Annotated in this window: 55 protein-coding genes, 4 tRNA genes and 1 pseudogene (2 of these 60 only partly in view); 33 read left to right on the forward strand and 27 right to left on the reverse strand. The window is 70.6% G+C overall.

Translation table 11 applies throughout. The annotated features are described in order from the left end of the window. On the forward strand, positions 1–118 hold the end of the coding sequence (locus tag OG407_RS26915) for a hypothetical protein (protein ID WP_405861895.1). 449 nt of this gene lie to the left of the window's left edge; 118 of the gene's 567 nt are visible here — the last part of the coding sequence; the start codon falls outside the window, past its left edge; it ends in the stop codon at positions 116–118. Positions 119–362: 244 nt separating this feature from the next. On the opposite strand, the gene OG407_RS26920 is transcribed toward OG407_RS26915, so the two are convergent. The 3 genes from OG407_RS26920 to OG407_RS26930 form a co-directional block, all read right to left on the reverse strand. Further along, positions 363–1,328 carry a DUF5926 family protein gene (locus OG407_RS26920; RefSeq protein WP_405861897.1) on the reverse strand — a complete coding sequence of 322 codons (966 nt, stop codon included), beginning with the start codon at positions 1,326–1,328 and terminating at the stop codon, positions 363–365. A gap of 159 nt (positions 1,329–1,487) precedes the next feature. Then, entirely contained in the window at positions 1,488–2,039 is a 552-nt protein-coding gene (locus OG407_RS26925; protein ID WP_405861899.1) for an ATP-binding protein, read from the reverse strand. A 230-nt stretch (positions 2,040–2,269) separates the two neighbouring features. Then, a complete protein-coding gene (locus OG407_RS26930) occupies positions 2,270–3,103 on the reverse strand; it encodes a glycerophosphodiester phosphodiesterase (protein ID WP_405861901.1) in 834 nt (277 codons plus the stop codon). A 270-nt stretch (positions 3,104–3,373) separates the two neighbouring features. On the opposite strand from OG407_RS26930, the gene OG407_RS26935 reads away from it, so the two are divergent. The 5 genes from OG407_RS26935 to OG407_RS26955 all read left to right on the forward strand — a co-directional run bounded on the left by OG407_RS26935 (position 3,374) and on the right by OG407_RS26955 (position 7,853). Then, complete coding sequence (locus tag OG407_RS26935) at positions 3,374–4,924, forward strand: S1C family serine protease (protein WP_405861903.1); 1,551 nt, start codon at positions 3,374–3,376, stop codon at positions 4,922–4,924. A 219-nt stretch (positions 4,925–5,143) separates the two neighbouring features. Next, entirely contained in the window at positions 5,144–5,761 is a 618-nt protein-coding gene (locus OG407_RS26940) for an RNA polymerase sigma factor (protein ID WP_405861905.1), read from the forward strand. Continuing rightward, complete coding sequence (locus OG407_RS26945) at positions 5,754–6,713, forward strand: CU044_5270 family protein (RefSeq protein ID WP_405861907.1); 960 nt, start codon at positions 5,754–5,756, stop codon at positions 6,711–6,713. The genes OG407_RS26940 and OG407_RS26945 overlap by 8 nt, the downstream gene beginning before the upstream one ends. Positions 6,714–6,809: 96 nt before the next feature. After that, complete coding sequence (locus tag OG407_RS26950; RefSeq protein WP_405861909.1) at positions 6,810–7,673, forward strand: GNAT family N-acetyltransferase; 864 nt, start codon at positions 6,810–6,812, stop codon at positions 7,671–7,673. 93 nt (positions 7,674–7,766) lie between these two features. Next, positions 7,767–7,853, forward strand: a tRNA-Ser gene (locus tag OG407_RS26955). A gap of 75 nt (positions 7,854–7,928) precedes the next feature. Here OG407_RS26955 and OG407_RS26960 read toward each other — a convergent pair. Next, positions 7,929–8,831: a bifunctional DNA primase/polymerase gene (locus OG407_RS26960; RefSeq protein WP_405861911.1), complete on the reverse strand. Its 903-nt coding sequence runs from the start codon at positions 8,829–8,831 to the stop codon at positions 7,929–7,931. Positions 8,832–9,188: 357 nt separating this feature from the next. On the opposite strand from OG407_RS26960, the gene OG407_RS26965 reads away from it, so the two are divergent. The 8 genes and pseudogenes from OG407_RS26965 (at position 9,189) to OG407_RS27000 (ending at position 17,599) form a co-directional block, all read left to right on the forward strand. Next, positions 9,189–9,500 (forward strand): hypothetical protein, encoded by a 312-nt coding sequence (locus OG407_RS26965; RefSeq protein ID WP_019055045.1) that lies wholly within the window; start codon positions 9,189–9,191, stop codon positions 9,498–9,500. Positions 9,501–9,748: 248 nt separating this feature from the next. After that, positions 9,749–10,930: an acyl-CoA dehydrogenase family protein gene (locus OG407_RS26970; protein WP_403589873.1), complete on the forward strand. Its 1,182-nt coding sequence runs from the start codon at positions 9,749–9,751 to the stop codon at positions 10,928–10,930. Further along, positions 10,927–11,910 (forward strand): bifunctional MaoC family dehydratase N-terminal/OB-fold nucleic acid binding domain-containing protein, encoded by a 984-nt coding sequence (locus tag OG407_RS26975; RefSeq protein ID WP_405861914.1) that lies wholly within the window; start codon positions 10,927–10,929, stop codon positions 11,908–11,910. The genes OG407_RS26970 and OG407_RS26975 overlap by 4 nt, the downstream gene beginning before the upstream one ends. Before the next feature lies 1 nt (position 11,911). Next, positions 11,912–12,976: an acyl-CoA dehydrogenase family protein gene (locus OG407_RS26980; protein ID WP_405861916.1), complete on the forward strand. Its 1,065-nt coding sequence runs from the start codon at positions 11,912–11,914 to the stop codon at positions 12,974–12,976. After that, positions 12,973–13,374 carry a MaoC family dehydratase gene (locus OG407_RS26985; protein WP_405861918.1) on the forward strand — a complete coding sequence of 134 codons (402 nt, stop codon included), beginning with the start codon at positions 12,973–12,975 and terminating at the stop codon, positions 13,372–13,374. The genes OG407_RS26980 and OG407_RS26985 overlap by 4 nt, the downstream gene beginning before the upstream one ends. Beyond that, positions 13,371–14,525 (forward strand): annotated as a pseudogene (locus tag OG407_RS26990) (lipid-transfer protein); the annotation flags it as partial. The gene OG407_RS26985 and the pseudogene OG407_RS26990, both read left to right, overlap by 4 nt. Positions 14,526–15,225: 700 nt before the next feature. Next, positions 15,226–15,726 carry a SigE family RNA polymerase sigma factor gene (locus OG407_RS26995; RefSeq protein WP_405868622.1) on the forward strand — a complete coding sequence of 167 codons (501 nt, stop codon included), beginning with the start codon at positions 15,226–15,228 and terminating at the stop codon, positions 15,724–15,726. Between the two features lie 196 nt (positions 15,727–15,922). Then, positions 15,923–17,599 (forward strand): long-chain fatty acid--CoA ligase, encoded by a 1,677-nt coding sequence (locus OG407_RS27000; protein ID WP_405861919.1) that lies wholly within the window; start codon positions 15,923–15,925, stop codon positions 17,597–17,599. A gap of 187 nt (positions 17,600–17,786) precedes the next feature. Here the strand turns inward: OG407_RS27000 and OG407_RS27005 are convergent, their stop codons facing one another. Next, positions 17,787–18,989: an MFS transporter gene (locus tag OG407_RS27005; RefSeq protein WP_405861921.1), complete on the reverse strand. Its 1,203-nt coding sequence runs from the start codon at positions 18,987–18,989 to the stop codon at positions 17,787–17,789. A 132-nt stretch (positions 18,990–19,121) separates the two neighbouring features. On the opposite strand from OG407_RS27005, the gene OG407_RS27010 reads away from it, so the two are divergent. Next, entirely contained in the window at positions 19,122–19,700 is a 579-nt protein-coding gene (locus OG407_RS27010) for a TetR family transcriptional regulator (protein ID WP_403589732.1), read from the forward strand. A gap of 42 nt (positions 19,701–19,742) precedes the next feature. Here OG407_RS27010 and OG407_RS27015 read toward each other — a convergent pair whose 3' ends face one another. Both OG407_RS27015 and OG407_RS27020 read right to left on the reverse strand, forming a co-directional pair. Beyond that, the gene (locus OG407_RS27015; protein ID WP_405861924.1) at positions 19,743–24,197 is read right to left on the reverse strand and encodes a PAS domain-containing protein; all 4,455 of its coding nucleotides are present in this window, start codon (positions 24,195–24,197) and stop codon (positions 19,743–19,745) included. A 180-nt stretch (positions 24,198–24,377) separates the two neighbouring features. After that, a complete protein-coding gene (locus OG407_RS27020; RefSeq protein WP_405861926.1) occupies positions 24,378–24,866 on the reverse strand; it encodes an SSI family serine proteinase inhibitor in 489 nt (162 codons plus the stop codon). Positions 24,867–25,034: 168 nt separating this feature from the next. Between OG407_RS27020 and OG407_RS27025 the strand changes: the two genes are divergently transcribed. From OG407_RS27025 to OG407_RS27035, 3 genes are all read left to right on the forward strand, one after another. Continuing rightward, positions 25,035–25,125 (forward strand) — tRNA-Ser (locus tag OG407_RS27025). Between the two features lie 195 nt (positions 25,126–25,320). Continuing rightward, positions 25,321–25,393: transfer RNA gene (locus tag OG407_RS27030), tRNA-Arg, on the forward strand. 224 nt (positions 25,394–25,617) lie between these two features. Next, positions 25,618–25,839, forward strand: a complete 222-nt coding sequence (locus OG407_RS27035) for a hypothetical protein (protein ID WP_033285538.1) — start codon at positions 25,618–25,620, stop codon at positions 25,837–25,839. A gap of 321 nt (positions 25,840–26,160) precedes the next feature. On the opposite strand, the gene OG407_RS27040 is transcribed toward OG407_RS27035, so the two are convergent. Together OG407_RS27040 and OG407_RS27045 are read right to left on the reverse strand one after the other, a co-directional pair. Next, positions 26,161–26,637: a nuclear transport factor 2 family protein gene (locus tag OG407_RS27040; RefSeq protein ID WP_405861928.1), complete on the reverse strand. Its 477-nt coding sequence runs from the start codon at positions 26,635–26,637 to the stop codon at positions 26,161–26,163. A gap of 2 nt (positions 26,638–26,639) precedes the next feature. Beyond that, complete coding sequence (locus tag OG407_RS27045; RefSeq protein ID WP_405861930.1) at positions 26,640–27,497, reverse strand: NmrA family NAD(P)-binding protein; 858 nt, start codon at positions 27,495–27,497, stop codon at positions 26,640–26,642. A 111-nt stretch (positions 27,498–27,608) separates the two neighbouring features. Between OG407_RS27045 and OG407_RS27050 the strand changes: the two genes are divergently transcribed. Both OG407_RS27050 and OG407_RS27055 read left to right on the forward strand, forming a co-directional pair. Then, a complete protein-coding gene (locus OG407_RS27050; RefSeq protein ID WP_405861932.1) occupies positions 27,609–28,547 on the forward strand; it encodes an AraC family transcriptional regulator in 939 nt (312 codons plus the stop codon). A gap of 49 nt (positions 28,548–28,596) precedes the next feature. Beyond that, on the forward strand, positions 28,597–28,743 hold the full coding sequence (locus OG407_RS27055; protein WP_405861934.1) for a hypothetical protein: 147 nt from the start codon (positions 28,597–28,599) through the stop codon (positions 28,741–28,743). Here OG407_RS27055 and OG407_RS27060 read toward each other — a convergent pair. Further along, a complete protein-coding gene (locus tag OG407_RS27060; RefSeq protein ID WP_405861936.1) occupies positions 28,727–29,191 on the reverse strand; it encodes a hypothetical protein in 465 nt (154 codons plus the stop codon). The genes OG407_RS27055 and OG407_RS27060 overlap by 17 nt on opposite strands. A gap of 144 nt (positions 29,192–29,335) precedes the next feature. Further along, complete coding sequence (locus tag OG407_RS27065) at positions 29,336–29,818, reverse strand: MarR family winged helix-turn-helix transcriptional regulator (protein ID WP_405861938.1); 483 nt, start codon at positions 29,816–29,818, stop codon at positions 29,336–29,338. A gap of 109 nt (positions 29,819–29,927) precedes the next feature. Between OG407_RS27065 and OG407_RS27070 the strand changes: the two genes are divergently transcribed. From OG407_RS27070 to OG407_RS27115, 10 genes are all read left to right on the forward strand, one after another. Beyond that, positions 29,928–30,305 carry an HGxxPAAW family protein gene (locus tag OG407_RS27070; protein ID WP_405861940.1) on the forward strand — a complete coding sequence of 126 codons (378 nt, stop codon included), beginning with the start codon at positions 29,928–29,930 and terminating at the stop codon, positions 30,303–30,305. Positions 30,306–30,341: 36 nt separating this feature from the next. Next, positions 30,342–31,250, forward strand: a complete 909-nt coding sequence (locus OG407_RS27075) for a DUF2797 domain-containing protein (protein WP_405861942.1) — start codon at positions 30,342–30,344, stop codon at positions 31,248–31,250. A gap of 220 nt (positions 31,251–31,470) precedes the next feature. Continuing rightward, complete coding sequence (locus OG407_RS27080; protein ID WP_405861944.1) at positions 31,471–31,968, forward strand: hypothetical protein; 498 nt, start codon at positions 31,471–31,473, stop codon at positions 31,966–31,968. Between the two features lie 13 nt (positions 31,969–31,981). After that, entirely contained in the window at positions 31,982–32,911 is a 930-nt protein-coding gene (locus tag OG407_RS27085; protein ID WP_405861946.1) for an amidohydrolase family protein, read from the forward strand. Positions 32,912–33,132: 221 nt separating this feature from the next. Continuing rightward, a complete protein-coding gene (locus tag OG407_RS27090; protein ID WP_033285546.1) occupies positions 33,133–33,873 on the forward strand; it encodes a response regulator transcription factor in 741 nt (246 codons plus the stop codon). Further along, positions 33,870–35,528, forward strand: a complete 1,659-nt coding sequence (locus OG407_RS27095) for an ATP-binding protein (RefSeq protein WP_405861948.1) — start codon at positions 33,870–33,872, stop codon at positions 35,526–35,528. The genes OG407_RS27090 and OG407_RS27095 overlap by 4 nt, the downstream gene beginning before the upstream one ends. A 13-nt stretch (positions 35,529–35,541) precedes the next feature. Continuing rightward, on the forward strand, positions 35,542–37,053 hold the full coding sequence (locus tag OG407_RS27100) for a glycosyltransferase (protein ID WP_405861950.1): 1,512 nt from the start codon (positions 35,542–35,544) through the stop codon (positions 37,051–37,053). Further along, on the forward strand, positions 37,050–39,296 hold the full coding sequence (locus OG407_RS27105; protein ID WP_405861952.1) for a glycosyltransferase family 39 protein: 2,247 nt from the start codon (positions 37,050–37,052) through the stop codon (positions 39,294–39,296). The genes OG407_RS27100 and OG407_RS27105 overlap by 4 nt, the downstream gene beginning before the upstream one ends. 105 nt (positions 39,297–39,401) lie before the next feature. Then, the gene (locus OG407_RS27110; protein WP_405861954.1) at positions 39,402–40,880 is read left to right on the forward strand and encodes an MFS transporter; all 1,479 of its coding nucleotides are present in this window, start codon (positions 39,402–39,404) and stop codon (positions 40,878–40,880) included. A gap of 108 nt (positions 40,881–40,988) precedes the next feature. After that, on the forward strand, positions 40,989–41,786 hold the full coding sequence (locus OG407_RS27115) for a TetR/AcrR family transcriptional regulator (RefSeq protein WP_405861956.1): 798 nt from the start codon (positions 40,989–40,991) through the stop codon (positions 41,784–41,786). A gap of 112 nt (positions 41,787–41,898) precedes the next feature. Here the strand turns inward: OG407_RS27115 and OG407_RS27120 are convergent, their stop codons facing one another. From OG407_RS27120 to OG407_RS27135, 4 genes are all read right to left on the reverse strand, one after another. Then, entirely contained in the window at positions 41,899–42,366 is a 468-nt protein-coding gene (locus OG407_RS27120; RefSeq protein WP_405861958.1) for a PPOX class F420-dependent oxidoreductase, read from the reverse strand. 28 nt (positions 42,367–42,394) lie between these two features. Next, positions 42,395–43,216 (reverse strand): YceI family protein, encoded by an 822-nt coding sequence (locus tag OG407_RS27125; protein ID WP_405861960.1) that lies wholly within the window; start codon positions 43,214–43,216, stop codon positions 42,395–42,397. A gap of 94 nt (positions 43,217–43,310) precedes the next feature. Continuing rightward, positions 43,311–45,872 (reverse strand): MFS transporter, encoded by a 2,562-nt coding sequence (locus tag OG407_RS27130; RefSeq protein ID WP_405861962.1) that lies wholly within the window; start codon positions 45,870–45,872, stop codon positions 43,311–43,313. 21 nt (positions 45,873–45,893) lie between these two features. Then, on the reverse strand, positions 45,894–46,439 hold the full coding sequence (locus tag OG407_RS27135) for a MarR family winged helix-turn-helix transcriptional regulator (RefSeq protein ID WP_405861964.1): 546 nt from the start codon (positions 46,437–46,439) through the stop codon (positions 45,894–45,896). A gap of 208 nt (positions 46,440–46,647) precedes the next feature. Here OG407_RS27135 and OG407_RS27140 point away from each other — a divergent pair, with 208 nt between their 5' ends. Beyond that, a complete protein-coding gene (locus OG407_RS27140; protein WP_019054919.1) occupies positions 46,648–46,851 on the forward strand; it encodes a hypothetical protein in 204 nt (67 codons plus the stop codon). A 40-nt stretch (positions 46,852–46,891) separates the two neighbouring features. Here OG407_RS27140 and OG407_RS27145 read toward each other — a convergent pair whose 3' ends face one another. The 10 genes from OG407_RS27145 to OG407_RS27190 form a co-directional block, all read right to left on the reverse strand. Further along, positions 46,892–47,335 carry a GNAT family N-acetyltransferase gene (locus tag OG407_RS27145; RefSeq protein WP_405861966.1) on the reverse strand — a complete coding sequence of 148 codons (444 nt, stop codon included), beginning with the start codon at positions 47,333–47,335 and terminating at the stop codon, positions 46,892–46,894. A 23-nt stretch (positions 47,336–47,358) separates the two neighbouring features. Further along, a complete protein-coding gene (locus OG407_RS27150; protein ID WP_405861968.1) occupies positions 47,359–48,009 on the reverse strand; it encodes a hypothetical protein in 651 nt (216 codons plus the stop codon). Positions 48,010–48,065: 56 nt separating this feature from the next. After that, a complete protein-coding gene (locus OG407_RS27155; protein ID WP_033285558.1) occupies positions 48,066–48,956 on the reverse strand; it encodes an RNA polymerase sigma factor SigF in 891 nt (296 codons plus the stop codon). A gap of 311 nt (positions 48,957–49,267) precedes the next feature. Next, on the reverse strand, positions 49,268–50,116 hold the full coding sequence (locus OG407_RS27160) for an RNA polymerase sigma factor SigF (protein WP_405861970.1): 849 nt from the start codon (positions 50,114–50,116) through the stop codon (positions 49,268–49,270). 183 nt (positions 50,117–50,299) lie between these two features. Beyond that, the gene (locus tag OG407_RS27165; protein ID WP_405861972.1) at positions 50,300–50,593 is read right to left on the reverse strand and encodes a Dabb family protein; all 294 of its coding nucleotides are present in this window, start codon (positions 50,591–50,593) and stop codon (positions 50,300–50,302) included. A 24-nt stretch (positions 50,594–50,617) separates the two neighbouring features. Further along, the gene (locus OG407_RS27170; protein WP_328681707.1) at positions 50,618–50,794 is read right to left on the reverse strand and encodes a hypothetical protein; all 177 of its coding nucleotides are present in this window, start codon (positions 50,792–50,794) and stop codon (positions 50,618–50,620) included. Positions 50,795–50,972: 178 nt separating this feature from the next. After that, positions 50,973–51,057: transfer RNA gene (locus OG407_RS27175), tRNA-Ser, on the reverse strand. Positions 51,058–51,123: 66 nt separating this feature from the next. After that, positions 51,124–51,555 carry a tRNA adenosine(34) deaminase TadA gene (gene tadA / locus OG407_RS27180; RefSeq protein WP_327402908.1) on the reverse strand — a complete coding sequence of 144 codons (432 nt, stop codon included), beginning with the start codon at positions 51,553–51,555 and terminating at the stop codon, positions 51,124–51,126. Between the two features lie 56 nt (positions 51,556–51,611). Continuing rightward, a complete protein-coding gene (locus OG407_RS27185; protein ID WP_405868624.1) occupies positions 51,612–52,151 on the reverse strand; it encodes a hypothetical protein in 540 nt (179 codons plus the stop codon). Positions 52,152–52,394: 243 nt separating this feature from the next. Then, a complete protein-coding gene (locus tag OG407_RS27190; RefSeq protein WP_327402909.1) occupies positions 52,395–52,589 on the reverse strand; it encodes a hypothetical protein in 195 nt (64 codons plus the stop codon). A 97-nt stretch (positions 52,590–52,686) separates the two neighbouring features. On the opposite strand from OG407_RS27190, the gene upp reads away from it, so the two are divergent. Continuing rightward, complete coding sequence (gene upp / locus OG407_RS27195) at positions 52,687–53,322, forward strand: uracil phosphoribosyltransferase (RefSeq protein WP_026150077.1); 636 nt, start codon at positions 52,687–52,689, stop codon at positions 53,320–53,322. Positions 53,323–53,478: 156 nt separating this feature from the next. On the opposite strand, the gene OG407_RS27200 is transcribed toward upp, so the two are convergent. Next, positions 53,479–54,111, reverse strand: coding sequence for a LytR C-terminal domain-containing protein (locus OG407_RS27200; RefSeq protein WP_403589881.1), 633 nt, complete (start codon positions 54,109–54,111; stop codon positions 53,479–53,481). Positions 54,112–54,261: 150 nt separating this feature from the next. Further along, complete coding sequence (locus OG407_RS27205) at positions 54,262–54,558, reverse strand: type II toxin-antitoxin system VapB family antitoxin (protein WP_003999914.1); 297 nt, start codon at positions 54,556–54,558, stop codon at positions 54,262–54,264. Positions 54,559–54,663: 105 nt separating this feature from the next. Here OG407_RS27205 and OG407_RS27210 point away from each other — a divergent pair, with 105 nt between their 5' ends. Then, positions 54,664–55,838 carry the 5' portion of a helicase HerA-like domain-containing protein gene (locus OG407_RS27210; protein WP_405861975.1) on the forward strand. The gene runs 346 nt beyond the window's last position, so only the first 1,175 of its 1,521 coding nucleotides appear in the window; the start codon lies at positions 54,664–54,666; the stop codon falls past the right edge of the window.

Here is a 55,838-nt window from a genome sequence, read left to right on the forward strand (position 1 = left end):
GCGGACACGGGGCGAGCTGGCGGCCTACACGGCCGTGGCGGAGTTCGCGGGGCGGAGTGGGAGCGGGCCGCTGCTGCTCCGCTCGGGGAGCAACTCCTCGGCGCCTACGGCGAGTTGACGGACGACGTCGTTCCGTACACGCGGGCCGGGCATGAAAAGACCCGGTTGCTGGCGACGGGGGATGCACCAGCAACCGGGCTACTCGAACGGTAACAAGAGATCGGCGGTTCGCAAATTCGATCTCGGCTATTCGGACACCGACTTCCCTTTCACAACGGGGAGTTGTGACAGGAGTCACCCGAGTGAACAGGCCTGTTGCGGCTGAACGGTCGGTCAGTCGAACCCTTGGCCCATTCCGGGTGTCAGCTCAGCGTGACCTGCCGGTTGGTGAGGCCGCCCCGCGCGCGGCGCTCGTCCGCGGTGAGCGGTGCCTCCGTGGCCAGAGCGGCGGCGAGGCGCTCGGCGAACTCGGCGGCCGGCTTCTCGATGTCGTCCGCGCCGAGCCCGCTCGGCAGGTCCCAGACGGGCACGGTCAGCCCATGAGCACGGAAGGACCCCACGAGACGGGTGCCCTCGCCGAGACCGGAGCGTCCCGCGGCGTGCAGCCGGGCGAGACCGTCCAGAAGCTGCTCCTCCGGGTACGGCATGACCCAGCGCAGATGGTTCTTGTCCGGGGTCTCGCACCAGTACGCGGCGTCCACGCCCTGGAGCTTCACGGTCGGGATGGCGGCGGCGTTGGCGCGCTCCAGGGAGGCGGTCACCTCCGGCGCCGCGTTCTCCGCCTCCGGGACCCAGAATTCGAAGCCCGGGTGCACAACTGGCTCGAACGTGCCTTCCGGGTCGAGCAGATCCTGCAGTCGCGGACCCTCGGCCGGGGCGCGGCGGGCCTGCACCGGAGTGCCCGGCTCGGCGGCCAGCGCGCGCTGGAGGGTGTCGGCGAGGTCGCGGCTGATGTCGCCGGAGGCCGTGTCGTTCTGCAGGCCGAGCAGCACCGAGCCGTCGTCCCGGCGCAGGGCCGGCCAGGCCATCGGCAGCACCGTGGCGAGCGTGACCGACGGAACCCCTTCGGGGAGACCGCCCTTCAGCGGCAGCGCGACCGTGGCCGCGGGCACCAGCTCGCGCAGCGCCACCCAGTCGCCCTCGCCGGGCAGCCCCTCGAAGGGGCGCTGCACCAGCTCGGTCACCGCGTGCGCGGCGGCCCGGCCGTGGCAGGCCTTGTAGCGGCGGCCGCTGCCGCAGGGGCAGGGCTCGCGGGCACCGACGACCGCGACCTCTCCGTCGCTGAGCTGCGGCCGCCTGGCCGTGGTCTGGGGGCGCTTCTTGGCCATCGTGGGTGTCTCCCGGTTACGGCTCGTCTCGTACGGGCGGGAGCCTAGCCGTTCACGCCATGAGCGACGGGAGCCTGTGGACAACCCGGCGGGTGTGGACGGCGGCCTGTGGGCGACGCGGGCGGGTACGGGCGACGTGGACAGGTACGGGCCGGCGGGTCAGTCCAGGTCGTCGAACGCGTCCGCGAACTCCAGCCGGGGGATCGCCGACACCGTGGGAGCCGTGACGCGCGTAGCGAAGTCGTCGCGTCGGTGCCCGGCGTCCGGATCATCGACGTCGTCCTGCACGACGACCCACACGGTGACCTCGCCCCGGGTGTCGTCCCGTACGCCCCAGTCGTCGGCCAGCGCGGTGATGATGTTCAGGCCGCGTCCGCCGCGCGCCGTCACCGACGGGGTCGCCGGGGCCGGGCGGGTCGGGCCGCCGCCGTCCGTCACCTCGACCGTGAGCCGGCCGTCCGTGTCCACGCGCCAGGCGCACCGGACGTCGCCGTCACCGGCCAGGGCGTCGCCCAGCGGCCGGCCGTGCTTGCACGCGTTGCTCAGCAGTTCGGAGAGGATCAGTACGGCGTCGTCGATGACCGCTTCCGACACACCGCCCGTGCGCAGTTGATCGCGCATGCGATGTCGTGCTTCCCCCACGCCCGCAGGGCCATGGGACACGGCCATGCTCGACGACGTGGGCACCTCCTGTGCCACCACCAACGCCACCCCCGAGACCTCCTTCGCCCCACGCCACGGTGTGGATGCCCCATGGGCCTGTACCGGAAACCGGCCAATCCACGTTCAGTGACGCATTCGCAACGATCGAACACGGACCGAACGCGCCGGTGCACTCCCTGTAATCGAGTGGCCTGTTTTCGACGGTGTGGCCGGGTTCGGAGGATGGTGCAGGTGAGGTGGCCGGGTCAAGGGGTGTTTGGCGGTCTTTATGAGGTTGTTTACCGTGCGCGGCCGAGCTGGCTCAGAACGGCCCCCGGCCGGTTGGTGATGATGGCGTCAATGCCCAGGTCAACGCAGAGATCGACGTCCTCGGGCTCGTTGACCGTCCACACGTGCACCTGGTGACCGGCGTTTTTCAGCCGCTCGATGTACGCAGGGTGATTGCGCACGATCCGGATCGAGGGGCCTGCGATCCGGACACCGGCCGGAAGTCGACCGTCCCGCAGGCGGGGCGAGAGGAACTGCAGCAGGTACACCGTCGGCAGCGTCGGGGAGGCGGCCCGCACCCGGTGCAGCGAGCGCGCCGAGAAGCTCATGACCCGTACCGGGGAGTCGGCGGCGGTGGCCGGGGCGTCCAGGCCGAAGCGCTTCAGGAGCACCAGCAGCCGTTCCTCGACCTGGCCCGCCCAGCGCGTCGGATGCTTCGTCTCGATGGCCAGCTCCACGCGCCGGCCCGCGTCCGCGACGAGTTCGAGCAGCCGCTCCAGGGTGAGCACGGAGGTGTCCTCGCGGTCCTCCGGGAGGTGCTCCCAGTCGGGCTCCTCGTCCCGCGTCGTACGGGAGTCGCGGCCCTTCCAGGAACCGAAGTCCAGGGTGGCCAGATCGGCGAGCTCCAGCGCCGAGACCGCCCCGCGCCCGTTCGACGTGCGGTTGACGCGGCGGTCGTGGACGCAGACGAGATGGCCGTCGGCGGTCAGCCGTACATCGCATTCGAGGGCGTCCGCACCGTCCTCGATCGCCTTCTTGTAGGCGGCGAGGGTGTGCTCGGGGGCCTCTTCGGAGGCTCCGCGGTGGGCGACGACTTGGATCCGGTGCTGCCGTGCGAGGGTCACCGCGTCATGGTGCCACCGCGACGGGGAAGGCGTGGAACCGAAGGGTGGTGGACGGCTCACAGGGGCTATGTCTTGTTAGCCCGACAGGTCCCTTATAAAGGTTCGCCATGAACACACAGGCACCGCTTATGGTGCTCTGACGGCCGGTGGGAAAAGCTGACGGCATACAAAAGCACATGCACAGCTGTTTCGCGCCGGACCGATCGACAAGCGTGAAGAGTGTGACCGCATGCTTCCGAGAACAACAGCCGTGGACCGAGGAGAAGAGCTGTGAGCACCGAGAACGAGGGCACTGAGGTACCCCCGGCCCCGTCTGCACCTCCTGTGCCGGTGGAATCTCCCGCAGCTTCCCCGCAGGCGGCCGCGGCCGAGGGGGGCGCGCCCACCACGCAGCTCCCGCCGGTGCCTCCGGGCGCCCCGCAGGACACGCTGCACGCGGGCCCCGCTCCGGCGTACGCCGGAACGCCCCAGCAGGGCACGGGATCCGCTCCCGACGCCGCCTGGCCGCCCCCGCCGCCCGCCACCCCGTCGTACGCCGACAGCGGCGCGGGCGCGTACGGCGGCGAGGGCGTCGGCGGATACGGCGGTGACGCGGCCGGCGGCGGGTACGGCGGCGACGGCTACGGAGGTGACGGCGCCGGAACCGGTGGCGGCTGGGGAACGCCGTACCAGCAGCCCGCGCCCAAGAAGCCCGGTGGCGGACGCGGCGGCCTGATCGCCGCCGTGCTGATCGCCGCGCTGGTCGCCGGCGGCCTGGGCGGTGGCCTCGGCTACACGCTGGCCAAGGACAACGACGACAACAGCAACTCCACCACCGTCTCCGCCGACACCGGCAGCAGCGCCTCCGTGAAGCGCGACCCGGGCACCATCGCGGGCGTCGCCGCCAAGTCGCTGCCCAGCACGGTCACCATCGAGGCCGAGAGCACCAGCGGCGAGGGCGGCACGGGCACGGGCTTTGTCTTCGACACCCAGGGCCACATCGTCACCAACAACCACGTCGTCGCCGACGCGGTCGACGGCGGCAAGCTCACGGCGACCTTCCCGGACGGCAAGAAGTACGACGCCGAGATCGTCGGCCACGCCCAGGGCTACGACGTCGCGGTCATCAAGCTCAAGGACGCCCCCAGCAACCTGAAGCCGCTCGCCCTCGGCGACTCGGACAAGATCGCCGTCGGCGACGAGACGATCGCGATCGGCGCCCCCTTCGGCCTGTCCAACACGGTGACCACGGGCATCATCAGCGCCAAGAACCGCCCGGTGGCCTCCAGCGACGGCAGCTCCACCAGCAAGGCGTCGTACATGAGCGCCCTGCAGACCGACGCCTCGATCAACCCCGGCAACTCGGGCGGCCCGCTGCTCGACGCGCAGGGCTCGGTCATCGGCATCAACTCCGCGATCCAGTCGACCAGCAGCGGCGGCCTCGGCTCCACCAGCCAGTCCGGTTCGATCGGCCTGGGCTTCGCCATCCCGATCAACCAGGCGAAGTACGTCGCCCAGCAGCTGATCAAGACCGGCAAGCCGGTGTACGCCAAGATCGGCGCGTCCGTCTCCCTGGAGGACAGCACCTCCGGAGCGACGATCACCGCCGAGGGCGTCAGCGGCTCCTCCTCGGTGGAGGCCGGCGGCCCCGCGGCCAAGGCGGGCCTCAAGGCCGGCGACGTCATCACCAAGCTCGACGACTCGGTGATCGACAGCGGCCCGACCCTGATCGGCGAGATCTGGACCCACAAGCCGGGCGACAAGGTCAAGATCACGTACAAGCGCGGCGGTACGGAGCACACGACCGACCTGACCCTGGGGTCGAGGGTCGGCGACAGCTGACCTAACACCGAACGATCAGACGACCGACCGGCGGGCCGGGCAAGGGATTCCTTGCCCGGCCCGATCGTTTTTCGCCCTCCACGCGCGTGTGTGCATACGGCTGAACCCGACTCGGGGACCTTGGGGACCTCGATTCGGGAACTGGATTCCTCCCTGCGGCGAAGTACGGGTGAAAGCCCAATCTTCATCAGCGTGTCCGCAAGGACGAGAGGAGCCCCGATGACCGTCCGACCAGGCGTCAGCGTGGGGCAGGACAGTGACGCCTCGGTGATCGAACGGTCGTGGGTTGAGCCCGAGGCATTCGCCGTGCTCTTCGACCGCCACGCCGACTCGGTGCACCGTTACGCGGCGCGCCGGCTCGGTACGGAGGTCGCCGAGGACCTGATGGCGGATACGTTCACCACCGCGTTCCAGCAGCGCTTCCGGTACAACACGGAACTGGCCGACGCCCGCCCGTGGTTGTTCGGTATCGCGACCAACCTCATAGGCAGGCACCGGCGTGCCGAGGCCCGGCGGCTGAAGGCGATCGGCCGGCTGCCGTCGGCCGCCCGCGCCGACGGTTCCGAGGACCCGGTCGCCGACCGGGTGGCCGCGCGGGTCAGCGCACAGGCCGTACGGGGCGAACTGGCCCTGGCGATGGCCCGGTTGCCCGCCCGGCACCGGGACGTGCTGCTGCTGGTCGCCTGGGCCGACCTCGGCTACGAGGAGGTCGCCCGCGCCCTGGAGGTACCGGTGGGGACGGTCCGGTCACGGCTGCACAGGGCCCGCAGAAAACTTCGCGACGCATTGGGCGGATCCGATCCGACAGCCTTCCGAGAGGAATCCGACGATGAGTGAACCGAGGAACGAACTCCACCTCCTGAGGGAGTGGGACGCCGACACACCCCCGCTCACGGACCCCGCACGCGCGCGTGCCCTTTTCCGCCTCCACCAGGCGATGCTCACGCCCACCACCCTCGCCCCCGCTCCCGCGGCCGTACGACGCCGTCCGGTGCTGCGGATGGCGGTGGCGGGCGTCGCGGCCGCGGCGGTGGCGACGAGTGTGGTGATCGCCGCGAACGACGACTCCTCCCCCCGCACCCAGCCGGTGAGCGCGACCACCGTGCTGCACGGCGCGGCGACCGAGGAACGCCGACTGGAGAGGCCGATCGCCCCGCGCGACGACCAGTTCATCTACACCAAGGAGATCATCAAGGAGACCCCGACCGGCGGCGGCCGGACCAGGACGTACGTCGACGAGAGCTGGGACTCGGTCGACGGCTCCAAGAGGTCCTACGTCAGCGAGCTGGGCCAGAAGCAATGGGTCCCGGTGTATCCGCCGAACCAGACCGACTGGCCGCCGCGCAGGTGGCCCCTGCTGAAGCAACTGCCCACCGATCCGGGCAAGTTGCTGATCGCCCTCCGGGACGGTCCCGGAAAGCCGGACTTCAACAGGCCGATGAAGGCCGCCGACTGGCCGATCACCCAGGTCTTCGTCTCCGGTCTGCTCCGCACCTCTGTGCTGCCGAGGGGGCTGCGCTCGGCAGCCTACGAGGCGCTCGCCGCCGTCCCCGGCATCAAGGTCCTGCCCCACCAGAAGGACGCCGACGGCCGCGTGGGCATCGGCATCCAGTACGTGGGACCCGCCGGAACCCCTTGGGCGAAGGGCGCCCCGGTCCTGGTCTTCGACGCGAAGACCTACCGGTACCTCGGCATGCACGATCGGCGCACGGCGGGCGGGACGACGTACGAACAGTGGTCGTACGTCGCCGCGAGCGCTGTGGTGGACCGGGTGATGCAGCGGCCGTAGGGGCGTGACGTGCCGGTCGGCGGGGTGCCTGAGTACTCGGCGAGGATCGCTGAGCAAAACACAGGCGCACGCCGCCGGCACGGGAAATCATGAACCATGCGACCGGATGACTGGCACCTCACCGAAGACCTGGACGACTTCCTCGCCGGCGGCGGGGAGTTCCTGCGTTCGCGCCCCGCCCCGCACACCACGGCGTTGACGACGATGGAAAGACTGCGCACGCGCGGGTCGGCCGAATACGGCGACGGAGCCACCCTGTTCGGCCGGCTGGAACGAGCGGGCAAGGTCGGCGCCACCTTCTACCGCCTCCCGTCCCGCGGCCTGGCACCCACCTCCCTCACCCCCGAGCAGGCCGACGGCCTCGCCGCCCACCTGGCGGGCCTCGGGCACTCCCTGCCCTACGTCACGGCGGACCAGAACACAGCGACCGCCTTCGCGGAGGCATGGCAACGGCACACCGGCGCGACGTCGAAACTCCGCGTCCGCCTCCACCTGTACCGACTCGGCACCCTCACCCCTCCGGAACCGTTCCCGGAGGGCCACGCCCGGGTCGCGGGCGAGGGGGACCACGCCCAAGTCGTCCACTGGTGCCACGAGTTCGCCGCCGCCGTGGACGAGGTCCTCCCCACCTCCTGGGCCGACACCCGCTTCGCGGACAAGCACTTCACCTTCTGGGAGACCCCGGACGGCACCCCGGTCTCCATCGCCGGCTCGACCGCGAAGATCGGCGACATGGTCCGCGTGGACCCCGTCTACACCCCGCCCCACCTCCGTGGCCGCGGCTACGCCGCCGCCGTGACGACCGAGGTGACGAGAGCCGCCCTGGCCACGGGCGCGAAGGAGGTCGTCCTCTTCACGGACCCGGGCAACCCGACCAGCAACGCCCTCTACCAACGGCTCGGGTATGTCCGGATCACCGACTGGGCTGTGTACGACTTCTCGGGTGGGGCGGCGGAGTAGCCGACCCTGGCCGGCGAAGCCGGACCACGCACCCCGCGAACCCCTCGGTGCCGGTACGCTGTACCCGCTCCGTCCCTGGTGGGCGCGTGCGCAGGTGGGTTGCCCGAGCGGCCTAAGGGAACGGTCTTGAAAACCGTCGTGGCAGCGATGTCACCGTGGGTTCAAATCCCACACCCACCGCGGTGTTTGTAAGGGGTGTCCTCCAAGGAGGACACCCCTTACGCATGTCTCTCTTACGGGTGTCGCGGACCGGGTCTACGGCCGATGCCCCGTCATCCGGGCCGCCGAGGCGATCGTCGCCCGGGCTTCCCGTTCCGACAGCCCCGTGCCCAGGGCCGCCTCCACCAGGGGGTCGATCAGCGCGGGGCCGATGTCGTTCTCGTAGGCGCGGCAGGCTGCCCAGAAGAGGCGGGTGTTGCGTTGGCCCTCGTGGGCGGCGAGGACGAACTGGACCAGGCCCTGGCCGTGTTGGCCGGTCGAGGCGGGGGTGGGGTGGTTCGTGCGGGGTGGGGGGAGCAGGAGGCGTAGGAGCGAGGGCGGGCAGGGAGCCGGGGCCAGGTGGGCGGTGGCCGGGGCGGCGCCGTAGAGGCCGTGGTCCGTGCGGGAGCCGGGGCCTACGAGGTAGCCGCCGGCGCCGCGGATGTCGATGCCGGGGGCGAGCCGGCTCGCGGAGTTGGGGACGGTCACGTCGGGCGGGCCGCTGAGCCAGAGGTGGCGGCCGCCGCTGGGGGTCAGGACGACGACGGTCTCGGGGATCGTGAACAGGTGGCGGAGGGCGAGTTCGCGCAGGGCGGACGAGGAGTCCGTGCCGGACTTGGTGTCCAGGTCGATGCCGATCAGATGGTGCGGCGGCAGTCCGCACGCGATGCCGTAGCCGGTGGCCCAGGGCGCGGCGGCGAACAGTTCGCGGATGCGCGCCGGGTCGGTCGAGGCGTCGTACACCCCGTGGCCGAGGCGTCCGCACTCGCCGTGGCAGCGCGGGCCCGCCGGGTTCACCGTGCCCGCCTCGCCCGCCGGGGGCGACGGATCGTCGTGGTGCGGGGAGCGCAGGGCCGGGAGTTTCGTGCGGGACAGGGGGATCACGGCCAGTCCGCGTTCGGCGGCTGACAGGGCGTGTGCGAGGGCCAGCGTCGTGGCCTGCCGGTCTGTGGTGGCCATACCTCCATGTTCGTACGAGTGTTCGAAAAAGGGAAGAGGGGGAGGCGGCGACTCGCCGAGGCGGGCGGATTGGCCGGAAATCTGGCGGAACGCTTCGCCTCTTGGGGCGCCTGGGGCGAGCTGTCCGTACTGCCCTGAACTGCGGCTTGAAGGTGGGTGAAGGGGTTTATCGACTTGTCATCACGCTTCAGGGGGAATAACCGCTTCCGGTCTGGTTCGCCGGGGATTCGGTGGGCAACTCTGGTTCCGCGACGTCGTGCACAACACCGAGGCGGTCGGCCAACTGCCCTGGTAGAAGCCGTACTTCATGTGCGTCCGGCTACGAAGCCGGTACGCAACCTGTTCTGGAGGAACAACATGGCAAGCATCCGTACCGCCCGCGTCATCGCCGCCGTCTCCGCCCTCCCGCTGGCAGCCGCCCTCTTCACCGGCGTCGCGGCGGCGGACAACGGCGCCATCGCGGGCAACGGATCGAACGCGGGTGTGGCGACCGTCAGCGGGAGCGGGGTCGGGCACGACAACAAGGGCAACTCGTCCACCACACAGCAGCAGGCGGTCGGCTCGGGGGCCTCGAACCAGAGCAACACCGCCCAGGTCAACGGGTCCGCGTTCACCGCCATCAACCAGGGAAACGAGAACGTCGCCGTCAACTTCGCCAACTTCTGGTAGCCGCGCCCGACTTCCGCGTGGGGATGCGCGGGGGTGCGTGAGGTGTGCTCTCTGGGGTTGTGACGCGTCTGCGCGGTGGTGCTACGGCACCGCCGCGCAGACGTTTTTCGTGCACCACGCGCGCGTGCCCGGGCGGATGGACGGCTGTGCCGTGACGACCTTGACAGTGCACGGCATCTGACGGACAGTCAGAAACCCTTGTCCGTACGACGCCCACGACACCTACGTCGCCCCGGAGGTCCGCCGTCGTGCACCTCGCCCCCACCGAACGCCAGCGGCGGTTGCGCGCCGAACTCCGTTCCTACTTCGCCGAGTTGATGCCGGACGGGCCACCCGGCGCGGACGACCCCCAGGGCCAGCGGGCCCTGCTGCGCCGGATCGGCGGCGACGGCTGGCTCGGGCTCGGGTGGCCGGTCGAGTACGGCGGTCAAGGGCGGGGCGCGGACGAGCAGTTCGTGTTCTTCGACGAGGCCTACCGCGCGGGCGCGCCCGTGTCGATGGTCACCCTGAACACCGTCGGACCGACCCTCATGAAGTACGGCAGCGAGGAACAGAAGGCCGCGCTCCTGCCGGGCATCCTGCGCGGGGAACTCGTCTTCGCCATCGGCTACAGCGAACCCTCGGCCGGCACGGATCTCGCGTCCCTGCGGACGCGCGCGGTGCGTGACGAGCGAGGCTGGCTGATCGACGGGCAGAAGATCTTCACCTCCAACGCCCACAACGCCGACTGGATCTGGCTCGCCTGCCGCACCGACCCCGAGGCCCCCAAGCACCGCGGCATCTCGATCGTCCTCGTCCCGACCGACGCACCCGGCTTCTCGTGGACCCCGATCGAGACGGTCGGCGGGCAGCGGACGACGGCCACGTACTACGACGGGGTCCGCGTCCCGGCCGGCAACCTTGTCGGCGCGGAGAACGAGGGCTGGTCCCTCATCACCAACCAGCTCAACCACGAGCGGGTCGCCCTCGCCGCGACCGGAATGCAGGCCGAGGAGTTCTACGCCGCCGTGCTGACCGCCGCCCGCACGCCCGATCCGGTGACGGGGCGGCGCCGGGTTGACGAGCCGTGGGTGCGCTCACAGCTGGCCGAGGCACATGCCCGGCTGGCGGCAACGCGCCTGCTCAACTGGCGTTTGGTGGGTGATGTCGGGGCGGGCCGGCTGGCCCCCGGCGACGCGAGCGGCGTGAAAGTCGTGGGAACCGAATCGACGGTGGCGGTGTACCGAATATGTCAGCACATCGCCGGGGCGGACGGACCGGCGGGACTGGCAGGACTGGTGCGTTCGGGCTCGCCGGGCGCGTTCGGGGACGGCGAGCTGGAGCGGTTGAACAGGGCGGCACAGATCAACACGTTCGGGGGCGGGGTGAGCGAGGTGCAGCGGGAGATCGTCGCGACGATGCGGCTCGGGATGACGAGGGGGCGGAGGTGAACACAGTGGTCGACGAGCTGGGGGCGCGGCTCAGGACGTACGAGGGGCGGGCTGCGGCCGTCGCGGGCCGGGGCAAGGATCCCGTCAACGAGCCGATGATCAGGCACTGGTGCGAGGCCATGGGCGACACCGATCCCGCGTACGCGGGCCCGGACGCCGTCGCCCCGCCCACCATGCTCCAGGCGTGGACCATGGGCGGCCTCTCCGGCCACACGGGACGCACGGGGGCCTACGACGAGCTGTTCGACCTCCTAGACGCGGCGGGCTGCACCTCGGTGGTCGCCACCGACTGCGAGCAGGAGTACCTACGGCCTCTGCGGCCGGGCGACGAGGTCACGTTCGACGCGGTGATCGAGTCGGTGTCGGACCGCAAGACGACGAAGCTGGGCACGGGGTACTTCGTCACGACACGCATGGACGTCCGGGTGGGCCCGGACCTCGTCGGCACCCACCGCTTCCGCATCCTCAAGTACGCCCCCGCACACCCGAGGGGGAAGGGGAAGGAGGAGGGCAAACGGGAGGGGAAGGGGGCCCGCGCGCGGCGGCCGCGGCCCGTCGTCAACCGGGACAACGCCGGCTTCTGGGAGGGCGTGGAGCGGCATCAACTCCTCATCCAGCGCTGCACGAACTGCGGGACGCTGCGCCACCCCTGGCTGCCGGGCTGCAACGCCTGCGGCGGCCTGGACTGGGACACGGTCGAGGCGAGCGGGGAGGGGACCGTCTACTCGTATGTGGTGATGCACCACCCGCCCTTCCCCGCCTTCGATCCTCCCTACGCGGTCGGGCTGATCGAACTCGCCGAGGGCGTGCGGATCGTCAGCAACGTGGTGGGGGTGCCGTACGACAAGGTGCGCATCGGGCTGCCGGTACGGCTCGAATTCCGGCGGTACGACGAACCTCAGGGGGCCGGCGACGAGGCCGGCCCGTTGGTGCTCCCCGTCTTCCGGGTCCAGGAAGGCCGAGAGGGCGGGGTGGGCTGACATGGACTTCACGCCCACGGAGGAGCAGACGGCGGCCCGTGATCTCGCCGCCCGGATCTTCGGCGACCTCGCGACACCCGAGCGGCTCACGGCGGCCGGGACGGACAGCGATCCCGAGCTGTGGAAGGCCCTGTGCGCGGCCGGACTGGTGGGCGCCGTCGAGGAGTTGGGCCTGCTCGGTCTCGTGCTGCTCCTGGAGGAACAGGGGCGGACGACGGCCCAGGTGCCCTTCGCGTCGACCTGTGTGTACGGGCTGCTGGCGGTGGCGGCGCATGGTTCGCCCGAGCAGCGGGAGCGGTTGTTGCCGGGGATCGGGGACGGGTCGGTGGTGGTGTGCGGGGCGTTTCCGGCGCAGGGGGGTGTGCGGGCCTCCGTACAGGGCGAGTTGAGCGGGACGGTTCCTGTCGTTCCCTGGCTGCGGGATGCCACGCATGTTCTTGTCGCCGACGATCAGCGGGGGTTGTGGCTGACCCCGGTCACGGAGGCCGCGCGCGTCGAGGCGGTCGAGCTGACGGCACCTTGGTCGGCGGGGCGACTGACGCTGGACGGGGCATCGGCGGAGCGGCTCGGGTCCTATGCCCGCTCCTCGGCTTCGCCCCCAACTCCCTCTCCCTATACGGACGTTCTGGCGACCGCACGCACGGCCTTCGCCGGGCTCCAGGCCGGGGTGTGTGCCGGTTCGCTCGCTCGGGCTGTGGCGCATGTGAATGCCCGGGAGCAGTTCGGGCGTCCGTTGGCGACGCGGCAGGCGGTTCAACTCCGGGCGGCCGACGCGCACATGGACATCGAGGCGATACGGGTGACGGCGTACGAGGCGGCCTGGCGGCGGGATGCGGGGCTGCCGTACGCCACGCACGCGTTGACCGCCGCCTGGTGGGCGTCCGAGGCGGGCCAGCGTGTCGTCCACGCGGGTCAGCATCTGCACGGCGGGGCGGGGGCCGACCTGGACCATCCGGTGCACCGGCACTTTCTCTGGGGGCGGCAGTTGGACGCGTATCTAGGTGGCGGGGGCGAAGTGCTGCAAGAACTGGGGGAGTTGATCGTGAGCGAGGAGATGCGGTCATGAGGGCAGGTGAGGAGTTGCCCCCGCTGGAGATCGAGATCACCCGGACCCTGATCGTCGCCGGGGCCGTCGCCTCACGGGACTACCAGGACGTGCACCACGACGCGGAGGCGGCGCGGCAGAAGGGCTCCCCCGACATCTTCATGAACATCCTGACGACGAACGGTCTGGTCGGGCGTTACATCACGGACCACTTCGGACCGGGAGCGGTCCTCCGCAAGGTGGCCATACGGCTCGGTGCGCCCAACTACCCCGGCGACACGATGGTGTTGACGGGGCGGATCGAGGAGACGGACGGCGACACCGCGACCGTGCGGGTGCTCGGGGCGAACGGCATCGGCAGGCATGTGACCGGCACGGTCACGGTCACCGTGCCGAGGACGAGGGAGGCCGGGACATGAGCACCCGTACCCGCGACACCCTCGGTGGGCAGGCGGCGATCGTCGGGATCGGGGCGACGGAGTTCTCCAAGGACTCGGGGCGCAGTGAGTTGCGGCTGGCGGTCGAGGCGGTGGGGGCCGCGTTGGACGACGCGGGGCTGACGCCGGCGGACGTGGACGGGATGGTCACGTTCACGATGGACACCAACCCGGAGATCACCGTGGCCCAGGCCTGCGGGATAGGTGAGCTGTCCTTCTTCTCCCGGGTCCACTACGGCGGTGGCGCGGCCTGCGCGACCGTCCAGCAGGCGGCGCTGGCCGTGGCGGCGGGGGTCGCGGAGGTGGTGGTCTGCTACCGCGCCTTCAACGAGCGGTCGGGGCGCAGATTCGGTTCGGGGGTGACGCACCGGGAGCCGTCGGCGGAGGGCGCGGCGCTCGGCTGGGCGCTGCCGTTCGGGCTGCTCACGCCGGCGTCGTGGGTGGCGATGGCGGCGCAGCGGTATCTGCACACCTACGGGCTGACGCCGGAGGTGTTCGGGCAGGTGGCGGTGGTCGACCGCAAGTACGCGGCGACGAACCCGGCGGCGTACTTCCACGGCAGACCGATCACGCTCGCCGAGCACGCGGCGTCGCGGTGGATCGTGGAGCCGTTGCGGTTGCTGGACTGCTGTCAGGAGACGGACGGGGCCCAGGCGATCGTCGTCACCTCGGTGGAGCGGGCCCGCGACCTGCCGCGTCCGCCCGCGGTCATAGCGGCGGCGGCGCAGGGTGCCGGGCGGGCGCAGGAGCAGATGACCAGTTTCTACCGCGACGATCTGACCGGCCTGCCGGAGATGGGCGTGGTCGCGCGGCAGTTGTGGCGGACGGCGGGGCTGGGCCCGGAGGACATGGACGTGGCGATCCTGTACGACCACTTCACGCCGTTCGTGCTGATGCAGCTGGAGGAGTTCGGGTTCTGCGGAAAGGGGGAGGCGGCGGACTTCGTGGCCGAGGATCGACTGCCGATCAACACGCACGGAGGACAACTCGGGGAGGCGTATCTCCACGGGATGAACGGCATCGCGGAAGGGGTCCGCCAGCTGCGCGGCACCGCGGCGAACCAGATACCGGGGGCTGATCGGGTTCTGGTGACGGCGGGGACGGGGGTGCCTACGTCGGGACTGGTGCTCACGGGCCTTGCGGAGCCTGCGACTCCGGCCGCCTTCGCGGCAGCGTCTGCCGTCTTTGCGGCTCCGGCGACCCTGGCCGCCTCGGCGGCAGCTCCTGCCGCGCCAGCGACTCCTGTCGGCTTGGCGGCAGCCGCCGTTGCCCTTGCCGCCCCGGCGATCTCCACCGGCCGCACGGCCCCGGCGACCGCCACCGTCCTCGCAGACCCGGCCGCCCCTACGACCCCGGCCGCTCTCTCAACCTCCGCCGCTTCAACAGCCCCACCACCCCTACCGCCCCCACCCCTCATACCTCAGACGGGTGACCCCCAGGGGTAAACCCGCAGTACATGTCAGGCGCTCGTCCACCTTCAGGAGGTGGAGCCAGCCCCACCCCTACAACCTGAGGCGGAGTCTGCTTCGGGACCTGCGGCCGATCCGGAGGTGTGGGGGTCACTCATAGCGTGGAGCCATGACCACAGCAGTCTGCATCAGCGCGTCGAACGCCGCCGCACGGGCCGCCGCCGGAGCCGCCACCAGGCCTGCCACCCGGCCCGCACCCAGGCCGGCCGCACGGCCCGCCACGCGGACAGTCACCCGGCCCGCCGCGCGGGCCACGCAGACCCAGGCTCAACCTCAATCCCAACCCCAGTCTCAGGCCCAACCCCAGTCTCAGGTCCAGTCTCCGACCGGGACCCCGGCGCCAGGGCAGGCTCGGGCCCAGGCGCTGACGTATCCCTCGTTCTCGTCGTACATGAGGGCCCGGCAGCCCGTGCTGTTGCGCACCGCGCGGTCGTTGACGGCGAATCCGTGTGACGCCGAGGACCTGTTGCAGACCGCGCTGACCAAGACGTATGTCGCCTGGGAGCGGATCGAGGATCACCGCGCGCTGGACGGCTATGTCCGCCGCGCGCTGCTGAACACGCGGACCTCGCAGTGGCGCAAGCGGAAGGTCGACGAGTTCGCGTGCGACGAGCTGCCCGAGCCGGAGACGATCGGCGGCGCGGAGGATCCGGCCGAGCAGCAGGCGTTGCACGACGCGATGTGGCGGGCGATCGCGAAGTTGCCGGAGCGGCAGCGGGCGATGGTCGTCCTCAGGTATTACGAGGACCTCAGCGAGGTCCAGACGGCCGAGGTGCTCGGGGTGTCCGTGGGTACGGTGAAGTCGGCGGTGTCGCGGGCGCTCGGCAAGCTGCGCGAGGACCCCGAGCTGGGTGTCGCCCGCTGAGGTCAGCCCGCCAGAGGCCATTCAGGCATCCAGGCCAGTCGGGCATCAGGGCATCAGATTCAAGTCACCCGGCTGCCGTCGAAGTCGGCCATGAAACCACCCGCCGGGCAAGGTGACGTGATCGATCATCCGCCCCTAGTGACATACCGTGCGGTATGTGCGCAGAATCAGCGCATCCCTTACTACCGCGTAGGCAATGTCGCCCCGGGAGGACGCCGTGCTGAGCACCATGCAGGACGTACCGCTGCTGATCTCCAGGATCCTGACCCACGGGTCGACGGTCCATGGAACATCGCAGGTGATCAGCTGGACCGGTGAGGGAGAGCCGCAGCGCCGTTCCTTCGCGGAGGTCGGTGCCCGCTCGGCCCAACTGGCGCACGCCCTGCGCGAGGACCTGGGCGTGGCGGACGGCGAGCGCACGGCCACGTTCATGTGGAACAACGCCGAACACGTCGAGGCCTACTTCGCGATCCCCGCCATGGGCGCGGTGCTGCACACGCTCAACCTCCGTCTTCCGGCGGATCAGTTGGCCTGGATCGTCAACCACGCGGCGGACCGGGTGGTGATCGTCAACGGTTCGCTGATCCCGCTGCTCGCACCGCTGCTGCCCAAGCTGCCGACGGTCGAGCACATCGTCGTCTCCGGCCCCGGCGACCGCACCCCCCTCGACGGCGCCCACGCGCGCGTGCACGAGTACGAGGACCTCATCGCAGGCAAGCCCACCACGTACGACTGGCCCGAGCTGGACGAACGCCAGGCCGCCGCGATGTGTTACACCTCCGGCACCACGGGCGACCCCAAGGGCGTGGTGTTCAGCCACCGTTCGATCTACCTGCATTCCATGCAGGTCAACATGACCCAGTCGATGGGGCTCACGGACCAGGACACCTCGCTGGTCGTGGTCCCCCAGTTCCACGTGAACGCCTGGGGCCTGCCCCACGCCACTTTCATGACCGGCGTGAACATGCTGATGCCGGACCGCTTCCTGCAGCCCGCCCCGCTCGCCGAGATGATCGAGAGCCAGCGCCCCACGCACGCGGCGGCCGTGCCCACCATCTGGCAGGGCCTGCTCGCCGAACTCACCGCCAAGCCTCGCGACGTCTCCTCGCTCACCCAGGTCACCATCGGCGGTTCGGCCTGCCCGCCCGCCCTCATGGCGGCCTTCGACAAGCTCGGCATGCGGGTCTGCCACGCCTGGGGCATGACGGAGACGTCCCCGCTCGGTACGGTCTCGCGCCCGCCGGCCGAAGCGGTCGGCACGGATCGGGAATTCGAGTACCGGCTGACCCAGGGCCGTTTCCCGGCGAGCGTCGAGGCCCGGCTCACCGGCCCCGGCGGCGAACGGCTGCCCTTCGACGGCGAGTCGGCGGGCGAGCTGGAGGTGCGCGGCCCGTGGATCGCCGGCGCCTACTACAACGGCCCGGACGCCGAACCCCTGCGCCCCGCCGACAAGTTCAGCGAGGACGGCTGGCTGAAGACGGGTGACGTAGGCACGATCTCCGCCGACGGTTTCCTCACCCTCACCGACCGCGCCAAGGACGTCATCAAGTCCGGCGGCGAGTGGATCTCCTCCGTCGACCTGGAGAACGCCCTGATGTCCCACCCGGACATCACCGAGGCCGCCGTGGTCGCCGTACCGGACGAGAAGTGGGGCGAGCGTCCGCTGGCGACCGTCGTCCTCCGGGAGGGTTCCACCGCCGACTTCGAGTCCCTGCGCGCCTTCCTCGCCGACGCGGGAAAGATCGCCAAGTGGCAGCTCCCCGAACGCTGGACGATCATCGAGTCGGTCCCGAAGACGAGCGTCGGCAAGTTCGACAAGAAGGTGCTGCGCAGGCGGTACGCCGAGGGTGACTTGGACGTCACCAAGCTCTGACGCGCACCTGCGATGACGGGTCTTCGAACTTGAGCGGCGCGGGTTTTGTTCGTCCCTGCCGGACGGACCCTCCCCGCGGAAATGTGACACTTCCCCCGTCGAGTGTCACATTTCCGCGCAGTGCCCCCTGGCGCCGAGTGCCGCACGCACCGCCCCACTTCGAAGACCCCCGATGCCGCGCAGGGCCTCACCGCCGTACAGCAGTCGAAACCCACCCGATCACCAACCAAATCCCCGCCACCACACACACCCCGCCCCAGCCCCAATGGCTGAACGCCGGCCCCGCCAGCGACGAAGCGAGGGCGCCGCCCGTGAAGCCCGCGACGACGTACGCGGTGTTGGCGGTCGCCGGGGTGGAGGTGGTGGTGAGGGCGAGGGTCTGGTTGGCGACGTGGGAGGCGACCAGGGCCGCGTGGATCGCGATCGCGGCGACGAACAGCGCCCACAGCACGTGCCCGCCCAGCCAGAACAGCGGTACGGACACGGCCGCGAGCACATACGCGGACCGTACGACCTTCTCCGCGCCGAACCGGTCGACGAACCCGCCCGCGAGCGGAGCCACCGCGCTCGCCGCCAGCCCGAAGAGCCCGAACAGCCCGGCGGTCGCGGTCGAGAAGCCGTAGGAACCGCCGGTGAGCAGTAGGGCAAGGGTCGTCCACAGGGCGCTCCACGCGCCGAACATCCCCGCCTGGCGCAGGCACGCGCGCCACAGGTCGGGCGAGCTGCGGACCAGGCCGGGCAGGGCCGCGACGCCTGAGAAGAGGGGCCCGGTCCGCTCCCGCTTCTCGGACGGGAGGACGTATGCCGTCGCGAGGCCGAGGACGAGGGTCAGGGCGGCCGAGCCGATGAAGACGACCCGCCAGCCGTAGGCCTGGCCGACCAGGCTGCCCACGACGCGCGCGGCCACGATGCCGGTGAACAGGCCCGCTATGACGGCAGCGACATGGCGGGCGCGGTGGTGGGCGGGGGCGCGTTCGGCGACCAGCGGGACGAGGAGCTGCGGTACGACGGTCGCGGCGGCGGCGACGAACACGGCGACCGCGAGGGCGGCGGTGCCGGGGGCCGCGGCACCGGCGAGCAGGGCCGCCGTGGTGGCCACGGAGAGGGCGGCGACCAGGGGGCGCCGGTTCACGCGGTCGCCGAGCGGGGCGAAGAAGAGGAGACCGGTGGCGTAGCCGAACTGCGCGACCGACGCGATCCACGCCACGGCGGACGGGGTCGAACCGAAGTCGTGCGCGATGAGGGGGAGCAGCGGGCCCGCGAGGTAGATGTTGGCGGCCGTCACGGCGGTACAGACGGCGATGAGGACGAGGAAGAGGCGGCCGGCGGTCGTGGGGACCGGCGTTCCCGTCGGGATCTGTACCGGCTGAGCTGTGGTTGCGGAGGACATGAGCGGTAGGACTCCTTCGAGCCGGCTCCAGCAACTAACTGGTTGGTTGGAAGCTGGAACAGCATGCGGCGCCCCGGAATTCCCTGTCAACCAAACAGTTGGTTACCGCCGCCCGCCGAGTACCCTGGCCCCATGGGAGTCAGAGACCCCGAGGCCACCAAGGCCCGGATCTTCGAGGCGGCGGTCGCCGAGTTCGCCCGGCACGGCATCGCGGGCGCCCGCATCGACCGCATCGCGTCCGAGGCGAAGGCCAACAAGCAGCTGATCTACGCCTACTTCGGCAACAAGGCGGAGCTGTTCACGCGGGTCCTCGGCAGGTCCATGCTCGACCTCGCCGTCGCGCTGCCCGTCGACCCGGACGACATCGAGGGCTGGCTCGACCGCCTCATGGACTACCACGAGGCCCACCCCGAACTGCTCCGCCTCCTCTTCTGGGAGGGCCTGGAGTACGGCACCGCCGAACTGCCCGACGAGACCGAGCGCCGGCAGCACTACGCGTTCAAGGTCGCCGCGCTCCAGGACGGCCAGGACCGGGGTGTCGTGAGCGACGCGATCCCGGCCCGCGACCTGCTCTTCCTGCTGGTCGCGATGGCCAACTGGGGTGTCGTCGTACCGCAGATGCGCCGCGTCCTGGTGGGCGCGGACGACCCGGACCGGGACCGGCTCCGCGAGTCGATCAAGGAGGCGGCGCGGCGGCTGGTCGCCAAGTAGCCCTGTTGTAGGGTCACTTGGCGAAGTGGGCCATTTCTGGGGCTAGTTGGTACCGATCCGGGCGAGCAGGTCCACGATCCGCGACTGGACCTCGGTACTCGTCGACCGCTCGGCGAGGAAGAGCACGGTCTCCCCGGAGGCCAGCCGCGGCAGGTCGGCCTGGTCCACCGCGGCCGTGTACACGACGAGCGGGGTGCGGTTGAGCTGCCCGTTCGCGCGCAGCCAGTCGACGATCCCGGCCCGCCGCTTGTGCACCTGGAGCAGGTCCATGACCACCAGGTTCGGCCTCAACTGCCCGGCCAGTGTCACCGCGTCGGCGTCACTCGCGGCCCGCGCCACCTGCATCCCGCGCCGCTCCAGCGTCGCCGTCAGCGCCAGCGCGATCTCCGCGTGCTCCTCGATCAGCAGCACCCGCGGCGGATGCTGCTCACTGTCCCGAGGCGCGAGCGCCTTCAGCAGGACGGCGGGATCGGCGCCGTAGGCCGCCTCACGCGTGGCCTGCCCGAGCCCGGCCGTGACCAGCACCGGCACCTCGGCAGCCACCGCCGCCTGCCGCAACGACTGCAACGCCGTACGGGTGATCGGCCCGGTCAACGGGTCCACGAACAGCGCCGCCGGGAACGCGGCGATCTGCGCGTCGACCTCCTCGCGCGAGTGCACGATGACGGGCCGGTACCCGCGGTCGCTCAGCGCCTGCGTGGTCGTCACGTCCGGCGCGGGCCACACCAGCAGTCGGCGCGGGTTGTCGAGCGGCTCCGGGGGCAGCTCGTCGTCGAGCGGCTGCGGCCTGGGCGTGTCCGCGATCTCGACGGCCCCGCCCGGCCCGTCCAACGGCTCCGGCCCCTCGGCCGCGTTCTCGTCCGGTGCCCCTATGGCGTACGACCGCCCGGCCCCCTCGGTCATCTGCGCGAGGCGCGACTGCCCGGCCATGGAGGGCTGAGCCCGCTCACTCTGCTCCGCCACCGCACCGGCGGGCTCGGGCCGCGTCCCCAGCTTCCTCCGCCGCCCGCCCCCACCCGACTGATGCGGCGGAGGCGTAGGCGTAGCGGCAGGCACCTGCACCTGAGCGGCCTGCCGCGTGAACGGCACCCCCTGCCCCAACGTCCGCACACTGATCGCCCGCCCCTGAGTCGAGTTGGGATCAACAGGCGCGGCAGCGGCCTCAGCGGGAAGCGGCTGAGCGACCCGAGCCTGCGCGGCGACGGGAGTGCCGGGCGCGGGAGCATTCGGGTTCGGGTTGGCGTTCGGCTGCGGATTCGGCGCCTGGTTCGGCGCTACGGCGGTCTCGGCGCCGTTCGCCGCCACGGGCGCCGGAGCCCCACCGGGCGTACCCGCGGCCGGGTTCGGCTGCGCGGCGGGCAGAGCCTGCGGCGGCACCGGCCCACCGGACTGCCCCTGAACCGGGGCGACTTGACCGGGGATGCCGTGCGGGGAGACGGGTTGCCCCTGCGCGGGCACGGCCTGCGCGGGAATGCCCTGAGGCGGAATCGGCTGCCCGGGAACACCGGGGGCTCCTTGCCCCGGGATCCCCTGGGGCGACACAGGCTGGCCGGGAAGTCCCTGCCCCTGCACTCCCTGCCCCTGGATCCCCTGCCCCTGGATCCCCTGCGGCGACACCGGCTGACCGGGGTTGCCCTGCCCAGGACTGCCCTGAGCCGGAATGCCCTGACCAGGAACCGCCTCGGCCGGCAACGGCTGCCCCGCCGGCACCTGCCCCTGGGCGGGAAGACTCTGCGCGGGAGCAAGCTGCGTCGCGGTACCGGTCTGCCCCGCGGCAACCTGCGCCGGAACCCCCTGCTGCCCCTGCCCGGCCGCCCCCTGCGCCGGAACCACCGCACCAGGTTGCCCCTGCCCCTGCACCGCAACGCCGGCCTGAACCGAGGCCCCGGCCTGCACGGGCACCGACTCCACACCCTGCGCCTGCTGCTGCTGAGACTGAGGCTGCGGCTGAGCAACAGCCCGACGCCGCCGCCCAGTTGGCGCCCCGGAGGGATGCGGCTGAGGCGGAGTGTGATCGTCACCCTGATCAACCGGAACGGCATCGTGCCGCCCGTCGTCACCGGGATGCCCACCAGGAACACCCCCGGGAATCTGTCCGGGCACAACCGGAACCCCGGGCGCGACGGGAACTCCGGGCGCCTGCGCGGCCGTAGCCCCGGCCGTAGCCCCAGAACCCTCCGGCGTCCGATCGGCCTCGGCCGGCGGCAACGCGAACACCGTCCGCGCCCCCGCCTCCTGCGCCGCGGCCCGCTCGGCCGCGGCAGCCAGCGCCCGCCTGCGACGCCCGGTCGGCTGCCCGTCATCGCCAACGGAGTCGGAGTCACCGACGGCATCGGCGGAGCCGCTCGCGGGCAACGCGGCAGGCAACGCCTGCCGTTCACCGCCCACGGGCACACCTCGCGGCGACACGGTGCCACCAAGTCCCGTACCGGAAGCGGCAGTTCCGGCGGCATGCTCCGCCGCCGTCATCACAGCGCCCTCGGAGACACCCCCGGACACACCTTCGGGGTCACCGTCGGACACGTCCCCGGCCGCGCCTTCGGCCGCCCGCCCGCGCCGCCGCCCGGTACCGCCGGACGCACCGTCGCCACCCGCCTCACCGGCCACCGCGACCGCCGCGGACTCCTCGCCCGCACGCCTCCTGCGCCGCCCGGTGGGCACGGCGGCCTCACCGCCGCCACCGGTGTCCTCGGAGGTACCGTCCGGCACCTCGCTCTCCAGGAACGCGTCCACGGAGGACCGCCGGGCCCGCCGACGTCCGTTGCTGGCCGACGCCTGCTCGGGCAGGGCGAGTTCGGCGCCGCCACCGGTCGCGGCCGGAGCCGCGACGGCCCCCGCCCCGCCCCCGATGGGCACCTCCAGCACATACGCGCTGCCGCTCATCCCCGGCACGTCGTGGGTCTGCAGCACACCGCCGTGCGCCCGCACGATCCCGCGCACGATCGGCTCGTGCACCGGGTCTCCCCCGGCATACGGCCCGCGCACCTCGATCCGTACGACCTCACCGCGCTGCGCCGCCGCCACGACGACCGTGTTGTCCATGTAACCGCCCGCCGACACAGGCGAGTTGCCGGTCGCGTCGACGCCCGCGACATCCGCGACGAGATGCGCGAGCGCGGTCGCGAGGAGCCCGGGGTCGACCTCGGCCTCGATGGGCGGCGCGTGCACGGCGAACTGCACCCGCCCGGGCCCGATCAGTTCCACGGCCCCGTCGACACCGGCCGCGACCACGGCGTCCAGCATCACCTTCGTACGGGTGATGCCGCCTTCGCCGGTCTCCAGCCGCTGATAGCCGAGCACGTTGTCGATGAGCTGCGTGATGCGGGAGTACCCCGCCGAGAGGTGATGGAGGACCTGGTTGGCCTCGGGCCACAACTGGCCCGCGTCGTCGGCGGCCAACGCGGCCAGTTCCCGGCGCAGTTCGTCGAGGGGCCCGCGCAACGACCGCCCGAGCAGCGTGAGGAGTTGCTCGTGCCGTCCGGCCAGCTCCTCGAACCGGTCCTTCTCCCGCTCCCCGAGCGCGGCGTACCGCTCCTCGTTCGCGGCGAGTTCCTCCTCGTGCCGTTCCTGGAGTTCCTCGACCTCGGTGATGTGCTTCTGGCGCAGCGAGGTCAGCTCGGAGGCGTGCTCCTCGTCGAGCCGCTCCAGCTCGTCCCGGTGCAGCTTGTCGGCGGCGTCCTTCTCCTCGGCGAGCGAGTCGTAGGGCCGCCGGTCGGTGAAGGTCATCACGGCGCCGACCAGTTGGTCGCCGTCGCGCACGGGTGCGGTGGTGAGGTCGACGGAGACCCGGTCCCCGTTCTTGGCGAACAGCACCTGCCCGCGCACCCGGTGCTTGCGCCCGGACCGCAGGGTGTCGGCGAGCGGCGACTCCGCGTACGGGAAGGGGGAGCCGTCCGCGCGCGAGTGCAGCACGAGGTTGTGCAGTTCCTTGCCGCCCAGGTCGCTGGCGCGGTACCCGAGGATCTGCGCGGCGGCCGGATTGACGAGCACGACCCGCCCGTCCGTGTCCGTCCCTACGACGCCCTCGGCGGCGGCGCGCAGGATCATCTCGGTCTGCCGCTGCGAACGGGCCAGCTCGGCCTCGGTGTCCACGGTCCCGGAGAGATCGCGCACGACGAGCATCAGGAGTTCGTCGGAGGTGTAGCCGTAGCCGTCGTAGGCCTGCTGGCCGTCTTCGAGGTTGGCGCTGGTGACCTCGACGGGGAACTCGGAGCCGTCGGTGCGGCGGGCGGTCATGCGGGTGGGCTTGGTCCGGCCGCGCGGGTCCATCGAGTCGGGGCGGCGCATGGAACCCGGGATGAGCCGGGAGTCGAACTCCGGCAGCAGGTCCAGCAGTCCGCGCCCGACGAGCGCGGTGCCCGGCGCCTCGAAGGCCTCCAGCGCGATGGTGTTCGCGTTGACGACGGTCCCGTTGGCGTTGACCAGGACCAACGCGTCCGGGAGCGCGTCGAGTATGGCTGCGAGGCGAGCAGCGCCTCGGGATGGCCTGCTGCTCACGAGACGCTTCCTCCCTGTTACCGCACCTTGCCGACCGCGGAGGCCATCTTGCCAACCTGCCCGCGACGTGTCACGCGAGGGAGTCTAAGGGCAGTCCTTGTGCTCGCGGAGTGAGATGAGAGGGAGGTCGCACGGTGAAGTGACGTAGAACGTGTGACCGACCACCAATCCCCGGCGTCTTCAGCGATGGGCGCCGAGGTCGGGCAGCAGCGGGACCATCCCGTTCCAGCGGGAGATCTCGCAGCCGTTGCTCCGGTCGTACGTCGTGTCGACCGGGCGTCCGGCCCAGGTGCCGGTGACATGGGCGGTGGCCGGGCCGCCGTAGATCATCGTGCACATGCTGTCCGGGGGCACCGGTGCGAAGGGGTCCTTTCCCCACTGGGTGTTGCGGCCGACGGCCGCGCAGGCGCCGGTCACGTCCGGGTGGGTGCCGCCGCCGGGGTGGCAGTACAGCTCGTGCGTCCCGTCGGCCGCGCCGCCCGCGTGCCGGACGGTGACGGTGAGGTGGTCGCCGCCGGACCGGTCCTCGTCGCGGACGGGCGGTGGCGCGAGGGTGCGGGGCGTGGCGGGGGCGGCCTGTGCGAGGGCGACGGCGGGCACCGCGGCCAACGAGCCGACGGTGGCGGCGGACGCGGCGGCGATCACGAGGAGACGGTTGACCTGCAACATGACCTGACTAACGCCCGCCGCCCCCGGACGTTGCGGACCCGGCGGCCGGCATCAACGGCTTTGCCCTGCGGGCCGCCTGCCTAGTACCGTGGGAGGCGATTGGTGACACCGCGCTCGTCTGTGTCATCATCTGCACGCACCTTCCGCGCTCGCGCGGGTGGTTGTGCTGGAGGCGTCGCCTAGTCCGGTCTATGGCGCCGCACTGCTAATGCGGTTTGGGACGCAAATCCCATCGAGGGTTCAAATCCCTCCGCCTCCGCACCACACCGAAGCCCCGGTCCGAGAGACCGGGGCTTCGGTCGTTCCCGGAACCCCTCCGTAAGGCCGTTTTCGCAGCTCACAAGGGGTATGGCTAACGGATTTCACATGGCGGCGGCAGTCATGTAATGTTCTTCCTGTCGCCGCGAGCGGGCCGGAAGGGCCGGGAGCAGCGAAGGAAAACAAGAGAAAACGAGCACTCGTAGCTTAACGGATAGAGCATCTGACTACGGATCAGAAGGTTGCAGGTTCGAATCCTGCCGAGTGCACATCTGACGAGAGGCCCCGGAGCGATCCGGGGCCTCTCGCGTGTGCCCCGGCGGCTGTTTTTCGATGGCCCGAGGCGGTTCCGGGCCGGGTCCGGGAAGGGCCAGGTCAGGGGCGTGAGGGGTACGTCCGGGGCGGCTCCGTGGTTCCCGCTTGCTCGATCTGTGATGAACAAGCGATGTGGACGGCCTCAGCGAGTGGCGTGTCTAGGCCCATACTGGAGTCAATGACAAAGCCAGCTGCACCGAAGCGCTATTTGCCCACCAGTCCCTTCAAGGCCCCGGCCGCGGCGGCACCCAAGCAGTTCGCCGTCGGCGACCAGGTCACACACGACATGTACGGCCTCGGCCGGGTCATCGGCATCGAGGACGGAATCGCGGTGCTCGTCGACTTCGGGTCGGTCCAGGAGCGCATCCTGAGCCCGTACTCCAAGATGAGCAAGCTGTAGGACCGCTGTGCCCGGTTCACGGCACACCAGGTCCTAGCGGCCTGTAACGAACGGGAGACCTCTCATCGACCTGACCTCGCTGTTCTCCGCCCCGGAAGGGGCGACCCGCCTGTCCGGCGCGGGATCGCCCCCTCCGGCGACGAACCCCTTCCAGGCCCCGGACTTCGGGGAGGACGAGACGCTGCCGCTCGACGACGGGCAGGCACCCTTCTCGGACATGGACGAGGCTTTCCGCAGGGCGGGCTAGTCAGGGCGGGCTGGGCTTCCATGGGCGCTGTCCGGCGAAGCCCGTCAGCCATGGGCCAGCTCCCCAGCGGTTTTTCAGTGATCCTTCGCCGGCCATCCGACGGCCCGGAAGACGGCGACTGGATCCAAGTAGTCGTGCCAGTGCGTCACTTCGCGGTCCCTGACGGTGATCACGGAGACGAAGTGGTTGTCGTAGGCCCGCCCGGTCCGCACAGCCCGTCCGTGCACGGCGTACTCAAGCACGACCACTGACGTCCCGGGGTCCCGGTGGACGGCCAGTCCGTCCGCGCTGTGCAGGATCATGACGTCGCCGTAGCCGCGGTACAGGTCGGCCACCGCCGCGCGTCCCTCGACCCGGCGCGGGTAGCCGGGCACGGACACGACGTACTCGACGACCACGTCCTCGGCCAGGAGGTCGAAGAAGTGCTCGCCGTCGACGAGCCCCGCGAGCCCCTCCTGGACGATCCGGAAGAACGGATCGAGCGCCGCGAACCCGCCCGCGTTCTCGGCGGATGCGGATACAGGTACGGGTACGGGTGGTGATGCGGACATGGTCACTTCACCCCCGCCCGGTGTGCCCAGACGCCCGCGTTCCGCCGCGCGAAGTCCTCGAAGCCGGCCGGCGCCCGGCCGGTGACCTTCTCGATGTCGTCGTTGGGCGTGGAACCGTTCCCGGAGACGATGGCGCCGGTCAGCCAGCGGAGCAGCACCGCGTAGTCGGCGGGGACGAGCCCGGCCGCGACCGCACCGCCGATCCACGCCTCGGGGTCGATGTCCTGGTGCCGGACGGGCCGGCCGGTCACCGCGGTGATGGTGTCGGCGACCTCGGCGACGGTGAGGGCCTGCGGCCCGGTCGGCGCGTACGACGCCCCGGCATGGGCCTCGGGATCGAGCAGCGTCTCCACCGCGACCGCGGCGATGTCGCCCGCGTCGACGAACGCCTCCCTACGGCCGCCGGTCGGCACCGTGATCACACCGTCGACGACCGGCAGATGCGCGTCGCCGAAGTTCTGCATCACCCACGCGGGACGCAGGATCGTGTGCGTGAGGGTGTCGCGGGCGGCGAGATCGTCCTCCACGGCCCTGATGTCGACGTCCGGGGGCGCCAGTTGGCCGCCGTAGGTGCTCAGGCAGGTGACGTGACGTACTCCCGCGGCCACGGCGAGGTCGAGGAACGCGGCCACCTGGTCGGCGTAGGAGATCCGCAGGACGGGGGTGACGAGGTAGAGGCGGTCGACGCCGGCGAGGGCGGCGGGGTGGGTGGTCGGGTCGTCCCAGTCGAAGGGCACGTCGGCGCCGTGGCGGGCGGCGGTGCGGGCGGGCAGTCCTCGTTCGGGGAGCCGGCGCGCCAGGAGGGAGCCGGTACGGCCGGTGCCGCCGAGGACGAGGGCGGTGGGGGGTGATCCAGTCATGGCTCCATCGTGGGAGCGAGACGGGGGCGGATCAATGTGTGAATCGCGCGATTCATTACGCCAGACGCTCGGAGAGAGCCGCCGTGCGGTCGCCTCGCGGATACTGATCGGGTGGACATACTGCACGATCGCCTCGCGCGGGCCCGCGCCTCCGGTGCCGTTTTCGCGCGGACGGTGGCCGAGCCGCCGTGGGGACTGCGCCTGGCCGGGTCGATCCAACTGGCCGTGCACACCGTCGTACGGGGCCGGGGTTGGCTGTGGCTGGACGATCCCGGCGGCGCGGTGGAGCTGGTACCGGGTGAGGTGACGCTCGTGCGCGGCGGCCCCGACCATCACATCGGGCACGAGCCGGGCGCGGACTGCCTCGAACCGGAGGAGTTCCGCAACAGGCATGCCCAGGACGGGAGTTCGGAGGATCCGCGGGCGACCGTGTTCCTCTGCGGGGCGTACCGGTTCTCGGGGGACATCGGTGCCGGGTTGCTGGAGGCGCTGCCGCAGGTGCTGACGCTGTCGGCTGCGGTGGGGGATCCGTTGCGGGACGTGATCGGGCTGCTGTCCCACGAGTTGGCGACACCGGCGCCGGGCGAACCGGGCGGGCCCACGGTCCTGGACCGGCTCCTGGACGTCCTGCTGGTGCTGGCCATCCGCACCGACTTCCGGCGCAGCCCCAACGCGCCCCGCTGGTACCGGGCTTGTGCGGACCCCCGCCTGAACGCCGCGCTCCAGGCCGTCCACGAAGACGCCGGCCACCCCTGGACGGTCCCCGAACTCGCCGCGATCAGCGGCCTGTCGAGGGCCGCCTTCGCCCGCACCTTCCGCGACGCCCTCGGCCAGACCCCGATCCAGTACCTCACCGACTGGCGGATGGCCCTGGCCCGCGACCACCTCCGCACCGGCGAACTCCCCCTCACGGCCATCGCCCGCACGGTCGGCTACACCTCGCCGTACGCCTTCGCGGCAGCGTTCACCCGCCATCACGGGGAACCACCGGGCAGTTGGCGGCGACGGCATTCCCACTCCCCGAACGACCTTCACCCGCAGGCCCATTGACACCCCAGGGGGTCCGGTTCAGCCATGGTCACCCGCCACCCTCACCCGGTTGTTCGCCGAGGAGTTCCGGTACTCGGCCGGCACGCTCGTCCTCTATCGGCGGGCGTATGCGCTGGCCACCTACGACCTGTTCTCGTCGGACGGTGGCGACGGGCATTTCCGTTGGTGTGCCGGGGTTCTTACGCGGCCGGGCTGAACGCGGGGGTTGCCACCGTCGGCCGTACCGCGATCGCGACCGGAGCCGGGGTGCCGCGGTCGGCGAAGACGAACAGGCGGAGGACCAGGAAGCGGCCGATGCCGGCGAGGGCGGAGGCACTGAGGTAGACGGCCTGTTCGGTGAGCATGCCGGGGGTGGGCTGGACGGTGTGGAGGATCAGGATCGCCGCGGACGTCGCCGCGTAGGCCGCCGTGGCCGAGCCCGCCGACTGCCAGTGCTCGCGCAGGCCGGGGCGGCGGCCGGTGCTGAAGGTGAACAGGGCGTGGAGTTCCGTGCAGAGGACGGTCGAGGCGATCGTGATCAGGGCGTTCGCCGCCGCCCAGGGCATCAGCGCGGCCAGCAGCGGTACCGCCGCGCTGGACAGGACCCCGACACCGCCGCCGCACACCACGAACCTGACGAAGGACGCGAACGGGGCGGGCTTCATGGGATTTCCCTCCGTACGGCGGCTGTTGGGCCTGCGCCGACCCTCTTGACCGGCTGAGGTCAACGATGCCGTCGTACGGTTCCGGGCACGATGGAGCGGTCTCCCGGACCGTGGGGGGAGTGGGCTGTACCTACGGGGTCGGGTTTACCCCCTGTCCCGCGCCCGGAGTTCCTCGATGTAGTCCTGCGCCAGCGTCGACGTCCGCGTGAACCAGTCGTTCAGTACGGCGATCTCGGCGGGGGAGTAGTCGGCGAACTGGGCGTTGAGGCGGTCGTAGTAGGGGCCGTAGAGGGCGACGACCCGGGTCACCGCGGCCGGTACCGAGGCGACGCGGACGCGGCGGCGGTCGGCCGGGTCGGGGACGCGGGTGATGAAACCGGCGCGCTCCAGGCGGTTGAGGATGCCGGTCACCGCGCCGGTCGTGACGTGGACGTGTGCGGCGAGGTCGCCCGCGGTGAGGAGGTGCTCGCCGGACCTGATGACGTAGGCGAAACAGACGAGATCGGTGACGTTCAGGCCCAGCCGCTCGGCCATTTCCTGCTGGCCGAGCTGCGCGGTGGCGATGAGGGAGTCCATCGCGTCCAGCGCCTGCGCCGGGGTGGCGGTGGGGCGAGGCTTGGCTTGCATGGTTATTGCCTTAGCTCGTGAGAGGTTTCTACTCTAAACTTCTTAGGTGGTGAGATAAATCCCGGTGGGGTCTGCCGGGCCCTGTTCGGAGTTCCAGGGAGGTCGACGCATGAGCGCACATCAGTATGACGAGGGGCATACGGTCGCGGGCTGGACCGGATTCGGTATCGCGACCGTCGGGACGACCGTCGCCGGGGTGGGGGTGTGCGCGGTCTCCGCCCTGCTGATCGGGGTCGGGCTGGGGATCGTCGCGGTGAGCGTCCTGGTGACGTGGGCGCTGCATCTCACCGGCTGGGGGAAGCCGCCTGGGCGGCGGGACCGGGCGCAGTGGGGGATGCGGGTGCGGGACCCGTCGGCGCGGGCGGGGCATGCCGGGTGCGTCGGGTGCCGGCTGGCGGGGCGGGGGCGGGCGGCCGAAGAGTACACGGCCGAGGAGCGCGCGGTCGGGTACCGGGAGCTGTCTCGGGCCGGTGAAACCGCGGGCTGACGCGGTTGTCAGTGCCGCCGTCTAGTCTCGTGAGCGATGGCACAGACAGCACGGGCATCACAGACGTGGAAGTGCTCGGGACTGCGGTGGGCGGTGGACGGTCCCGAGCTGAAGTGGGACGGCGGGCGCGGGAGCCCGTTGCCCCGGGGGAAGCGGGTGGCCTTCGAGGTCGCGGAAGGGGGCGGGCGGACATGTGTGGGCGCGCGGGGCCACGCCTGTCCGGTGCGGGCGGCCGTGCCGGAGCGGAGTACGGGGGCGCGGTGCGAGGAGTGCGCGCGGTTGGACCGGGCGCACTCGGTGGCCGCCGACACCATCGCGGACGACCCGCGGCCGTACCACGTGTACCTGGCCTGGTTCGGCCCCGGCCTGCTCAAGGTCGGCATCACCGCCGAAGAACGCGGCTCCGCGCGGCTGCTTGAACAGGGCGCGGTCTGCTTCAGCTGGCTGGGCCTCGGCCCCTTGATGGCGGCCCGCCGCTCGGAGGAGCTGCTGCGCGCCGCCCTACGGGTCCCGGACCGGATTCCCTACGGCGAGAAGCGCGCCGTCCGTTCCGCGTTGCCGACGTCGGCCGCGGAGCGGGCCGCCGAGATCGCCGACCTGCACGCCCGCGCCCTCGCGCTGCGCGAATGGCCGGAGTCGCTCCACCGCGAGCCGTACCGACCCGTGGACCACGTCGACGTCTTCGGCCTCGCGGGACTCCCGGCCCCCGTCGGCGAGGTGAGGGGGCTGGTCGCGGGCGGGGTGGTGAGCGGGGAGGTCGTCGCGGCGGCGGGACCTGACCTCCACCTCTCGACCGGGCGGGGTGTGGTCGTGCTGGACACACGGCTGATGACGGGGTGGGAGCTGATCCCGGCGGGTTCCTCCGGGGGTGACACGGGTGGATTCACCGTGCCGGTACGGGAGTTCAGGCGGGAAGTGCCGGGGGTGCAGGAGGGGTTGTTCTGAGGCCGGGCTGCGGTGACCGGGGTTATGGGGCGGCCGGCGTGGTCGTCGGGCGGTGAGGGGATCGGGCAGCCGCCGTAGTCGCCGGGCGGTGGGGGGATCGGGCAGCCGCCCTAGTCGCCGGGCTGTGCGGGCAGCGGGCAGCGGGCAGCGGGCAGCGGGCAGCCAGAGTGGGCATCGGGAAGTGCGGGAAGTGCGGGCAGCGGGCAGGGAGGTAGTCGGTATGGAAGTCCCCGTCACCGTCCAGTGGGTCCGGACCTCCTGGACGAAGCGGTCGCGTGGCGGTGAGGCCGCCGCCCGGAGGAACGCGGTGCCGGTCGGGTTCGCACTGCCGGACGGGGTGGTGCCGCCGGAAAGGAGGCCGCCGCTCGCCCACACCGTCAAGGTGCGCGAGTGGGAGGACTTCACGCCGGTCGAGGGCCGGGCGGAGTTGAAGACCGTCGACGTCCAACTCCGCCGGGTGGACGGGCGGTTGCGGGTACTCCCCCGCGTGGAGCCGCTGTTCGGGCTGCCGCCCAGACGACGCCGGCCTCCCGCGGTGCGGCTCGTGCCGGGGCAGTGGGTCCGGTGGCAGCTCAACTACCGCTTCAGCAGCGCGGCCGGCGTGCGGGACTGGTCGTACTGGCTGGACACCTTCAACATCGCCTATGGGCCGGTGACCGCCGACGTGTTTCTGGGGACGCCCGACTTCCGTGTGGATGAGCAGGGCCCGGTTCGATAGGGAGGATCAAGACGTGGATGCCGAAGCGGTTGAGGCGGCTGAAGCTGCCGAAGCAGGTGGAGCGGCCGAAGCGCTCGAAGTGCGGGCGTTCTGGCGGCGGCTCGGGCTCCCCGGGCTGATCGACGTGCACACCCACTTCATGCCCGAGCGGGTGCTGCGCAAGGTCTGGGACTACTTCGACGCGCTCGGGTCGGCGACCGGCGGGGCGCTGGAGTGGCCGATCACGTACCGGAAGGAGGAGGCGCAACGGGTCGCGCTGATAAGGGAGTTCGGAGTACGCGCTTTCACCGCCATGCTCTATCCGCACAAGCCCGGGATGGCCGAGTGGCTCAACGGGTGGGCCGTCGAGTTCGCCGCGCGGACGCCCGACTGTCTGCACACCTCGACTCTCTTCCCGGAGCCGGGAGTCGAGGACTACGTTCGGCAAGCCCTCGATGCCGGGGCCCGGGTGTTCAAGGCGCATGTGCAGGTCGGGGCGTACGACCCGGCCGATGAACTCCTCGACCCCGCCTGGGGGTTGCTCGCCGAGAGCGGGACGCCCGTAGTGATCCACTGCGGGTCGGGGCCCGCCGCACCCAGCAAGCACACCGGGCCCGAGCCGATCGCCCGGGTACTGGCCCGCCACCCCCGGCTGCGACTCGTCCTCGCGCACATGGGGATGCCGGAGTACGAGGACTTCCTGGACCTGGCCGAACGGTACGGCGAGGTGCGGCTGGACACGACGATGGCGTTCACGGACTTCAGCGAACGCCTCGCGCCCTTCCCGCCCGCTGCGCTCCCCCGCCTCGCCGCCCTCGGCGACCGTGTGCTCCTCGGCACCGACTTCCCGAACATCCCGTACCCCTACCTGCACCAACTGCACGCCCTGGAGCGGCTGGACCTGGGCGACGACTGGCTGCGCGCGGTCTGCCACGACAACGGGGCGCGGCTGTTCGCACGGTGAGGGCGAGCTGAGAGTCCCGCAGGTACGGGTGATGCGTGGAGAACGTGCGGATAGAGGGGAGACCGAGGCGGGTGCGGGGCGGGATGCACGGCTCCATGACGGTTGGATGAGCGCTGGGAAAGCGGTTCCAAGGCGTTCCCTGAGTGCTGGCTGTGAGTTTCTCAGGGAAATCACAGACTCCGGAAAGCGTGTTCTTAGGGGGCCCCGACAAGGTGTCCACTATGACCACGACCTCGCCCCAGGGGCGCACCGAACTGCTGAGGCCGGACGGGAGCCCCGTCCGAGTGCTTGTGGTGGACGACGAGCTGTCGATCACCGAGCTGCTGTCCATGGCCCTCCGATACGAGGGCTGGCAGATCAGAAGCGCGGGTGACGGAACCGGCGCGATCCAGACCGCGCGCGAGTTCCGGCCCGATGCCGTCGTCCTCGACATGATGCTGCCGGACATGGACGGCCTGACCGTTCTCGGGCGGATGCGCCGCGAGCTGCCGGACGTGCCGGTGCTGTTCCTGACGGCGAAGGACGCCGTCGAGGACCGTATCGCCGGGCTCACCGCCGGCGGCGACGACTACGTCACCAAGCCCTTCAGCCTCGAAGAGGTCGTCGCCCGGCTGCGCGGACTGATCCGCCGCTCCGGTGCCGCCGACCGCCGCTCGGACTCCGTGCTGATCGTGGGCGACCTCACCCTCGACGAGGACAGCCACGAGGTGTCGCGGGCCGGGGAGGGCATCCACCTCACCGCGACCGAGTTCGAGCTGCTGCGCTTCCTCATGCGTAATCCCCGGCGGGTACTCAGCAAGGCGCAGATCCTCGACCGTGTGTGGTCGTACGACTTCGGTGGGCAGGCCAATGTGGTCGAGCTCTACATCTCGTATCTGCGGCGCAAGATCGACGCCGGTCGTGAGCCGATGATCCACACCCGGCGCGGTGCCGGTTACCTGATCAAGCCCGCGGCGTCATGAGCGGGCGACGACGGCCGCGTGCGCAGAAGAAACGAGCGGGTAAGCCGCGCACCCTGCGGACCCGGCTCGTCGTCGCGTCCGTGACGCTGATCGCGGTGGTGTGCGCGGTGATCGGTACGGTGACGACACTGGCGCTGCGCTCTCATCTGTACGACCAGCTGGACGATCGGCTCGGCGAGGTGTCGGCCCGTGCCTCGGGCGGCTTCGGGCCGCCCGGTGAAGGCAAGAACGGCTCCGCCCCGCCCGGCCAGCAGCAGGGCAAGGCGGACCAGTCCAAGGCGGACCAGTCCAAGGGCAAGGCCGTCGTTCTCTCCGACTTCGTCGCCCGCGGGCCGCAGCCGGAGGGCACGGTCATCGCGAGTGTCAAGAACGGCTCCATCACCGACGGCAAGGTCGGCGAGAAGGCGAAGAACAGCAGCGGCATCTTCAACATGACCCCCGTGTCGCTCACCAGCGCGCAGAAGGCGGCGCTCAACGAGGTTGCCCAGGACACCGGTGCGCACACCGTGGAGCTCCCCGGACTGGGGGACTACCGCGTCAACTACGTCACCGGCATCAACGGCAGCTACTACGTCGCCATCCCCACCTCGGACACCGAAAGCACCATCAACACCCTGATCCTCGTCGAGGTGAGCGTCACCGGCGCCGGCCTCGTCGCCGCCGCCATCGCCGGCTACGTCCTCGTCGGCGTAGCCACCCGCCCCCTCCGCCGCGTGGCCTCCACCGCCACCCGGGTCTCCGAACTCCCCCTCCACACCGGCGAAGTCACCCTCAACGAACGTGTCCCCGAGTCCGAGACCGACCCGCACACCGAGGTCGGCCAGGTCGGCGCCGCGCTCAACCGGATGCTCGACCACGTCCACGGCGCCCTGCACGCCAGACAGCAGAGCGAGATGCGGGTACGGCAGTTCGTGGCCGACGCCAGTCATGAGCTGCGGACACCCCTCGCCTCCATCCGGGGATACGCCGAGCTGACCCGGCGCGGGCGCGAACAGACCGGCCCCGACACCAAGCACGCCCTCGGCCGGATCGAGTCCGAGGCCGGCCGCATGACCCTCCTCGTGGAGGATCTGCTGCTCCTCGCCCGGCTCGACGCGGGCAGACCGCTGCAGTTCGACCAGACCGACCTCATCCCGCTCGTCGTGGACACCATCAGCGACTCGCGCGCGGCCGGCATGGACCACAACTGGCGCCTCGACCTGCCCGACGAACCGGCCCTCGTGTCGGCGGACGCGGCCCGTATCCAGCAGGTGCTCATCAACCTGCTGGGCAACGCCCGCAAGCACACCCCGCCGGGTACGACGATCACCGCACGCGTGCAGCGGCGCGGCCCGTGGATGTGCGTGGACGTGGAGGACAACGGCCAGGGCATCCCGCCCGATTTGCTGCCGCATGTCTTCGAGCGGTTCGCACGCGGCGACTCGGCGCGTTCCCGCTCCACCGGATCGACGGGTCTGGGCCTCGCCATCGTGCAGGCGGTCGCGACCGCGCACGGCGGAGCCGTCACCGTGGACAGTGTTCCCGGACGCACTGTGTTCACCGTGCATCTGCCCGCGCTGGCACCCGCTGTGCCCACGCCCGCCCCCGAAACGAATTGGCAATCGCACTCACAGGCACAGCACAGTGCCACCACATGGGTGCAACAGGGCGCTTGAGGAGAGTCGGGGCATGCGAACCGACTCTTCTCCCGGCACCCTGCCGGCGCGGGAGCACCTCCCGGCCGGAGACGCCGGTACGCCTGTCCTGGACGTAGTGATCCCCGTCTACAACGAGGAGAAGGACCTCCAGCCATGTGTGCTCAGACTGCACGAGCACCTCAAGCGCACGTTCCCGTACGCGTTCCGCATCACCATCGCGGACAACGCGTCGATCGACACCACCCCTCAGGTGGCCGCGCGGCTGGAGTCGGAGATCCCCGAGGTCAAATCGTTCCGGCTGGAGCAGAAGGGGCGCGGTCGAGCACTGCGCACCGTCTGGTCCGCCTCGGACGCCCCGATCCTCGCCTACATGGATGTGGATCTCTCCACCGACCTCAACGCGCTGCTCCCCCTGGTGGCGCCGCTGATCTCGGGTCACTCCGACCTGGCGATCGGTTCCCGGCTGGCCCGCTCGTCGCGTGTCGTGCGTGGCGCCAAGCGCGAGTTCATCAGCCGGACCTACAACCTGATCCTGCGCGGCTCGCTGCAGGCCCGCTTCTCGGACGCCCAGTGCGGATTCAAGGCGATCCGGCGTGATGTGGCCCAGGCGCTGCTGCCGCTCGTCGAGGACACCGGCTGGTTCTTCGACACCGAGATGCTGGTGCTGGCCGAGCGTGCCGGACTCCGTATCCACGAGGTGCCGGTCGACTGGGTCGACGACCCGAACTCGACCGTCCACATCGTCAGGACGGCGACCGAGGACCTGAAGGGAGTGTGGCGCGTGGGCAAGGCCCTGGCCTCCGGTTCGCTGCCGCTCGACCGCGTCACGCGGCCCTTCGGCGACGACCCGCGCGACCGTGACATCCAGGACGTGCCCAAGGGGCTGGCCCGCCAGCTCGTCGGGTTCTGCGTGGTCGGCGGTCTCTCCACCCTCTTCTACCTCGTCCTCTACAGCGCCTTCCGGCAGTTCGGCGGCTCACAGGTCGCCAACGCGCTCGCCCTGCTGGTCTCGGCGGTCGCCAACACCGCCGCGAACCGCCGGCTCACCTTCGGGGTCCGCGGCCGGGGCGGCGCCGTCCGCCACCAGGCACAGGGCCTCGTCGTCTTCGCCATCGGCCTCGCGCTGACCAGTGGCTCGCTCGCCGCGCTGAACGCGGCCAGCAGCAACCCGGCGCACTCCACCGAACTCGCGGTGCTGGTGGCCGCCAACCTCGCCGCGACCGTCCTGCGCTTCCTGCTCTTCCGCGCCTGGGTCTTCCCGGACCGCGACGACAGTGCCGAGGACGCGACGGTCGCAGCCCTCAACTCCCCTTCGTCGCCGACCTATTCGACGGCGGCGACGCAGCACCCGCGCAACCCGCAGTACCCCGGTTCGTACGCCCCGCTGCCCCAGCGGCAGCAGCAGCCCCAGGCTCACCAGGGGTCGTACGACACCACCACCCAGTTCCGCGCCGGTGAAGCCGCGGACGGCACCTGGAGGGACGCGACGATGCAGTTGCAGCCGGTGCGTCCCCACGACACCGATCCGAGGGACCCCCGATGACCACCGACACCGATCAGACGACCTACCCGGGAGGAGGCAGCCCCTCGTCCTGGGGGCCGCCTACCGGTGACAGCGACACCGGCGGGGATACGGCCGTACACGAGCCGGTGGCGCCCGCGGACACCCTGGCCCCCCAGTCCGGTGAGCCCAAGCAGCCGCTCGGACGGCGGCTGTGGCGCGGCCGGCCCGAGGACCCGCGCTGGGCGCGCCCCGCGTTCTGGGGCATGCTGCTGGCGACGGCGCTGCTCTACCTCTACAACCTGAGCGCGTCCGGCTACTCCAACTCCTTCTACTCGGCGGCGGTTCAGGCCGGCAGCAAGAGCTGGAAGGCGTTCCTGTTCGGCTCGCTCGACGCGGGCAACGCGATCACCGTCGACAAGCCCTCGGCGTTCCTGTGGCCGATGGAGATCTCGGTCCGGATCTTCGGCCTCAACTCGTGGGCGATCCTGGTCCCCGAGGTCCTCATGGGCGTCGGCACGGTCGCGGTCGTCTACGCGGCGGTACGCCGTCGGCACAGCCCCCAGGCCGGTCTGATCGCGGGCGCCGTACTGGCGCTCACCCCGGTCGCCGCGCTGATGTTCCGCTTCAACAACCCTGACGCCGCACTGGCGTTGCTCATGGCGGCGGCCTGCTACCTCGTCGTCCGGGCCCTGGAGGACGGCCGCACGAAGTGGCTGGTGTGGGCCGGAGTCGCGATCGGCTTCGCGTTCCTGTCGAAGACCCTCCAGGCCTTCCTGATCCTGCCGCCGCTGGCCATCGTCTACGCGGTCTGCGCACCGGTGAGCGTGAAGAAGAGGTTCGCCCAACTGGGCCTGGCCACCGGCGCGTTGGTCGTCGCGGCCGGCTGGTGGGTCGCGCTCGTCGAGCTGTGGCCGGCGTCCTCGCGCCCCTACATCGGCGGCTCGCAGAACAACAGCTTCCTTGAACTGACCTTCGGCTACAACGGGTTCGGCCGCCTCAGCGGCGACGAGACCGGCAGCGTCGGCGGCGGCGGTGGCGGCACGGGCACCGGCATGTGGGGTGCCACCGGCTGGAACCGCATGTTCAACGACGAGATCGGCAGCCAGATCTCCTGGCTGCTGCCCACCGCGCTGATCCTGCTCGTCGCGGGCCTGGTGGCCACGCGCAAGCTCAACCGCACCTCCGTCAGGCGCAGTTCGATGCTCGTGTGGGGCGGCTCGCTGGTGACGACCCTGGTCGTCTTCAGCTACATGGCCGGGATCTTCCACCAGTACTACACGATCGCGCTGGCCCCCTACATGGCCGCCGTGATCGGCATCGGCGCCGGCTCCCTCTGGGAGAAGCGCGGCGAGATCTGGGCGTCGATCACCCTCGCGGCAGCGGTAGTTGCGGCCGGCGTGTGGGGCTACGTCCTCCTCAACCGCACCTCCGACTACCTGCCCTGGCTGAAGTGGCTGGTCCTCCTCGGCTCCCTGGCCGGTGCGCTCGGCCTGATCTTCGTAGCGAAGATCGGCCGTCAACTCGCCCTGGCGGCAGTCGGCTTGAGCATCGTGGCGGGCCTGGCGGGCCCGGCGGCGTACACCCTCTCGACGGTCAACTCGGCACACACCGGCTCCATCCCGACGGCCGGTCCGGCCGGCGCGAGCATGATGGGCGGCGGTCCAGGTGGCGGCGGTGGCCGCGGCGGCTTCGGCGGCGGCAACCGCACCGGCGGCACGGGCACCATGCCCGGTCAGCAGGGCGGTAACGGCGGCACCACCCAGAACCAGGGCGGCGGCTTCCCCGGCGGCGGCACGGGCACGATGCCCGGCGGTGGCACGGGCACCGCACCCGGCGGCGGCACCACCCAGAACCGGGGCGGCGGCTTCGGCGGCCAGACGGGCGGCGACGGCGGCATGGGCGGCGGTGGCGTCGGCGGCCTGCTCAACGGCGCGACGGTCACCTCGGCGGCCAAGAAGCTCCTCCAGACGGACGCGAGCAAGTACACCTGGGTCGCCGCGTCCATCGGCTCCCAGAACGCCGCGAGCTACCAACTCGCCACCGGCGACCCGGTGATGGCGATCGGCGGCTTCAACGGCACCGACCCGTCCCCGACGCTGGCCCAGTTCAAGAAGTACGTGGCGGACGGCAAGATCCACTACTTCATCTCGGGCGGCACCGGCATGGGCGGCAGCAGCACGGGCAGCTCCTCGCAGATCACCTCGTGGGTCGAGAAGAACTACAAGAAGGTGACGGTCGGTTCGGCCACCTTCTACGACCTGACGCAGAAGACGAGCAGCTGACGGTTCTCCACTGAACAGGGGCGGTGACCACACGGTCACCGCCCCTCTTCGTGTCCGCCATATCTCTGTTGTACGCCGTATAGGAACTGTTCTACGGTGTACAGCATGCCGACTTCCCCGGGCCCCCGAGCCCTTCAGGGCCACCCCCAGCGCTGGATCGTCCTCGGAGTCATCTGCCTGGCCCAGCTCACCGTGCTGCTCGACAACACCGTCCTGAACGTCGCGATCCCCTCGCTCACCCGCGAACTCGACGCGAGCACCGCGGACATCCAGTGGATGATCAACGCGTACTCCCTCGTACAGTCCGGACTCCTCCTCACCGCGGGCAGCGCGGCCGACCGCTACGGCCGCAAGAAGATGCTGATCGCGGGTCTCGTGCTGTTCGGCGTGGGCTCGCTGATCGCCGGACTCGCCCAGTCCACCGGGCAGTTGATCGCCGCGCGGGCCGGTATGGGGGTGGGCGGGGCGCTGCTCATCACGACCACCCTGGCTGTCGTGATGCAGATCTTCAGCCCCGAGGAACAGGCGCGGGCGATCGGCATCTGGGCCGCGGTCAACGCCCTCGGTTTCGCGACGGGCCCGCTCCTCGGCGGCTTCATGCTGAACCACTTCTGGTGGGGCGCGATCTTCCTGATCAACATCCCGGTCGCGGCACTCGCGCTGGTGGCGGCGGTTGCCCTGGTCCCCGAGTCCAAGAACCCGCGCGGTGACCGCCCCGACCTTCTGGGCGCCCTGCTCTCGACCATCGGCATGGCCGCGCTGGTCTACGCGATCATCTCCGGCCCGGCGCACGGCTGGACGTCCGGGCGGGTGCTGCTGACGGTGGCGGTGGCGGTCGTAGTCCTCGCGGCCTTCGCGTACTGGGAGAACCGCGTCCCCTACCCCATGCTCGACCTGGACTTCTTCCGCGACCGCCGCTTCACGGGCGCGGTCACCGGGGTCGTCCTCATCACCTTCGGCATGGCCGGCTCGCTCTTCCTGCTCACCCAGCACCTCCAATTCGTCCTCGGCTACGGCCCGTTGGAGGCGGGGGTCCGTACGGCGCCGCTCGCTCTGGTGATCGTCGCGCTCAACTTCTCGGGGCTGGCGGCGAAGTGGACGGCGAGGCTCGGCGCGCCGGTGGCCATCGGGCTGGGGATGGTGTTGATGTCGGCGGGGCTGGTGTCGATCGCGTCGTTCGCCACCGGGGGGTATGCGGGGACGTTGGTGGGGCTGGTGTTGATCGGGGCGGGGGCGGCGATCGCCAATCCGGCGATGGCTCACGCGATCATGAGTGCGATTCCTCCGGAGAAGGCGGGGGTCGGGGCCGGGGTCAACGGCACGCTGGGGGAGTTCGGGAACGGGTTGGGCGTCGCGGTTCTTGGAGCGGTGCTGAGTTCTCGGTTCGCGGCGGTGTCCCTGCCGGTCGGCTTGGCGGCGGCGTCGTCGGCCGAGGAGAGGAGGAGGGTGACCGATTCCTTCTCTTCCGCGCTGGAGGTCAGTCAGTTGGTGGGGGCGGTCGCTGTTTTGGCCGGGGGGTTGCTTGCTGCGGCGTTGTTGTGGCGGGCGGAGCGGGCAGACTCGGAGATGGTGGTCGCCCAGTAACGCGGGTGGCGGGGTGCGTTGGCGGCTGCGGGTGCGTTGTGGCTGGTCGCGCAGTTCCCCGCGCCCCTAAATACTGGCTCGGGACTGAAATGCTGAGGAAGGTTCGTCATGGCCAAGACATCGCCGCCGTCGGGGCGTTCCGCGCGCACCAGTGTCTGGCTTGAGACGAAGACGCGCCGGGGTGGACGGGGCGGGGGACAACCCTCCGGGCTCGACCGCACCCGCATCACCGAGGCCACCGTACGGCTGCTGGACGCCGAAGGCCTGGCCAAGTTCTCCATGCGGAGGCTCGCGGCAGAGCTGAACGTGACCGCGATGTCCGTCTACTGGTACGTCGACACCAAGGACGACCTCCTCGAACTCGCCCTGGATGCCGTCTTCGGGGAGTTGCGGCTGCCCGATCCGGAGGCCGAGGGCGAGGAGTGGCGGGACCAACTCCGCATGCTGGCAACGGAGTACAGGACCCTGCTCGTCCGGCACCCCTGGCTGTCACCGCTCGCCGGCACCTTCCTCAACATCGGACCGAACTCGCTGGCCTTCTCCCGCGTCGTACAGCGAGTGATCCGCCGAACCGGACTGCCGGACCACGGCCTGACGGGGGCGATCTCGGCGGTCTTCCAGTTCGTGTACGGCTACGGCACCATCGAGGGCCACTTCTTCGCCCGCGTCGCCGACACCGGCATGACCCCCGACGACTACTTCCGGCACGCCATGACCACGTTCGACGGCGCCCCGACAACCGCCGAGGTCGTGCAGGAGTCCAAGCAACTCATGGCGGCCCGGGGCGGCGACACGGTCGCGGACATGATGAACCGGGACTTCACCTTTGCCTTGGACCTGCTGGTGGCGGGTATCGAGGCGATGGTGAAGAGGGACGGCGGCAAGGACAGCCCGTCGCGGGCGTGAGCACCGGGCGGGCCTTTCAACTCCGGCCGGCATTTTTCAGCCCGTCCGGCGTTTGAGGACGAGGCCCCTTCAGGGCCGATGGAGGTCTGGGGGCGGAGCCCCCAGCACCACCTCAGCCCTCGACGAGCCGCGCCGGAAAACCGCCGGTGGCGACCGGACCCCACTTCTCCGGCGTGACCCGCACGATCGACTTGCCCTGCTTCACCATCGCCGCCCGGTACTCGTCCCAGTCCGGGTGTTCCCCGGAGATGTTCCGGAAGTACTCGACGAGCGGCTCCACGGACTCCGGTGAGTCGATGACCTCGGCCGTGCCGTCGACCTGGACCCACGGCCCGTTCCACTCGTCGCTCAGGATGATGAGGCTGACCCGCGGATCCCGCTTCGCGTTGCGGGTCTTGGCCCGCTCGGGGTAGGTCGAGACGACGATCCGCCCCGAGTCGTCGACCCCGCAGGTCAGCGGGGAACCCTGCGGGCTGCCGTCCGCCCGCCGGGTCAGCAGGATCGCCCGGTGCCGGGGCCGTACGAAGTCCAGCAGCTCGTCCAGGGACACGGAGGTGTTGCTCGCGATGTTCGAAGCCATACGGCCAGCCTAGGCGTACCTCGCCCGCTCACGCCTGCGGCAGTGACTCCCCCTGCACCGCCTGCACGTCCAGCTCGACCCGGAGCGTCGTACCGATCGCCGCGATCCCCGCCTGGACGACCTGGTTGTAGTTCATCGCGAAGTCCTCGCGGTGGAGTTCCGTGGTCGCCCGGAACGCCGCGCGAGTACCGCCCCAGGGGTCGGCCCCGGTGCCGAGGTAGGCGAGGTCGAGGTCGACGGGTCGTACGACACCGTGGAGGGTCAGCTCGCCGGAGACCGTCCAGCGGTCCGAACCGGCCGGGGTCAGACCCGTCGAGGAGTAGCTGATCTCCGGGTAGCGGGCCACGTCCAGGAAGTCGGCCGAGCGCAGATGGTCGTCGCGCATGCCGTTCCCCGTGTCGATGGACGCGGCCCGGATCACCGCCTCCACCCGGGACTTGGCGATGTCGTCCGGCGCGATCTCGACCGTAGCGGCGAAGTCCGTGAAACGGCCGCGCACGCTGGAGATGCCCAGGTGCTGGGCGACCGCGCCGACCGTGGAGTGTGCGGGGTCGACCGTCCACGGCCCCGGCGGCGGCAGCTCCGTACCGCCCTGCCGTGCCAGCGTCACCGTGCCGACCTCGGCCCGCCCGCTCGCGGTGACGATCGCGGTCGCGGCGGCGGGCGCGTACCCGACGGCCGTCACGATCACGGTGTACGGCCCGGGCGCCAGCGGGTTCACGTCCCGCACCGCCCCCTCCGCGTCCGCCTCGGCCCGCAGCACCTGCGCCCCGGTCATGTCGGTCACCGTGACGACCGCGTGCGACACGGCCCATCCGTCGCGGGTACGGATCTTCGCGGTCAGTCCCATGTCCCTCTAACTCCTTGCCGTACAGCCGTACAAATGAGACCGGTCCGCGCAACACGCCTCCGCTCGGGACGCGTTGCGCAGACCGGGGTATCAACTACTCGCCGGGGTGCGCGAGTTCGATGTCGTGGCCGTCGGCCCCGCGGCCGTTCACCGTGAGGGCGGTCGCGACCGGCGGGTAGCCCGTCGCGATCACCGTGTACTCGCCGCCGCTCAGGTCGGTGAAGGCGTACGCCCCGTCCGAACCGGTCGTCGCGGTGCCGACCACGTTGCCCGCCGCGTCCACGAGGGTCACGCGCGCGTCGGCCAGCGGGCCGTGCGGGGCCCGGACCACGCCCAGGACCTGCGCGCCGGAGTCCAGGTCGATCTCGACCCGGGTGACCCCCGTGCCACCGACCTCGACCGGCAGCGCGCGCGGCCGGTACCCGGCGGCGTTCACCGCGACGGTCACGGCCCCCGGCACCAGCTCGGCGAACGCGAACTCGCCCTGCTCACCGGTGATTCCGGTGGACAGCAGGTCGCCGCGCACGTCCGTCACGATGACCATCGCGTCCTTGACCGGCAGCCCCGTCTCCGCCGCCCGGACGATCCCGTTCAGGCCGCTGGTGCCGCTGAGCAGGACGTCGTAGGAGACCGGCTCGTGGCCGTTGACGACGACCGTGGACGCCTGCGGCTGGAAGCCGTCGGCGGAGGCGATCAGGACGTACGAGCCGACGCTCGGCGCGTCCAGCGCGTAGGAGCCGTCCGCCTGCGTGACCGAGCGGCCCAACTGGCGTCCCCCGAGGGAGATCAGGGTGACGGCGGCCTGCGGGACGGGCGCGCTCTCGGCGCCGCGGACGTGACCGCGGAGAGGAATCCCACCGGACACGGGATCCGACAGGGGACCGAATGCGGATGCGGACTCGGATGCGGAGTCGAATGCGGTCACGGGTGCGGTCTCCTCCCCCACCGCCGTTGCCACGGCGGGTTGCTGCTCGGTACCTTCGGTCGCCCAGCTGGGGACCCTCTCCTCGGCCGGCGCGGGGAACTCCGCCGCGTCCAGCACGCCCACGGCCTCCTCGGCCGCCTGCGCCAGCCCGCCGGAGGTCCGCAGCGGGACCTCCTTGATGAACATCACGACGATGAACGAGATGAGCGCGAAGGGGGCCGCGTAGAGGAAGACGTCGGCGATTCCGTGGCCGTAGGCGCCCTCCAGCCAGGTGCGGACGGTGCTCGGCAGGGCGTCCATGTCGGGGAGCGCGCTGCTGCCGAGGGCCTTGGCGGCGGCGGCCTGCGACTGCGGGTCCAGGGAGGCGACGGTGTCCTTGGCGTAGTGCGTGATCCGGCCGGACATGACCGAGCCGAGCACGCCGACGCCGACCGCGCCGCCGAGGGACCGGAAGAAGCTCACCGTGGAGGAGGCGGCGCCGAGGTCCTTCGGGGTGACCTGGTTCTGCGTGGACAGGACCAGGTTCTGCATCATCGTGCCGACGCCGATGCCCAACAGGGCCATGTAGATGGACAGTTCCCAGTACGGGGTGTCGTAGCGCATCAGGCCGAGCAGGCCCAGGCCCGCGGTGAGGAAGAGACCGCCGGCGACCAGCCAGCCCTTCCAGCGGCCGGTCTTGGTGATGAAGCGGCCGGAGACCATCGACGCGACGAACAGCCCGCCGATCATCGGGATCGTCATGACACCGGACATCGTCGGCGACTTGTCGCGGGCCAGCTGGAAGTACTGGGAGAAGAAGACCGTGCCCGCGTACATGCCCACCCCGACGAACAGGGAGGCCAGCGAGGCGAGCGAGACGGTGCGGTTGCGGAACAGGCGCAGCGGGATGATCGGCTCGGCGGCCCGGGTCTCGGTGAACACGAACAGCAGCGCGAGCACGAACGTGCCGCCCACCATCGTGTACGTCTGCCAGGACAGCCAGTCGTACTTGTCGTTGGCGAAGGTCACCCAGACCAGCAGCAGCGAGGCGGCGGCGGTGATGAAGAAGGCGCCGGTCCAGTCGACCTTGACCTTCCGCTTGGTGACCGGGAGGTTCAGAGTCTTCTGCAGCACGACCAGCGCGATCAGCGCGAAGGGGATCCCGACGAACAGGCAGTAGCGCCAGCCGAGCCACGAGGTGTCGGTGATCACGCCACCGAGCAGCGGACCGCCCACGGTCGCCACGGCGAAGGTGGCGCCGGTGTAACCGGAGTACCGGCCGCGCTCGCGCGGGGCGATCATCGCGGCCATCACGACCTGGACGAGGGCGGAGAGACCGCCGGCGCCGAGGCCCTGGATGACACGGGCGCCGATCAGCATCGCCGGGTTCTGCGCGAGGCCGGCGACGATCGAGCCGATGATGTAGATGACCAGGGATATCTGGACCAGGGCCTTCTTGCTGACCAGGTCCGCCATCTTGCCCCACAGCGGCACCGAGGCCGTCATGGAGAGCAGGGCCGCGGTGACGACCCAGGTGTAGGCCTCCTGGCCGCCGCCGAGGCTGCCGATGATGGTCGGCAGGGCGTTGGTGACGATCGTCGACGAGATGATCGCGGCGAACAGACCGAGCAGCAGCCCGGAGAGCGCCTCCATGATCTGCCGGTGCGTCATCGGAGCGCCGTCGGGGGCCGCGGGGGAGGCCCCTCCGTGCTTGGCGTGAGCCCGCACACCGGCTGGTGTGGTCGTTGCCATGGGCTTCCTTTTCTTCCGTGCTTATGCGGGTGTACGGGTGGTGTGTTCGAGTTCGTGGTGGGGGGAGTCGCTGGTGCGGGGGGTCTCGGCCGCGACGGGAGGGCGCGCGGGAGGGGGCATGGGCGGGGGCTGTGCGGTACGGCAGTCGCCGAAGCTCGCCCGGAGCCGGGTCATCAGCTGGATCAGCTGGCCGACCTCCTCGTCGCTCCAGTCGCTCAGCCGGTCGGCGAACAACTGGGCGGTCCGCCGGGACAGTTCGCCCACCTGGGCCCGGCCGCCGGGGGTGAGGCGCAGGATGCGGGAGCGCTTGTCGGCGGGGTCGGGGGACCGTTCGATCCAGCCCCGGTCGACGACGTGCGCGACATGGCGGCTGGTCACGGACATGTCGACGGAGAGCAGCTCCGCGAGCTTGCTCATCCGCATGTCGCCGTACCGGTCGAGCAGGGTCAGTACGGCCGCGGAGCCCGCGGGACAGTCGGACGGCATGATCCGCCCCAACTCCCTGCGTACGGCGCCGAAGGCACTGAACTGACGCATCAGCTCCTCGTACTGCGTCCGCTCGGCCATCACACCTCCCATGCTCGTGCCATGTTCGTTGCTTGGGGCAACCATAAGAGCGTAAGAGAGGTTGGTTGCTACAGGCAAATAAAATGGGTAGGCACGGCATAAAAAGTTGGCAAAGGCAAGCATTTCTGAACGTAAACCCGCAGGTGGGGAAGCTCGTCCGAGGCCCCGCACTTGGGTGTCACCCGGGGATTCGCTAGTGTCTCGGCCCATGGCAAACACCCAGGGCCCCGAGGGCAACTACGACCCCGCCGGCAGCACCCAGATGTTCCGTGCCTTCGTCGACGAGACCCCACAGGGCGGCGGACCGCAGGCCGCGCCCACCGCTTCGGCCGGACCCCGAGTCGGCCTGATCGTCGGCGTCGTCGTCGCCGTGCTGGTCGTGGCGGCGGTGGCCTACCTGGCCTTCATGTAACTCTCCGAGTAGTACCGACCGTTTCGCTCAACTCAGGGGTCTACCGGTCCAGTTCCAGGGGGAACCGGTAGACCGTCGACTCCCGCACCCGGAAGCCGAGCCGCTCGTACAGCCGGTTCGCCGCGGCCCGGTCCGGCCGCGAGGTGAGATCGACGGTCCGCGCCCCGGCCTCCCGGGCGATCCGCAGCGCCCCCTTGATGAGCAGCGCGGCGATGCCCCGCCCCCGGGCCGCGCTGTCGACGACGACGTCCTCGACGCGGCCCCGTAGCCCGGACGGCACGGGGGACATCACCAGCGTCAGAGTGCCGACGATCGTGCCCTCGTCCCGCGCGACCAGCACGGTGTTCGTCGCGCACGAGACCATCCGCTCCACGGCGGCCCGGTCCAGCGGCTCGGCCGTGGCGGACAACTGGGGCAGCAACCGCCCGAACGCGTCCACGAGTTCACCGGTCGCCTCGCGCGCGATCTCCACCTGAACGTCCATGCCGCGGAGCCTATCGACCGGCTCTACTTCCATTGGACCGACACGTCCCGCGTCTCGATGTGCATCCCCAACGGCACGCGCCACGCGTCGACGCACACGGTCCAGGAGTGGTCCTCGCGCGCGTGGGCCGCGATCGGCACGGGAAGCGGCTCGGCCGACCCGATCGTCGCCCAGTCGATCCCGAGGGCCCCGATGATGTGCGTCCCGAACGTCACCGTGCCCGAACGCACCGCCGTACCGCCGGAGTTGTGGAAGCCCAGGGTGACGTCCTCGCACCAGCGGTGGTCCGTGGCCTTGCGTGCGGGGTCGCCCCAGGTGAGGTCGGCGGGGGTGACGGGAGCCGTCGTAGGAACGGCAGTTGGGGTCGGTGACGGTGAACGCGTGTTGCTACGGCCGGACTTGGCGCCCGTGGGTGAAGCGGCGGACGGGGTGGGTGCCGAAGTCCCGTCGGCGCCCGGTGACTTGCCGCCTTCGGACGGCGTCGGGGTGTCGAGCGGCACCAGTGTGACGCTCCCGGTCGGGCGTACCGCCGTAGTGGACGGCCGGGGCGGGCCGATCGCCACGTAGCCGCCGTCGCCGGTGTCTCCGCATGCGGTCAGCGTCGCGCAGACGACGGCCGCCGACGCGCCCAACAGGGCGCCTCGGCGGCCAGCTGTCCATGTCGAACGAGGCATCGCGCCATGGTGGCTGACACTCCGTCAAATAGGAACCCTCGGGACCCTGTTGGGGGTCAGTCCGAGATCAGGCCCTCGCGGAGGGTCGAGAGGGTGCGGGTCAGCAGCCGGGAGACGTGCATCTGGGAGATGCCGACCTCCTCGCCGATCTGCGACTGGGTCATGTTGGCGAAGAAGCGCAGCATGATGATCCGGCGCTCACGGGGCGGGAGCTTGGCGAGCAGCGGCTTGAGCGACTCGCGGTACTCCACGCCTTCCAGGGCCGTGTCCTCGTAGCCGAGGCGGTCCGCCAGCGAGCCCTCGCCGCCGTCGTCCTCGGGGGCCGGGGAGTCGAGCGAGGAGGCCGTGTACGCGTTGCCGACCGCGAGGCCGTCGACGACGTCCTCCTCGGACACGCCCAGCACCACGGCGAGTTCGGGGACGGTCGGCGACCGGTCCAGCTTCTGGGAGAGCTCGTCGCTGGCCTTCGTGAGGGCCAGCCGCAGCTCCTGCAGGCGCCGCGGGACACGCACCGACCACGACGTGTCGCGGAAGAAGCGCTTGATCTCGCCCACGACGGTCGGCATCGCGAACGTCGGGAACTCCACCCCGCGTTCGCAGTCGAAGCGGTCGATCGCCTTGATCAGGCCGATCGTGCCGACCTGGACGATGTCCTCCATCGGCTCGTTGCGGGAGCGGAAACGCGCGGCGGCGTAACGCACCAGCGGGAGGTTGAGCTCGATGAGGGTGTCCCGGACGTAACCACGCTCGGGGCTGTTCTCGTCGAGTGCGGCGAGCCGCAGGAAGAGGGAGCGGGACAGGGTGCGGGTGTCGATGGCTCCCGTGGTCGGGAGGGCCGGGGCCGGTACGGCGGGTACGGCCTCAAGGACCGTAACGGCGTCGAGTGCGGGCTCAGCGTCGCTCTTGGTGAGCGTGAGCACCTTCGAGCTGCCCTGGTCTGCGGACATGCCACCCCCTTTGGGTCGCGGGACGGTCGCGGCGATCGCCCCCGTCTGGGGAGCGGTGCCTTCACCTGAATACCGGAGCCGGAGCCACGGCAAACGCGCTTCCCGCAGAATGTCACATGTCGGCAACACGCTGTAGTGACATGTCGACATGTCTGTTACGAATCAGCCCTGGAAAAAGGGGGTCTGACGGTTTTTCAGCCCAGAACTGTCGGGAAAGGGCCCCATGAGCGATTCGTTCGTACCGGTGACAGCTCGCTCGCGCTTTCGGTTATGCCCCGATACGGCTTCCGATACAGCTCCCGCTGCGGCTTCTACGCCTCGATGCGGTTCGCGGAGCGCAGCCGCTGGAAGCTGCGCGCGAGGAGCCGGGAGACGTGCATCTGGGAGACGCCGAGTTCCGCGCTGATCTGCGACTGGGTGAGGTTGCTGTAGTAGCGCAGCAGGAGGATCCGCTGCTCCCGCTCGGGGAGTTGGACGAGGAGGTGGCGGACGAGGTCGCGGTGTTCCACGCCGTCCAGGGCCGGGTCCTCGTAGCCGAGCCGGTCGAGCAGGCCGGGCAGTCCGTCGCCCTCCTGGGCGGCCTCCAGGGAGGTCGCGTGGTACGACCGGCCGGCCTCGATGCAGGACAGCACCTCGTCCTCGCCGATGCGCAGCCGCTCGGCGATCTCGCCGGTGGTGGGGGTGCGCCCGAAGGCGGTCGTGAGGTCCTCGGTCGCCGCGTTGACCTGCACCCACAACTCGTGCAGCCGGCGCGGGACATGGACCGTACGGACGTTGTCACGGAAGTACCGCTTGATCTCGCCGATGACGGTCGGCATCGCGAACGTCGGGAACTGCACGCCCCGGTCCGGGTCGAAGCGGTCGATGGCGTTGATCAGACCGATGGTGCCGACCTGGACGACGTCCTCCATCGGCTCGTTGCGGGAGCGGAAGCGGGCGGCGGCGTAGCGCACGAGCGGGATGTTCGCCTCGATGAGCGCCCCGCGCACCCGGTTGTGCTCCGGCGTGCCCGGCTGGAGCCCCTTGAGCTGGCCGAAGAGCACCTGGGTGAGGGCCCGGGTGTCCGCGCCGCGGCTGCGCGGCGGAGCGGGCGCCACGGGGGTCTGGGCGGGCGCCTCGTCCTGGGGCGGCGCTGTACTGGCCGACAAGGTCAACGCCACACCTCTTCAATAGGTCAACTCATCCGTCAAAAGCGGTCATAGCATCACAAGACATGTGCACTGTGTGCAAGCACCGCCTAATACCGTGTTATGCCGTGTTGAGCAACAAAAGCCCCTTGCCGTCACGGCAAGGGGCTTTGAGGAGGGGGCGCTTCGGGGTCCTTCGGGGTCCTTCGAGGGCGCTCAGAACTCGTAGTCGGCGACGATCCACGTGGCGAACTCGCGCCACAGCACGACGCCGGCCTGGTGCGTGGGGTGCTCGATGTACCGCTTCAACGCATCGGGGTCGTCGACCGCCGAGTTGATCGCGAAGTCGTAGGCGATGGGGCGGTCGCTGATGTTCCAGCCCAGCTCCCAGAAACGCAGTTCGTCGACCAGGTCGTCGAGCGGCCGGAAGGCCTCGACACCGGCCACGACGCGCGGGTCGTCGCGCTCGACACCCTCGTTGAGCTTGAAGAGGACGAGGTGGCGGATCATCTGCGGCTCCCGGGTGGTGGTCGGCTACTGCGCCCCGTCGGCCAGCCAGGTCATGAAATCGCCGATGGCCTTCGCGGCGTCCGATATGCCCTCGAAGCCTATCTGGACGTAGTCGGCCGCCTTGGACGGGTCCGTGATGATCACGTACAGCGCGAAGACCACGAGCAAGTAGACGACGATCTTCTTGGCGTTCACCGCCATCGCGGCCTCCCGTGTGACTCCGTGCCCGTGGGCCCCCTGTTGCCGGCGGTGAGTGTAACCTTCACGGCCCTTTTCTGGATCAATCAGGGATCAACCAGGGACCAACGGCCCGCAGGTGAAGGGGTGTTGACACCGTCACGCACGAAGGGCCCCGTCTCTCGACGGGGCCCTTCAGAAGCGGTAGCGGAGGGATTTGAACCCTCGGTGACTTGCGCCACACTCGCTTTCGAGGCGAGCTCCTTCGGCCGCTCGGACACGCTACCGAGAGAGACCTTACAACAAGGTGGGGCGTGGTTTGAAATCGGTAATCGAACCCGGCATTGATCCGGCTACCGGTCCCGGAAGAACTCCGTGAGCAGGTGGGCGCACTCGTCCGCGAGGACGCCCTCGATCACCTCGGGGCGGTGGTTGAGCCGCCGGTCGCGGACGACGTCGAAGAGCGAGCCGGCCGCGCCCGCCTTCTCGTCGCGGGCGCCGTAGACGACCCGGTCGACCCGGGACTGCACCAGCGCGCCCGCGCACATCGTGCAGGGTTCGAGGGTGACGACGAGTGTGCAGCCGGACAGCCGCCACTCACCTGTGTGAGCGGCGGCCCGCCGGATCGCGAGGACCTCGGCGTGCGCCGTCGGATCGCCGGTGGCCTCGCGTTCGTTGTGCCCGGTGGCGAGCACGGTCGTACCGTCCGGGGACAGCACGACCGCGCCGACCGGGACGTCGCCGCCCCGGGCGGCCTGTCCGGCCTCGTCGAGGGCGAGCCGCATCGCGGGCCGCCAGCGGTCGCGTACCGGGTCCGGAGTCCCTTCTGTGCGTGCTGTGGTCAGCGGACGGTCTCCAGGACCTCCGAGGCCCCCAGAGCCTCGGCGATGGAACTCAGCGCGTCGTCCGCGTCGAGGAGCAGCAGCTCCTTCTCGCCGACGCCCAGGTCGTCCAGGATCTGGCGGTCACCGACCGGGCTGTGCGGAACGGCCTCGGCCGAGGAGGTGCCGTCCTCGTCGTCGTCCTGCTCCTCGGTGTCACCGTCCTCGGTGCCGTCGAGGTCGAGGGAGTCCAGATCGACGGCGTCGTCGTCGTCCGGATCCCGTCCGAGCAGCTCGTCGGTGAGCAGGATCTCGCCGTACGAGCTGCGGGCTGCGGCAGCGGCGTCCGAGACGAAGATCCGAGGGTCGTCCTCGCCGTCGATGCGGACGACGCCGAACCAGGCGTCCTCCTGCTCGATGAGCACCAGCACCGTGTCGTCCTCGGGCGAGGCTTCACGGGCCAGTTCGGCCAGGTCCGACAGGCTCTCGACATCGTCGAGCTCTGTGTCGCTCGCTTCCCACCCGTCTTCGGTGCGCGCGAGCAGTGCGGCGAAGTACACCGTGACTCTCCCACTGGTCATAGGTGTGCCGGTTGGAGGTCCCCCCGGCTGAGGCTGCGGGCGGGGAGAGCTCGTGCTCCGAGCCCCACCCACTCGGAATCGTGGCAGAAACAAGGCGTTCAGGGGACGTCTTCGGCTCCCTGTGTCCGCCCGTTTTGATCGACCACCAGCGGGATCGTACGCGGCGATCCCCTTACGCACGCACCCGGTTGGCCTTACAGGCCGCTGTGAGACAGGCCTCAACTACCAGCGGAACGTGCGCATACGCATGGCGTGGCGCAGCCGCGCGACCTTGGCGCGGCGGGGCTGGACCCGGTCGCGCAGCTCGCGCGCCTCGGTCAGCTCGCGCAGGAACTGGGCCCGGCGCCGCCTGCGCTCGGCCTCGGTCTCCCGGCTGTCGTGCTGTGACGGGTCTTCGTGGGACTCACGCTCAGGCATCGGCTCACCATCCCGTTTCCGTCCCTCCCACTTTCCCCCGGACGGGCGGTTTGATGCCAGCGCGAGCAGGCACGGAGCGGCGGCTACTGTTGTGGACATGCGTCTCCACGTCGTCGACCACCCCCTGGTCGCCCACAAGCTCACCACGCTGCGCGACCGGCGCACCGACTCCGCGACCTTCCGCCGCCTCGCCGACGAGCTGGTCACCCTGCTCGCCTACGAGGCCACGCGCGACGTGCGCACCGAACAGGTCGACATCACGACGCCGGTCGCCCCGACCACCGGCGTCAAGCTGTCCTACCCGCGCCCGCTGGTGGTGCCGATCCTGCGGGCCGGCCTCGGCATGCTGGACGGCATGGTCCGGCTGCTGCCCTCCGCCGAGGTGGGCTTCATGGGCATGGTGCGCGACGAGGAGACCCTCCAGGCCTCCACGTACGCCACGCGCATGCCGGAGGACCTCTCCGGCCGCCAGGTGTACGTCCTGGACCCGATGCTGGCCACCGGCGGCACCCTGGTCGCCGCGATCCGCGAGCTGATCAAGCGCGGCGCCGACGACGTGACGGCCGTGGTCCTGCTCGCCGCTCCCGAGGGCGTCGAGGTCATGGAACGCGAACTGGCGGGCACCCCGGTGACCGTCGTGACGGCCTCGGTCGACGAGCGCCTGAACGAGCACGGCTACATCGTCCCGGGCCTCGGCGACGCGGGCGACCGCCTCTACGGCGCGGCCGAGTAGGACTCCGTCAACACCCGATTCCCGTACGGCTCTTACCTGCCGTACGGGAATCGGGTGCTGCCGTACGACAGCTCTCCTACGACAGCTCTCGTACGGCTGCTCGCGCACGACTCTGCTCTCGTACGACCGCTCTCATACGACTCGGCTCCAGTACGGCTACGAGCACGCCTTCGGGGACGCGCTGGCCGTCGGCTCGGGTCCGGCCAGCGCGGCCAGGGCCTTGTCGGCGGCCGTCTTCGCCGTGAGGTTCTTGAAGGCGGTGCCGATGACGAGGTCGACCGCGGTGCCCTTGCGGGTGGCCTCGGTGCGGCGCTCGGCGCCGGTCAGCTGGGTGGCGAGGACGGGCAGCGAGGTGTCGAGGGCGGAGGCGGGGCCGAGCAGCACGCCGGTGCCCTTGACCTTCTTGTCCCACTGCGCGGACGCGTTGCCCACGTCACCGATCTTGAAGCCGCGCTTCTTGAGTTCGTCGGCGGTCGACTTGGCGAGGCCGCTGCGGGGGGTGGCGTTGTAGACGTTCACGGTGATCTGGGCGGGCTTCGGTACGGCGGAGTCGGTGCGCGTGCCCGTGCTCGCGGAGGGGCTCGCCTTGGACGCGCAGGCGGCCTTGGAACCGGCGGCCGAGGCCTGTTTGCCGCCACCGGTGAAGACGTCGATGAGCTGCAACGTGCCCCACCCGCCCACACCCAGTACGGCGACGGACGCGACCACCATGAGGACGAGCCTCCCGCGGCGCCGCGGACGGCGCATACGCGGGTATTTGTCCCCCGTGATCCGGTACTGGCCGCCCATGCCTGGGGGAGTCAGCATGCTCATGAGCGCAGCGTAGTGCGCCCGGGCGGCGATGCCTACTAGATGATCATTCGACAGCGCCGAGACCAACCCGAAAGGACGAACGGCCTACTGGAAGGCAACCGTCCGGGGTCTGGTGAAGGGTGCCGCTCAGTCCAGCTCAAGGACACGCGCGTGCAGCACCTGGCGCTGTTGCAGTGCGGCGCGGACCGCGCGGTGCAGGCCGTCCTCCAGGTACAGGTCGCCCTGCCACTTCACGACGTGCGCGAAGAGGTCGCCGTAGAAGGTCGAGTCCTCGGCGAGGAGGGTTTCCAGGTCGAGCTGGCCCTTGGTCGTCACGAGCTGATCGAGGCGGACCGGGCGCGGCGCGACATCCGCCCACTGCCGGGTGCTCTCCCGGCCGTGGTCGGGGTACGGCCGGCCGTTTCCGATGCGCTTGAAGATCACACGGAAAGCCTACCGGTCATGACGTTCCGGGCGCAGCCATGGAGACGGAGTGCGACGCTGGAAAAGATGGAGCAAAGCAGGGCAAAAAGGGAACAGGGGCCTGATATGAGTGACAGCGAGTCGATCGCCGCGGGCTACGCCTTCACAGGACCTGCACTCGACCTCGGGGCCCTGCTGTGGGACGGGGCCTGTCTGCCCGACGCGCAGATCCGCATCCCCCTCCCGATGCTCAACCGCCACGGCCTCGTCGCGGGCGCCACCGGCACCGGCAAGACCAAGACCCTCCAGCTCATCGCCGAGCAGCTCTCGGCGCAGGGCGTGCCGGTGTTCCTCGCGGATGTGAAGGGCGATGTGTCGGGCATCTCGGCGCCCGGCGTCACGAACGACAAGGTCGCGGGCCGGGCGGCCGAGGTGAAGCAGCAGTGGACGGCGACCGGCTTCCCGGCGGAGTTCTACGCCCTCGGAGGCATCGGCCACGGCATCCCCGTCCGGGCCACGATCACCGGCTTCGGCCCGGTGCTGCTCTCCAAGGTCCTCCAGCTCAACCAGACCCAGGAGCAGTCCCTCGGCCTGATCTTCCACTACGCCGACACCAAGGGCCTGGAGCTGATCGACCTCAAGGACCTGCGGGCGGTCGTCACCTTCCTGACCTCGGACGAGGGCAAGCCGGAACTGAAGAACATCGGCGGCCTGTCCACCGCCACGGCCGGCGTGATCCTGCGCTCCCTCACGGCCTTCGAGGCGCAGGGCATGGCCGACTTCTTCGGTGAGCCGGACTTCGACACGAGCGAGCTGCTGCGCACGGCGTCGGACGGCCGGGGCATGGTCTCCGTCCTCGAACTCCCCGCCGTCCAGGACAAACCGCAGCTCTTCTCGACCTTCCTGATGTGGATGCTCGCCGACCTCTTCCACGACCTCCCGGAGGTCGGGGACGCCGACAAACCGAAGCTCGTCTTCTTCTTCGACGAGGCGCACCTGCTCTTCAACGACGCCTCAAAAGCCTTCCTGGACTCCATCACGCAGACCGTCCGCCTGATTCGCTCGAAAGGGGTCGGCGTCTTCTTCGTGACCCAGACCCCGAAGGACGTGCCGGGCGACGTCCTCGCCCAGCTCGGCAACCGCGTCCAGCACGCGCTCCGCGCCTTCACCCCCGACGACCAGAAGGCCCTGAAGGCAACGGTGAAGACCTTCCCGAACTCCTCCTACGACCTGGAGGAGATCCTCACGGGCCTGGGCACCGGCGAAGCCGTCGTCACCGTCCTGAGCGAGAACGGCGCCCC

The sequence above is a fragment of the Streptomyces sp. NBC_01515 genome (genome assembly GCF_045040345.1).
Lineage (GTDB): Bacteria > Actinomycetota > Actinomycetes > Streptomycetales > Streptomycetaceae > Streptomyces.

Bases quoted from the DNA above. Each gene is read 5' to 3' on its own strand.
- OG407_RS27045 (WP_405861930.1), bottom strand. From the start codon at position 27,497: ATGACTGGATCACCCCCCACCGCCCTCGTCCTCGGCGGCACCGGCCGT.
- OG407_RS26920 (WP_405861897.1), bottom strand. From the start codon at position 1,328: ATGGCCAAGAAGCGCCCCCAGACCACGGCCAGGCGGCCGCAGCTCAGC.
- OG407_RS27135 (WP_405861964.1), bottom strand. From the start codon at position 46,439: ATGGCCGAGCGGACGCAGTACGAGGAGCTGATGCGTCAGTTCAGTGCC.
- OG407_RS27165 (WP_405861972.1), bottom strand. From the start codon at position 50,593: ATGATCCGCCACCTCGTCCTCTTCAAGCTCAACGAGGGTGTCGAGCGC.
- OG407_RS26940 (WP_405861905.1), top strand. From the start codon at position 5,144: ATGACCGTCCGACCAGGCGTCAGCGTGGGGCAGGACAGTGACGCCTCG.
- OG407_RS26945 (WP_405861907.1), top strand. From the start codon at position 5,754: ATGAGTGAACCGAGGAACGAACTCCACCTCCTGAGGGAGTGGGACGCC.
- OG407_RS27060 (WP_405861936.1), bottom strand. From the start codon at position 29,191: ATGAAGCCCGCCCCGTTCGCGTCCTTCGTCAGGTTCGTGGTGTGCGGC.
- OG407_RS27150 (WP_405861968.1), bottom strand. From the start codon at position 48,009: ATGCCTCGTTCGACATGGACAGCTGGCCGCCGAGGCGCCCTGTTGGGC.
- OG407_RS27090 (WP_033285546.1), top strand. From the start codon at position 33,133: ATGACCACGACCTCGCCCCAGGGGCGCACCGAACTGCTGAGGCCGGAC.
- OG407_RS27080 (WP_405861944.1), top strand. From the start codon at position 31,471: ATGGAAGTCCCCGTCACCGTCCAGTGGGTCCGGACCTCCTGGACGAAG.
- OG407_RS27125 (WP_405861960.1), bottom strand. From the start codon at position 43,216: ATGGGACTGACCGCGAAGATCCGTACCCGCGACGGATGGGCCGTGTCG.
- OG407_RS27115 (WP_405861956.1), top strand. From the start codon at position 40,989: ATGGCCAAGACATCGCCGCCGTCGGGGCGTTCCGCGCGCACCAGTGTC.
- OG407_RS27105 (WP_405861952.1), top strand. From the start codon at position 37,050: ATGACCACCGACACCGATCAGACGACCTACCCGGGAGGAGGCAGCCCC.
- OG407_RS27190 (WP_327402909.1), bottom strand. From the start codon at position 52,589: ATGCCTGAGCGTGAGTCCCACGAAGACCCGTCACAGCACGACAGCCGG.
- OG407_RS26965 (WP_019055045.1), top strand. From the start codon at position 9,189: ATGGCAAGCATCCGTACCGCCCGCGTCATCGCCGCCGTCTCCGCCCTC.
- OG407_RS27000 (WP_405861919.1), top strand. From the start codon at position 15,923: ATGTCGCCCCGGGAGGACGCCGTGCTGAGCACCATGCAGGACGTACCG.
- OG407_RS27130 (WP_405861962.1), bottom strand. From the start codon at position 45,872: ATGGCAACGACCACACCAGCCGGTGTGCGGGCTCACGCCAAGCACGGA.
- OG407_RS27120 (WP_405861958.1), bottom strand. From the start codon at position 42,366: ATGGCTTCGAACATCGCGAGCAACACCTCCGTGTCCCTGGACGAGCTG.
- OG407_RS26950 (WP_405861909.1), top strand. From the start codon at position 6,810: ATGCGACCGGATGACTGGCACCTCACCGAAGACCTGGACGACTTCCTC.
- OG407_RS27200 (WP_403589881.1), bottom strand. From the start codon at position 54,111: ATGGGCGGCCAGTACCGGATCACGGGGGACAAATACCCGCGTATGCGC.
- OG407_RS27065 (WP_405861938.1), bottom strand. From the start codon at position 29,818: ATGCAAGCCAAGCCTCGCCCCACCGCCACCCCGGCGCAGGCGCTGGAC.
- OG407_RS27010 (WP_403589732.1), top strand. From the start codon at position 19,122: ATGGGAGTCAGAGACCCCGAGGCCACCAAGGCCCGGATCTTCGAGGCG.
- upp (WP_026150077.1), top strand. From the start codon at position 52,687: ATGCGTCTCCACGTCGTCGACCACCCCCTGGTCGCCCACAAGCTCACC.
- OG407_RS27140 (WP_019054919.1), top strand. From the start codon at position 46,648: ATGGCAAACACCCAGGGCCCCGAGGGCAACTACGACCCCGCCGGCAGC.
- OG407_RS27110 (WP_405861954.1), top strand. From the start codon at position 39,402: ATGCCGACTTCCCCGGGCCCCCGAGCCCTTCAGGGCCACCCCCAGCGC.
- OG407_RS27070 (WP_405861940.1), top strand. From the start codon at position 29,928: ATGAGCGCACATCAGTATGACGAGGGGCATACGGTCGCGGGCTGGACC.
- OG407_RS27020 (WP_405861926.1), bottom strand. From the start codon at position 24,866: ATGTTGCAGGTCAACCGTCTCCTCGTGATCGCCGCCGCGTCCGCCGCC.
- OG407_RS26980 (WP_405861916.1), top strand. From the start codon at position 11,912: ATGGACTTCACGCCCACGGAGGAGCAGACGGCGGCCCGTGATCTCGCC.
- OG407_RS27100 (WP_405861950.1), top strand. From the start codon at position 35,542: ATGCGAACCGACTCTTCTCCCGGCACCCTGCCGGCGCGGGAGCACCTC.
- OG407_RS27145 (WP_405861966.1), bottom strand. From the start codon at position 47,335: ATGGACGTTCAGGTGGAGATCGCGCGCGAGGCGACCGGTGAACTCGTG.
- OG407_RS27095 (WP_405861948.1), top strand. From the start codon at position 33,870: ATGAGCGGGCGACGACGGCCGCGTGCGCAGAAGAAACGAGCGGGTAAG.
- OG407_RS27035 (WP_033285538.1), top strand. From the start codon at position 25,618: ATGACAAAGCCAGCTGCACCGAAGCGCTATTTGCCCACCAGTCCCTTC.
- OG407_RS26960 (WP_405861911.1), bottom strand. From the start codon at position 8,831: ATGGCCACCACAGACCGGCAGGCCACGACGCTGGCCCTCGCACACGCC.
- tadA (WP_327402908.1), bottom strand. From the start codon at position 51,555: ATGCGGCTCGCCCTCGACGAGGCCGGACAGGCCGCCCGGGGCGGCGAC.
- OG407_RS27040 (WP_405861928.1), bottom strand. From the start codon at position 26,637: ATGTCCGCATCACCACCCGTACCCGTACCTGTATCCGCATCCGCCGAG.
- OG407_RS27075 (WP_405861942.1), top strand. From the start codon at position 30,342: ATGGCACAGACAGCACGGGCATCACAGACGTGGAAGTGCTCGGGACTG.
- OG407_RS26985 (WP_405861918.1), top strand. From the start codon at position 12,973: ATGAGGGCAGGTGAGGAGTTGCCCCCGCTGGAGATCGAGATCACCCGG.
- OG407_RS27155 (WP_033285558.1), bottom strand. From the start codon at position 48,956: ATGTCCGCAGACCAGGGCAGCTCGAAGGTGCTCACGCTCACCAAGAGC.
- OG407_RS27170 (WP_328681707.1), bottom strand. From the start codon at position 50,794: ATGGCGGTGAACGCCAAGAAGATCGTCGTCTACTTGCTCGTGGTCTTC.
- OG407_RS27005 (WP_405861921.1), bottom strand. From the start codon at position 18,989: ATGTCCTCCGCAACCACAGCTCAGCCGGTACAGATCCCGACGGGAACG.